At 70.4% G+C, this 56,721-nt stretch carries 53 protein-coding genes and 2 pseudogenes (1 of these 55 only partly in view); 24 read left to right on the top strand and 31 right to left on the bottom strand.

Annotated elements, in window-relative coordinates; all coding sequences use genetic code 11:
- The 4 genes from AB0B39_RS27605 to AB0B39_RS27590 form a co-directional block, all read left to right on the top strand.
- A protein-coding gene (locus AB0B39_RS27605; RefSeq protein ID WP_357491934.1) for a restriction endonuclease crosses the window boundary here: on the top strand, positions 1-1,871 show its 3' portion. It extends 1,009 nt beyond the left edge of the window; the window shows 1,871 of its 2,880 coding nt (coding positions 1,010-2,880); its start codon lies beyond the left edge, outside the window; its stop codon occupies positions 1,869-1,871.
- A 62-nt stretch (positions 1,872-1,933) separates the two neighbouring features.
- Positions 1,934-2,155 (top strand): hypothetical protein, encoded by a 222-nt coding sequence (locus AB0B39_RS27600; RefSeq protein ID WP_357491936.1) that lies wholly within the window; start codon positions 1,934-1,936, stop codon positions 2,153-2,155.
- Between the two features lie 619 nt (positions 2,156-2,774).
- Entirely contained in the window at positions 2,775-3,272 is a 498-nt protein-coding gene (locus tag AB0B39_RS27595; protein WP_357491938.1) for a hypothetical protein, read from the top strand.
- Positions 3,273-3,296: 24 nt separating this feature from the next.
- Positions 3,297-5,615 carry a DUF4365 domain-containing protein gene (locus tag AB0B39_RS27590; protein ID WP_357491940.1) on the top strand — a complete coding sequence of 773 codons (2,319 nt, stop codon included), beginning with the start codon at positions 3,297-3,299 and terminating at the stop codon, positions 5,613-5,615.
- A gap of 313 nt (positions 5,616-5,928) precedes the next feature.
- Here the strand turns inward: AB0B39_RS27590 and AB0B39_RS27585 are convergent, their stop codons facing one another.
- Both AB0B39_RS27585 and AB0B39_RS27580 read right to left on the bottom strand, forming a co-directional pair.
- Complete coding sequence (locus tag AB0B39_RS27585) at positions 5,929-6,432, bottom strand: hypothetical protein (RefSeq protein ID WP_357491942.1); 504 nt, start codon at positions 6,430-6,432, stop codon at positions 5,929-5,931.
- Positions 6,429-6,767, bottom strand: a complete 339-nt coding sequence (locus tag AB0B39_RS27580; protein ID WP_357491944.1) for a PadR family transcriptional regulator — start codon at positions 6,765-6,767, stop codon at positions 6,429-6,431. The genes AB0B39_RS27585 and AB0B39_RS27580 overlap by 4 nt, the downstream gene beginning before the upstream one ends.
- Positions 6,768-7,023: 256 nt before the next feature.
- On the opposite strand from AB0B39_RS27580, the gene AB0B39_RS27575 reads away from it, so the two are divergent.
- The 3 genes and pseudogenes from AB0B39_RS27575 to AB0B39_RS27565 form a co-directional block, all read left to right on the top strand.
- Positions 7,024-7,335: a hypothetical protein gene (locus AB0B39_RS27575; RefSeq protein WP_357491946.1), complete on the top strand. Its 312-nt coding sequence runs from the start codon at positions 7,024-7,026 to the stop codon at positions 7,333-7,335.
- Positions 7,336-7,388: 53 nt separating this feature from the next.
- Positions 7,389-8,281, top strand: a pseudogene (locus AB0B39_RS27570) (IS982 family transposase).
- Positions 8,282-8,311: 30 nt separating this feature from the next.
- A pseudogene (locus tag AB0B39_RS27565) lies at positions 8,312-8,728 on the top strand (transposase); the annotation flags it as partial.
- A 412-nt stretch (positions 8,729-9,140) separates the two neighbouring features.
- Here AB0B39_RS27565 and AB0B39_RS27560 read toward each other — a convergent pair.
- From AB0B39_RS27560 to AB0B39_RS27535, 6 genes are all read right to left on the bottom strand, one after another.
- Positions 9,141-9,710 carry an NUDIX domain-containing protein gene (locus AB0B39_RS27560; protein ID WP_357491948.1) on the bottom strand — a complete coding sequence of 190 codons (570 nt, stop codon included), beginning with the start codon at positions 9,708-9,710 and terminating at the stop codon, positions 9,141-9,143.
- A 29-nt stretch (positions 9,711-9,739) separates the two neighbouring features.
- Positions 9,740-11,161, bottom strand: a complete 1,422-nt coding sequence (locus tag AB0B39_RS27555) for a hypothetical protein (protein WP_357575776.1) — start codon at positions 11,159-11,161, stop codon at positions 9,740-9,742.
- 3 nt (positions 11,162-11,164) lie between these two features.
- A complete protein-coding gene (locus AB0B39_RS27550) occupies positions 11,165-12,073 on the bottom strand; it encodes a hypothetical protein (protein WP_357491951.1) in 909 nt (302 codons plus the stop codon).
- Positions 12,070-13,398, bottom strand: coding sequence for a hypothetical protein (locus tag AB0B39_RS27545; RefSeq protein ID WP_357575775.1), 1,329 nt, complete (start codon positions 13,396-13,398; stop codon positions 12,070-12,072). The genes AB0B39_RS27550 and AB0B39_RS27545 overlap by 4 nt, the downstream gene beginning before the upstream one ends.
- Complete coding sequence (locus AB0B39_RS27540) at positions 13,395-14,711, bottom strand: glycosyltransferase family 4 protein (protein WP_357491956.1); 1,317 nt, start codon at positions 14,709-14,711, stop codon at positions 13,395-13,397. The genes AB0B39_RS27545 and AB0B39_RS27540 overlap by 4 nt, the downstream gene beginning before the upstream one ends.
- Before the next feature lie 141 nt (positions 14,712-14,852).
- Positions 14,853-15,179 carry a hypothetical protein gene (locus tag AB0B39_RS27535; RefSeq protein ID WP_357575774.1) on the bottom strand — a complete coding sequence of 109 codons (327 nt, stop codon included), beginning with the start codon at positions 15,177-15,179 and terminating at the stop codon, positions 14,853-14,855.
- Between the two features lie 424 nt (positions 15,180-15,603).
- Here AB0B39_RS27535 and AB0B39_RS27530 point away from each other — a divergent pair, with 424 nt between their 5' ends.
- Positions 15,604-16,827 carry a hypothetical protein gene (locus tag AB0B39_RS27530; RefSeq protein ID WP_357575773.1) on the top strand — a complete coding sequence of 408 codons (1,224 nt, stop codon included), beginning with the start codon at positions 15,604-15,606 and terminating at the stop codon, positions 16,825-16,827.
- A gap of 33 nt (positions 16,828-16,860) precedes the next feature.
- Here AB0B39_RS27530 and AB0B39_RS27525 read toward each other — a convergent pair whose 3' ends face one another.
- The 8 genes from AB0B39_RS27525 to AB0B39_RS27490 are packed head-to-tail and all read right to left on the bottom strand — an operon-like array spanning position 16,861 to position 24,923.
- The gene (locus AB0B39_RS27525) at positions 16,861-17,373 is read right to left on the bottom strand and encodes a DUF4913 domain-containing protein (protein WP_357491962.1); all 513 of its coding nucleotides are present in this window, start codon (positions 17,371-17,373) and stop codon (positions 16,861-16,863) included.
- A complete protein-coding gene (locus tag AB0B39_RS27520) occupies positions 17,370-19,172 on the bottom strand; it encodes a TraM recognition domain-containing protein (RefSeq protein WP_357491964.1) in 1,803 nt (600 codons plus the stop codon). Before AB0B39_RS27520 ends, AB0B39_RS27525 begins: the two co-directional genes overlap by 4 nt.
- Entirely contained in the window at positions 19,169-20,632 is a 1,464-nt protein-coding gene (locus AB0B39_RS27515) for an ATP/GTP-binding protein (RefSeq protein ID WP_357575772.1), read from the bottom strand. The genes AB0B39_RS27520 and AB0B39_RS27515 overlap by 4 nt, the downstream gene beginning before the upstream one ends.
- 12 nt (positions 20,633-20,644) lie before the next feature.
- The gene (locus AB0B39_RS27510) at positions 20,645-22,117 is read right to left on the bottom strand and encodes an SCO6880 family protein (protein ID WP_357575771.1); all 1,473 of its coding nucleotides are present in this window, start codon (positions 22,115-22,117) and stop codon (positions 20,645-20,647) included.
- A complete protein-coding gene (locus tag AB0B39_RS27505; RefSeq protein ID WP_357575770.1) occupies positions 22,114-23,403 on the bottom strand; it encodes a hypothetical protein in 1,290 nt (429 codons plus the stop codon). Before AB0B39_RS27505 ends, AB0B39_RS27510 begins: the two co-directional genes overlap by 4 nt.
- Positions 23,403-24,149, bottom strand: a complete 747-nt coding sequence (locus tag AB0B39_RS27500) for a hypothetical protein (RefSeq protein WP_357491970.1) — start codon at positions 24,147-24,149, stop codon at positions 23,403-23,405. Before AB0B39_RS27500 ends, AB0B39_RS27505 begins: the two co-directional genes overlap by 1 nt.
- 31 nt (positions 24,150-24,180) lie before the next feature.
- Positions 24,181-24,483, bottom strand: a complete 303-nt coding sequence (locus tag AB0B39_RS27495; RefSeq protein ID WP_234591575.1) for a hypothetical protein — start codon at positions 24,481-24,483, stop codon at positions 24,181-24,183.
- An 11-nt stretch (positions 24,484-24,494) separates the two neighbouring features.
- Entirely contained in the window at positions 24,495-24,923 is a 429-nt protein-coding gene (locus AB0B39_RS27490; RefSeq protein WP_234591576.1) for a hypothetical protein, read from the bottom strand.
- A gap of 318 nt (positions 24,924-25,241) precedes the next feature.
- Between AB0B39_RS27490 and AB0B39_RS27485 the strand changes: the two genes are divergently transcribed.
- Positions 25,242-25,769 (top strand): hypothetical protein, encoded by a 528-nt coding sequence (locus AB0B39_RS27485; protein WP_357575769.1) that lies wholly within the window; start codon positions 25,242-25,244, stop codon positions 25,767-25,769.
- Positions 25,766-26,863: a M23 family metallopeptidase gene (locus AB0B39_RS27480; RefSeq protein ID WP_357491974.1), complete on the top strand. Its 1,098-nt coding sequence runs from the start codon at positions 25,766-25,768 to the stop codon at positions 26,861-26,863. Before AB0B39_RS27485 ends, AB0B39_RS27480 begins: the two co-directional genes overlap by 4 nt.
- A gap of 177 nt (positions 26,864-27,040) precedes the next feature.
- On the opposite strand, the gene AB0B39_RS27475 is transcribed toward AB0B39_RS27480, so the two are convergent.
- Positions 27,041-28,114 (bottom strand): hypothetical protein, encoded by a 1,074-nt coding sequence (locus AB0B39_RS27475; protein ID WP_357575768.1) that lies wholly within the window; start codon positions 28,112-28,114, stop codon positions 27,041-27,043.
- A gap of 168 nt (positions 28,115-28,282) precedes the next feature.
- Positions 28,283-28,612 (bottom strand): hypothetical protein, encoded by a 330-nt coding sequence (locus tag AB0B39_RS27470; protein ID WP_357491978.1) that lies wholly within the window; start codon positions 28,610-28,612, stop codon positions 28,283-28,285.
- Positions 28,613-28,939: 327 nt separating this feature from the next.
- On the opposite strand from AB0B39_RS27470, the gene AB0B39_RS27465 reads away from it, so the two are divergent.
- Positions 28,940-29,410 carry a MarR family transcriptional regulator gene (locus AB0B39_RS27465; protein WP_357575767.1) on the top strand — a complete coding sequence of 157 codons (471 nt, stop codon included), beginning with the start codon at positions 28,940-28,942 and terminating at the stop codon, positions 29,408-29,410.
- 39 nt (positions 29,411-29,449) lie between these two features.
- Positions 29,450-29,881 carry an SRPBCC family protein gene (locus AB0B39_RS27460; protein WP_357575766.1) on the top strand — a complete coding sequence of 144 codons (432 nt, stop codon included), beginning with the start codon at positions 29,450-29,452 and terminating at the stop codon, positions 29,879-29,881.
- A gap of 17 nt (positions 29,882-29,898) precedes the next feature.
- Here AB0B39_RS27460 and AB0B39_RS27455 read toward each other — a convergent pair whose 3' ends face one another.
- Positions 29,899-30,582 carry an alpha/beta hydrolase family protein gene (locus AB0B39_RS27455; RefSeq protein ID WP_357575765.1) on the bottom strand — a complete coding sequence of 228 codons (684 nt, stop codon included), beginning with the start codon at positions 30,580-30,582 and terminating at the stop codon, positions 29,899-29,901.
- Positions 30,583-30,757: 175 nt separating this feature from the next.
- Here AB0B39_RS27455 and AB0B39_RS27450 point away from each other — a divergent pair, with 175 nt between their 5' ends.
- On the top strand, positions 30,758-31,534 hold the full coding sequence (locus AB0B39_RS27450) for a helix-turn-helix transcriptional regulator (protein WP_357575764.1): 777 nt from the start codon (positions 30,758-30,760) through the stop codon (positions 31,532-31,534).
- Between the two features lie 100 nt (positions 31,535-31,634).
- Here the strand turns inward: AB0B39_RS27450 and AB0B39_RS27445 are convergent, their stop codons facing one another.
- Positions 31,635-33,128, bottom strand: a complete 1,494-nt coding sequence (locus tag AB0B39_RS27445; RefSeq protein ID WP_357491987.1) for a sulfatase — start codon at positions 33,126-33,128, stop codon at positions 31,635-31,637.
- A 67-nt stretch (positions 33,129-33,195) separates the two neighbouring features.
- Positions 33,196-33,957: a glucose 1-dehydrogenase gene (locus AB0B39_RS27440; RefSeq protein ID WP_357491989.1), complete on the bottom strand. Its 762-nt coding sequence runs from the start codon at positions 33,955-33,957 to the stop codon at positions 33,196-33,198.
- 85 nt (positions 33,958-34,042) lie between these two features.
- Here AB0B39_RS27440 and AB0B39_RS27435 point away from each other — a divergent pair, with 85 nt between their 5' ends.
- Positions 34,043-34,903 carry a helix-turn-helix transcriptional regulator gene (locus tag AB0B39_RS27435; RefSeq protein ID WP_357575763.1) on the top strand — a complete coding sequence of 287 codons (861 nt, stop codon included), beginning with the start codon at positions 34,043-34,045 and terminating at the stop codon, positions 34,901-34,903.
- 171 nt (positions 34,904-35,074) lie between these two features.
- Positions 35,075-35,653, top strand: coding sequence for a DUF3455 domain-containing protein (locus AB0B39_RS27430; protein ID WP_357575762.1), 579 nt, complete (start codon positions 35,075-35,077; stop codon positions 35,651-35,653).
- Positions 35,654-35,700: 47 nt separating this feature from the next.
- On the opposite strand, the gene AB0B39_RS27425 is transcribed toward AB0B39_RS27430, so the two are convergent.
- Positions 35,701-35,919, bottom strand: coding sequence for a hypothetical protein (locus AB0B39_RS27425; RefSeq protein WP_357491995.1), 219 nt, complete (start codon positions 35,917-35,919; stop codon positions 35,701-35,703).
- Between the two features lie 168 nt (positions 35,920-36,087).
- Here AB0B39_RS27425 and AB0B39_RS27420 point away from each other — a divergent pair, with 168 nt between their 5' ends.
- From AB0B39_RS27420 to AB0B39_RS27405, 4 genes are all read left to right on the top strand, one after another.
- Positions 36,088-37,314, top strand: a complete 1,227-nt coding sequence (locus AB0B39_RS27420) for a sensor domain-containing protein (protein ID WP_357575761.1) — start codon at positions 36,088-36,090, stop codon at positions 37,312-37,314.
- The gene (locus AB0B39_RS27415) at positions 37,302-37,958 is read left to right on the top strand and encodes a response regulator transcription factor (protein ID WP_357491998.1); all 657 of its coding nucleotides are present in this window, start codon (positions 37,302-37,304) and stop codon (positions 37,956-37,958) included. The genes AB0B39_RS27420 and AB0B39_RS27415 overlap by 13 nt, the downstream gene beginning before the upstream one ends.
- 111 nt (positions 37,959-38,069) lie before the next feature.
- Positions 38,070-38,828: an ABC transporter ATP-binding protein gene (locus tag AB0B39_RS27410; protein ID WP_357575760.1), complete on the top strand. Its 759-nt coding sequence runs from the start codon at positions 38,070-38,072 to the stop codon at positions 38,826-38,828.
- Positions 38,825-41,296: an ABC transporter permease gene (locus AB0B39_RS27405; protein WP_357575759.1), complete on the top strand. Its 2,472-nt coding sequence runs from the start codon at positions 38,825-38,827 to the stop codon at positions 41,294-41,296. The genes AB0B39_RS27410 and AB0B39_RS27405 overlap by 4 nt, the downstream gene beginning before the upstream one ends.
- Before the next feature lie 68 nt (positions 41,297-41,364).
- Here the strand turns inward: AB0B39_RS27405 and AB0B39_RS27400 are convergent, their stop codons facing one another.
- From AB0B39_RS27400 to AB0B39_RS27390, 3 genes are all read right to left on the bottom strand, one after another.
- A complete protein-coding gene (locus AB0B39_RS27400; protein WP_357575758.1) occupies positions 41,365-42,795 on the bottom strand; it encodes a non-reducing end alpha-L-arabinofuranosidase family hydrolase in 1,431 nt (476 codons plus the stop codon).
- A gap of 275 nt (positions 42,796-43,070) precedes the next feature.
- Positions 43,071-43,652 (bottom strand): dihydrofolate reductase family protein, encoded by a 582-nt coding sequence (locus tag AB0B39_RS27395; RefSeq protein WP_357575757.1) that lies wholly within the window; start codon positions 43,650-43,652, stop codon positions 43,071-43,073.
- Between the two features lie 157 nt (positions 43,653-43,809).
- Complete coding sequence (locus AB0B39_RS27390) at positions 43,810-44,472, bottom strand: hypothetical protein (RefSeq protein ID WP_357492002.1); 663 nt, start codon at positions 44,470-44,472, stop codon at positions 43,810-43,812.
- Positions 44,473-44,653: 181 nt separating this feature from the next.
- On the opposite strand from AB0B39_RS27390, the gene AB0B39_RS27385 reads away from it, so the two are divergent.
- The 4 genes from AB0B39_RS27385 (at position 44,654) to AB0B39_RS27370 (ending at position 50,270) form a co-directional block, all read left to right on the top strand.
- Entirely contained in the window at positions 44,654-45,871 is a 1,218-nt protein-coding gene (locus AB0B39_RS27385) for a HupE/UreJ family protein (RefSeq protein WP_357575756.1), read from the top strand.
- A 143-nt stretch (positions 45,872-46,014) separates the two neighbouring features.
- The gene (locus AB0B39_RS27380) at positions 46,015-47,988 is read left to right on the top strand and encodes a metallophosphoesterase family protein (RefSeq protein ID WP_357575755.1); all 1,974 of its coding nucleotides are present in this window, start codon (positions 46,015-46,017) and stop codon (positions 47,986-47,988) included.
- Between the two features lie 92 nt (positions 47,989-48,080).
- On the top strand, positions 48,081-49,148 hold the full coding sequence (locus tag AB0B39_RS27375) for a DUF916 domain-containing protein (RefSeq protein WP_357492005.1): 1,068 nt from the start codon (positions 48,081-48,083) through the stop codon (positions 49,146-49,148).
- 150 nt (positions 49,149-49,298) lie between these two features.
- Positions 49,299-50,270, top strand: coding sequence for an NADP-dependent oxidoreductase (locus AB0B39_RS27370; protein ID WP_357575754.1), 972 nt, complete (start codon positions 49,299-49,301; stop codon positions 50,268-50,270).
- Positions 50,271-50,274: 4 nt separating this feature from the next.
- Here AB0B39_RS27370 and AB0B39_RS27365 read toward each other — a convergent pair whose 3' ends face one another.
- The 6 genes from AB0B39_RS27365 to AB0B39_RS27340 all read right to left on the bottom strand — a co-directional run bounded on the left by AB0B39_RS27365 (position 50,275) and on the right by AB0B39_RS27340 (position 55,668).
- Positions 50,275-50,865, bottom strand: a complete 591-nt coding sequence (locus AB0B39_RS27365) for an HAD-IA family hydrolase (protein ID WP_234591184.1) — start codon at positions 50,863-50,865, stop codon at positions 50,275-50,277.
- A gap of 26 nt (positions 50,866-50,891) precedes the next feature.
- Complete coding sequence (locus AB0B39_RS27360) at positions 50,892-52,145, bottom strand: sigma-70 family RNA polymerase sigma factor (RefSeq protein WP_357492009.1); 1,254 nt, start codon at positions 52,143-52,145, stop codon at positions 50,892-50,894.
- 2 nt (positions 52,146-52,147) lie between these two features.
- Complete coding sequence (locus AB0B39_RS27355; protein WP_234591204.1) at positions 52,148-52,492, bottom strand: YciI family protein; 345 nt, start codon at positions 52,490-52,492, stop codon at positions 52,148-52,150.
- 103 nt (positions 52,493-52,595) lie between these two features.
- Complete coding sequence (locus AB0B39_RS27350; RefSeq protein WP_357575753.1) at positions 52,596-53,798, bottom strand: low temperature requirement protein A; 1,203 nt, start codon at positions 53,796-53,798, stop codon at positions 52,596-52,598.
- A gap of 70 nt (positions 53,799-53,868) precedes the next feature.
- A complete protein-coding gene (gene trpS, locus AB0B39_RS27345) occupies positions 53,869-54,927 on the bottom strand; it encodes a tryptophan--tRNA ligase (RefSeq protein ID WP_357575752.1) in 1,059 nt (352 codons plus the stop codon).
- Between the two features lie 276 nt (positions 54,928-55,203).
- Complete coding sequence (locus tag AB0B39_RS27340; RefSeq protein WP_357575751.1) at positions 55,204-55,668, bottom strand: PRC-barrel domain-containing protein; 465 nt, start codon at positions 55,666-55,668, stop codon at positions 55,204-55,206.
- Between the two features lie 173 nt (positions 55,669-55,841).
- Between AB0B39_RS27340 and AB0B39_RS27335 the strand changes: the two genes are divergently transcribed.
- A complete protein-coding gene (locus tag AB0B39_RS27335; RefSeq protein ID WP_357575750.1) occupies positions 55,842-56,096 on the top strand; it encodes a hypothetical protein in 255 nt (84 codons plus the stop codon).
- Positions 56,097-56,721 lie beyond the last annotated feature (625 nt).

Raw genomic sequence — 56,721 nt, 5'->3', positions numbered from 1 at the left:
GCACGAGACTGGTCGTGTCAGACGGAACCAACCTCATTCAACTGTCATCGCAGCTCACCGTGGAACGACGCCTGCCGACACCGGCAGGAAGCGTCCTCGCACTCACTACTCTCAACGAACAGCAGGTCGTCACGCTTCTGGACGACATGTCGCTGGTGCTGTTCGACCTTCAGGCGAACGAACACAGGCCGTTGGGCTCCTTCAGCATCTCCGGGCATCCCGGTGCGCTCATGCGCCGCACCGATGAATCGCTCTACGTGATGGGGCGCCACCGCGCCAAGGGCGGCCACGTCACAGTCGCGGAGGTCGAAATCGTCGGCCAACGCCCCACCGACGGCAGAATTCCTCGCAGACCAGAGCCGGAGGTAGGCGGCAGTCGTTCCCGGGTGACACCGGTTGAGGCCGTTCGGCCTGCAAGAGGCCGGGCTAGGGCAACGGTGGGAGCGATCGCGGTGCCACCAGCGGCTCGGAAGCCCGTCGAACCTCCAGTAGCGGCGGATGCTGCTCGGCGTGCCAACCAGAGCCTGTCGACCGACGAGCGCCTCGCCGATCAACGCCGCGGCTATGCAGAGGGCATGACTGCGGCCGTGGCACTCCCCCTTTACGCCCTAGAGGGCCTCGTCGTCGCGAACTTCGAAGTTGCGAACTGGTTGAAGCCATGGCGGGACCACTGGGACCGCATCGTCTCCGGGCAAGCTGTCCACGGGGAGACACTGCCGGACTGGCTACCATCGATCGCCCAACTCCTCGGCGCTCACGCCGCACCCCCTCGCGTAGCTCATGCACAGCTCACGCCCTCAGTGCCCTATGCCATCGGCTTCGCTGACGGGTTAAGGGCCGCCTGGCAAGACGCTGTCCGCAGCCGGCTCGTCCCTGGGGATCGAGAGACGCTCAGCCAATGGGTTCGCACCCCACCGTCGCAGCCCGGACTACCGCCAGCCCTGCACACCATCGCCGACCTGCAAACCGCCGCGAAGCGGGCCCGCAGGTCGCGGACTTGGAAGTGGATCGGGCGCGGCCTTCTGTGGCTGCTGACGTTTCTGTTCGGAGTAAGCGAAATCGCCGCCATCGCCATCACCGTGACCGGGCAATGGGTGCCCAACACCGCGGCGAATGCGGTGATCGGCAACGCCTGCTTCGGCATCCCCTTCGCAGGCCTCCTCTGGTTCGCCGTATGGGACCTGCGGCGGCTGGTCAACGGCGGCCAGCCTCCGCGTAGGAGCCCTGCGCCGCCCCAAACCAGTCACGAAGACCGACCACTGCCCGAAGCCCAAGCTGCGAGCACCTCAACCGAGCCACTGGCCGAGCCGCCTCGCGAGGATGTAGACCGGATACTCTCCCGCGCCGACCGAGGCAACCCACCCGGGGAGTATGCGGCCTTCGCCGCGAGCAGCGGTATGTATTGGACGATCGTCGGAATCAATACACTTCTGATCATCTTGCTGGCGATCATCATCCCCACGACGGACATCCCGCTCGTCGCCAAGGCCCTCATAGGCCTGTTCGCCGCGTTCCTGGTCCTTGCCACCGTCGGATTTGCCAATATGGCCAGGAACCCCACCAAATTGGAGATCGGTAGGAACGGAATCCAGGTCTACAGCCGCAGCGGGACCTATTGGTTCCCCTGGCAGGTCCTAAATCGCGTCGAGGTAATGCGCCTTGAGGGAGGCACCCGCCACCTCGTGGGATGGTGCACCAACCCGGAGCTGTTCCCGGACTCCGACAGCTTTGGCGGGGGGCCACGCTTCCTGCCGGAGCTGAAGGCCGTCGCCATCTGCCCGCTCAACATCCTGCATACCCGCCGCCACCTTGTTGCCCGCGCCCTGCAGACCTACGGGGGCAGCTGCTATCGCAGTCCCAGCAACTCCTAACCCCCTCGGCTCAAAGGACCGACTCAGCGCGCCGAAAGTTGCTGTTCGAGCGTGGTGTGGAGGTGAATCACGCTGAGGTCTCGCTGGGCATGGCCTTCCGCGTGGTCGGCGTTTGGTGGAAGGAACCTCCTTGTCGCGGCGGCGTCCCGACGCGCCGAGACGAGCACGTCGATGACTTGACCGTCAACGTGATCGTCATCCCGGGCACTGAGTTGGTTGAGCCCGAGTTCGTCTCACCGACCGCCGACGAATTGCCGGCGGGTCCACACAGCGTTGCCGGGTAGGCGCCGACGGCCCGACCGGCGGTCACCTGCCTGTCTCCTACGCCAAGTGGGCGAAGTCCTCATGAGCCCGTCTGCCATCGACCCACCCAGGTGGGAGCGGACTGCCGCCCCCGGCCCGCCGTATCAAGCGAACCTTGACGCACGTTGGGTCGCTTGCGGGTCGGGCGCTGATCTGGTCGGCTTGCGCGAGCCAGCGCCGACGGCGTGCCACAGCGACGACGATCCGCGCGTGCATCGGGTGACGGTGCGACTGTCCGAGGCGCAGATGGCGGAGGTCAAGGCGAATGGGGCGGCGAGCCGTCCGCGACCGATTTGTCGATCCCAATGCCACGCCCGCAGAGAGAGCACATTCTCGCCGCCTTGCACCGGCTCGCGCACCGAACGTCGTCGCGCACAGGCTGACTGCCTACACCCACTCCCGGCGAGCCTCCACTGTCTGGCCCGTTGCCATCAACCGCCACGATGGGAGGCCCGACCGAGGAGAACCCTGCTGATGAGAGCGCGACGTCCGGTGCGGAAACCGCGGGCACGGCGGCAGGCGAAGTCGATCAGTTGGACGGACAAAGCCCAGGCTCTATCGTCCTTGCTCGCGTTGACGGTGGCGATGCCCGCTTTGGTCGTGGCCACCGTGACCTACCGGGACCAGCAGGAAATCAACCGGGCGCAGTTGGAATCGACTCAGCTGGAGCGCCAGCGTTATGAGCAACGTTATGCCTCACGAGTGGTGGTATGGGCGAACGAGGACCTTTCGGGCGGCCCGGACACGTCTGTCACGGTGAAGGTGCAAAACCGATCTCGCGTTCCAATACGAGAGGTAAGTATCCGAATTCTCGATCTGGGTCGCGCACTCGTCGATCCCGACCGGGAGACGTCCTACCGGTTGAATGGGGACATTCCGCCGTGCTCACTGCTAACTTTCCAACTGGCGGATTCCACCAGGGGAGTGGTCAGCGCCGCTAAGTCCTCGGTCTCGTTATCGTTCTCCGACACCGTCGGCGATTGGCACCTCGGACACGACGGCCTCGTACAAGGCTCGGGCTGGAGGTTCAACCCGGGTCGGGCAGTCGAGATGGACGAGCAACGTCAGACGGCCGAAGACTGCGGGGAAGGCGGTTGAAACGGTGGAGAGGGGTTGGCCTGCGTGAGCACATCGTCTGCTCAGACAGAGCGCATTGGCGTTGCCACCGTTGATCTCGTATTCAGCAGTCGGGGCTGGGCGTTTCGGCCGCAGGAGCTAGCCGACCACGGGATCGACGCTCACGCGGAAGTCGATGGGCTCACGGCCCCAACAGGGCGGTTCATCGCCATCCAGATCAAATGCGGACCTTCGTACTTCGATCGAAAAACGAAGGACGGCTGGAGATTTTCGGCGACATACCGACTGCTCAATTACTGGCTCGACTACCAATTGCCGGTAGTCCTCATCCTCGTCGATCCGGACACTCAGCTCGGGTACTGGGTCCAGGTCACTGCCGCTGCCGTCCGCTACACGAATCGCGGCTGGTCGATTCAAGTTCCGTCATCGAACGTTCTCGACGCGCGGTCGGATGACATTCTGCGCGGCATCGCCCTTGCCGCCCCGCCGGCCAACCTGGACCCGGTCGAGGAAGCCCTACCGCTGTTGCCGCCATCGGTCGTGGAGATGCTGATCGCCCTTCGTCCTGTCGACCCCGACGGGGCTCGGCGCCTTGCCAAACTTCTGAGCGAGGGCCGCCAGCAACCGCGGTCGATGGTCGAGGCCCTGATTAACGGGAGCCGGGCATGGCCGATCAGCCCGCCACAACTGGCAACGATCGGGGCCTACGCCAACGAACACGGCCACAAGGACCTGGCGTTGGCGGCGTTCGCCCTGGCGGCTGGCCGCGACCCGGACAACCAACCGAGGTTCAGCGGCATCGCGGCGATCATGGCGATTGCCGCCGGTGACAAAGTTCGAGCGGCGGACTTTCTTCGGCCATTGCGGGCACGCGAGCAAGCCGAGACCGACCTGCTCACGGATGTCGCGGTCTGCGCCTTCAACGCCGACGAGTCGGGCAGAGACGACGTCCTCACGGCCCTCCTGCACGACCGGCCCGACGAACAACTCGACGCGGAACCGACCTGCCTGCTGTTCCTCGCCGACCGCGCTTTCAGCCGCGGCAACCTTGACCAGGCCCTGGCCCTTTACGAACGCGTCTGCGGCCGTCATCCCACCAGCCTCGGTGGCAGGCTGGGTAGGGCCCAGGTGCTCATCGAACGCATCCTCGACGGATCCTCGGTGCTACCGTCCCGCGACCAGCACGAGGCAGTCGCGCTCGCCACAGCGGTAAGAGACGACATACGACGCTGGGCCGGACCGAGCGAGACCGCGCACCGCCTTCTCGTGCAAGAGCGCCTGATCGCGGGCGCCTTCATGGAAGCCATCGCTCTGGCCACGCCTGTCCCGTTCGGCGGCCAAGCGAATGACCGAGAAGCTATGGACCCGATCGTCGCCGTTGTGGGCGCCCAGGCGAGCATCGCCCTGAACGACCGCGCCCGCGCAGCCCGCTTCGCCGACGCCATGCGCAACACCGCAGCCGAGCCGCTGATCCGCGCCCTCGCCGCCGACCCGGGCCAACCTCGAGCAACGACCGACGCAATGTGGCGTAGGGCGCTCGAGCACGCAGATACCACCCTCGCAGCCAGGATCAGCCTCAACCACCTCGCATCAGCAGGCGCACTCAACGCCGACGACCTCGATCGAGTGGCTACTTTGGCGAACCTCGACGCCGACGACCGCGCCATCTTCACCGCCCGCAACGCCGCCGCCACCGGTGACCTCGACGCGGCCGTCACGACACTCCAGTCCCAGCGCTCACCAGCGGCCGGCGAAGTGCTCATCGAGCTTCTTCGAGAAGCAGGCCGATACGACGAAGCGCTGGCCGCATGCGTCGACGTATGGGCGACATACGCAGCAGTGAAGGCATTGATCGAGAAGGTCAACATCCTGGCGCTCTCGGGAAACCTCGACGCCGCCGACGCCAGCACGGCTGAACTACTCGCCACCGGCGAACTCGCAGTGGAGCAACGACGGCAGCTGCACGGCCGGATCATCCAGCGAAGAATCGAGCAGGCCGACTGGACCGGCGCGGAAATGTGCTGCCGAACCGCGCTGAAGGATGAACCCCACAACCCCGACTACGGGTGGGGCCTGATCACCGCGCAGCTCAACCAGGACCGGTGGGACGACGCCTGGGTCTCATACCGTCAACTCCGTCCCGAGGTCACTGACCCGGCAACCGTCCCCGCGTGGGCCGATCTGCATCTGCGTTTCGGCATCACACCGGAGACACTGGCAATCGCTACGACACTGATCAGCCGTTTTGAACAGAGCGAGCCGGCTACCCTCGCCCATCTCACCAGGGTTGTCAACGCGCCCACGATGGCCGGCACTTCAGCAGCCGTACCCGCTCCACCGAGAGCGGGCGTCACCGACGGCTAGCGCGGCTATCCGGTAACACCCTCCGCGAGGTCGCCCCCCGCCCCCCGCGTCGGCGAACCCGACGTCACCGACGCCAGCATCCACGGCGCCCTACCCGATGCCGAACAACACCGCCGAGCAGTCCACCCCACAGCCCACTGAACAGGTCGAGCGTGGAACGGTCCGGCCAGGGCGGGTGGAATCCGGAGTCGGTGGAGTACGCGGTCAACCGGGGCATGGCCCGGGAGTCGGCCGAGGAGTCAACCATCCGCAGTTCGCCGCCAGCGACTACGACAACCTTGTCGGGGCCGAACGGGAGGCGTGAACGCTCGGGCTACTGCAACCCGTGTCGGCGGCGGTGTCGCCTGAGAGCCACCCAGCAGCCGACGACCGCAGTGCCAGCAAGGAGAAGGGCCAGGGCCCACACATTGAAGCCCACGAGATTGGCCAGATAGTTGAGGGCGATAAAGGCCACGCTGCTGGTCGGGACGGCGATGATCGCAAGCCTGGCCAGCGCGTTGCCGGGGGTCGCCGGGCTATTCACTGCGGCCAGTCTTCGCCGAACGGCAAACTTGATCGCGGCGGCCGTCCTGGGTGCCGCCTTCCCCGCAGCGCCGATGCTGAACTGGATGGCCGTGGCGAGCTTGAACAGCTTGCCGGGCCGTTCGTTGACGATCGCGGTCCACTCTTCGGCGTACCCGGCAGCGATCTCAGGATCGGTGGCCCAGCGATAGGCCGCCCATCGGACCAGGCGACGGGCCGCCCACGGTGAGAGGTCGGTCATCTCGTTGACGGCCAGTCCGAAGACTAAGCTGGCGATGATCTCGACGTGGTTCACGCCTCGCACCAGCCGAAGGCCAGCCGGGCGCGCACCGTCTGTTCGGGTTTCGGCTGCCGTGCCGCGATCAGATCGCGGGCGCTGGTCGCACCGTGCGGGGTGAGGCGGTAGTAGCGGCGGCGGGGCTTGCCCGGTTCGGTGTTGGCGTCGTCCTCCCACCGGGAAGTCACCCACTTCGACTCGGCGAGCCGTTCGAGGATTTTGTAGATCGTGGGGCCTGACTTCCCGGTCGTCCTCATGATCGCCCAGCCGTGCAGCTCATTGTCGTCTGCGTCGAGGAGGGCGTTGAGGACAGCCAGGAGCGGGCCGGTGATGCGCACAGGTCCATCCGACATGGCCCTAACGTTACTAGGTGAAATAAGTGCGCGGCGGTTGCCGTCCAAGGGCTGAGACAAGGTCGGTCGGCGCTTGGACTTTCCCGCAGGTGCTCGGCGCGGCTCGATCTCTGCCGCTGGTCGACCTAGTGTCCGTCCCGGTGATCATCGGAGCACCGGCTAGTCGGGCCATGCCCATTGCGATCCCGGGCCACCGAGCCCTCAAGCGAGACCGTGCGCCCGACCAGCACCACACGCCCCTTCGCCGAACTGGACGATGATGAAGCACTACGCGGGCCTGGACTGGGGCGAGAGCCACCACGACATGGCCGTGGTCGACGACAATGGTCAGCTCATCGGCCACCTCCGTCATCGACTGCACGAGCTGTTCCATGCCCGCGCGCTCCGCCAGCCCGCCGAAGTCCAAGCCGCAATGCGGCACCACGCCACCGACCTGCTCACTCAACTCGACGCCACGATCGCCTCCGCGCAAGCCCTCTGGACCCACATCGACACGCTGACAGAGCAACACCCGCACATTGCGATCTACCGCAGCTTCCCCGGCATGGGCCCGCTGCTAGACGAGTAAGTCCTAACGACCTCGGGGTGTGGGCATAGACGAAGGGTGTTGAAGATCCGTTTGTGACGACAGACCTCAACACCCTTCTGACCGCACTGTACGTGAAGATCGATGACTGGCTCGGGCGTCCTCGCCGGACGGGTAGGCCACCGAAGCTCTCCGACGCGGAGTTGCTGACCCTGGCCGTCGCGCAGGCGCTGCTCGGGTGCGTTCCGAGGCCCGTTGGCTTCGGTTCGTCCCCGGGCATCTGCCCGGGGCGTTCCCGTATCTGCCTGGACAGTCCGGTTACAACAAGCGGTTGAGGGCGGCGTTGCCGCTGCTCAAGCGTGCCATTCGGGCGGTCGCCGAGGACACCGACCTGTGGTCTGACACGACCTGGGTGGTTGATTCCACACCGGTGGAATGCGGCCGGTCCAGGCCGACGGTGAAACGCTCTGACCTGGCGGGGTGGGCCGGGTACGGCTACTGCGCCTCGCACTCGAGGTTCTTCTGGGGACTGCGGCTGCATCTGATCTGCACCCCGTCAGGTCTGCCCATCGCGTGGGCGCTCGCCACCCCGAAGGTCGACGAACGTCAGGTCCTGACGGCTGTGCTTGACCACGACCCCGACCTCATCGCCGAGCGTCCAGGCCTGCTGATCGTCGCGGACAAGGGATACGTGTCCGCGGAACTGGACCGGTGGCTGGCAGAGCGTGGGGTGCGATTGCTCAGACCGTCATACCGCAACCGCGTCCCACGCCCCGATGAGCACGTGCTCAAACCGATCCGGCAGCTCATCGAGTCCGTCAACGACACGTTGAAGGGCCAACTCGACCTCGAACTGCACGGCGGACGCAGCATCGAAGGCGTCGCGGCACGCGTCGCGCAACGCCTGCTCGCGATGACCGCCGCGATCTGGCACAACCGGATCACCGGCCAACCCGTGACCAGGTCCCTGATCGCCTACGACCACTGACCCGACTTCGGACTTACTCGTCTAGCCGCCCGACTGCTCGCCGAACTGGGCGACGACCCACACGGATTCCCCACCTCACGCAACCTGCGAGCGTTCTGCGCGGCAACGCCGATCACCTGGGCCAGCGGCACCTTCTACAAGGTCAGCCACCGCCGCAAGGCCAACCCAATCCTGGCCGAAACAGGCCACCTCTGGGCCTTCGCCGCGCTAACCAAATCTCCGGGTGCCAGCGCGTTCTATGACCGCCGCCGGCTGCGTCGATCAACAACAGCAGTCGAACCGCGTCTTGCCAGAGGCTGGCGTGCCGGAACATCACCTGAGTCACGTGTGAAGCCAACCGGACCACCACAGTGCGTGCCTAGACCCGTCGCGAGGCGTAAGGCGACTTCTGGCCGAGGCGGTCGATCTACGATCCGATCGATCGGGCACCTACCACTGGCTGGCTAACGACGACCAACGCCGCGGTAGATCCGTGGCTGCTCGGTGGCTGCTCGGGCGACGGGGGACGGGCGTGGATTTACCGGGACGGAGCCGGATTTCATCAGCTATCGCGAGCCCTCGCGCTAATCGATGGCCAGCGATGGTAGTCGCACGCAGCGCCCGGACCAGCAAGGACGGGGCTGGACGGGGTTGGGCTAGGGAGGTTGCGGACCGACTCGATTTGGCGTAGAGTGCTCTTTGGGTGATACTAATATCTACTTCGGACTACGGATCAGAAGGTTAGGGGTTCGAGTCCCTTCGGGCGCACAGAGTTTGAGCAGTTAAACAGCCCCCTGATCATCGACAATCGTCGACCAGGGGGCTGTTTTGTGTGCGCCCGCCTGCCGCTCGCGGGCTTCGTGTACCGCACGGGACGGCGCTATCGGGCGGCGACATCACCGCCATGCTCAGTGCGCCTACGCGTCTCCACGGCGAGCATGAGCAGGTCGGGAAGCCAGGGCTGATCGGTGAGCAGCAACATGGCGGCCTCGGGGACCGGCACCGCGCGGACCTCGACGATCTGTTCCGCGTCCTCCGGCATCGTCGGCGCCTGGACGATCGCGGCGTCCGCGACGCACCACAGCCACGCCTTCTCCGGGTGCGGCTGATGCGGCCGGTACGGCAGCGGACGGTCGGTGACGCAGTGGTGCGCGCCCACCACGGTCAGCGGGCTGGTGAGGACCGCGCCCGCCTCCTCCAGCAGCTCCCGCCCGACGCAGTCCGCGACGCTCTCACCGGGTTCGCGCGTGCCCCCGGGCAGGAACCACACGTCGCGGTCGTCGCGGCACAGGATGACCTGGTCGCCGCTGAACCCGACGACGTGCACGTTGGTGACCAGCGCGTCCGCCGGCGCTTCGGTGGTGAACTGGGCGTCGAGGCCACCCCATTCCCACCGCTGTGGGGCGAACAGCCGGGGGTACGCGGCGGCGAGGCCGGAATCGGTAGGCACTGGCGGGACTCCATTCCTGCCGGGGCGGGTCAGCGGCTCGGAGCGTCGGGCCGCCGGGGCCGCCCGGTGTTCGGCGTACCGCCGGAGATCCGCCCCGGAGCGTTGCTGCCGGACGGCCGTGCCCGCTGGGCAGGCACCTGAGGCACCGTGCCGCCCGCCGCGGGTGCGATGCCCTGCAGCCACGGCTGGCCCTTCTCGGCGCGGCGGTGCGGGGCGTCGATCTCCCCGCGCGGCGGGCCGACGTCAGGACCCCGCTGGGTCACGTTCCGGAACTGTTCGATGAAGTTCTTTTTGTCGTCCATCGAGGTGACCTCGTCGAACTTCGTCCAGAACTGGGTCCGGGTGTCCTCGGGAAGACGTGCCTCGTGCATGAGGTCGTCCAGGCGGCGGACGAGGCGGTGGTCGTCGCGGTGGACGAAGCTGTCCAGTATCCGGTTCAGTCCCGGTTCCACATCGTCACTGCGGTTGATCCAGGAACGCACCTGCATGGTGAACTGCTCACGCACCGCCGCGCTGTCGAGCGGGGTGCCGTTCCTGACGTCAACCGCGCTGTCGTGGACGGCGAGCAACGCCGCGACCTTGCTGGCTTCCCGTACGGCGGGAATGCGGTAGGGCTCGGCGATCAGCACGGGATTGCATCCCCACGTCCGGTCCGGGGTGTCGATCAGACGTGTCTGGTCGGGCGCATCGTCCTTGATTCGTTTCGGACTACTCAGCGGGCCCTGCAACGCGTTCTCGATGACACGGATCGCCGGAATGCTGGCGAAGGTGAGAGCGGAATCGTCCGGGAGCGCTTTCAGGCCTCCGCCGATGCCACCCTCGAGGTGCAGGGCATATCCCTTCTTGCTCCCGGGATGCGGATCACCTTCGATGCCCTTGTAGAACATGTACCGGCCGGTGAACTCGGTCTTGGGATAGACCGCGGCGCACAGTTCCTGAATCGTCCCCTTCAGACAACTGTCGACGAAGGTGACGCTGCTGCCTTCCCTGCCCACCGGAATGCCGTTGCCCCGCAGGTACCTGGTGAGTCGCTGGTAGGCGCCGTCGATGTCCCGGTCGTCGACCGACTTGGAGATCTCCCGGTACGGCTGGAGCTGTGGGTACTCGGCCCCGCTGTTCTTCTCCTTGTCCTGGACCGCGGCCTCGGCGAGTGCCCGGGAGAGCACCACGTTGTGGCAGTGCGCGTCGAAGAAGTCGGGGTCCATCGCACGAACTGCCACGCCGAGGCTGAAGCCGTCCCGTCCCACGAAGACGACCCGCGTGTTCGGGTCGGCGTCGACGGAGGCCCGCAGGTCATCGAGCATCTCCGCGGCGATGGAGGTGACATAGGGCCCGTGGTGCTCACGGAAGACGGCGTACGCCTCCGCGACCGCCGAACGGTCGCTCGCCGACTCCAGCCCGTACGCCTCGTAGATCGCGTCGAGGCCGGAGAAGTCCTCGGTGGCCGACACCTGTCACTCCCCTCGGTCGGGCCGCGACGCCGTTGACGACGGCTCGACGACCCGGGTGAGCCAGCGGACCAGCGGGTCGTACTCCTCGACGGTCCCCCACCACAGGCGCACCCCGTCGTGGCCGCGCTGGAAGACGCCCTCGCCGTCGACCTCGGTGCCCGCCTGATCCACGTCGACGAAGGGCAACATCACGGCGGCGCTCAGGGCGACGGAGTCGCTGAGCACGGCTGCCGCATCCGACCTGTCGACAGTGTCGTCCAGCGCCTCGGCCAGCGCCATGGCCTGGCGGCGGCTGCCGTCGATGGACGGCCCGGCGTCTCCCGGCCCGGTGAGCACCAGGTCGAGCGCGGCGAGCCGCCTCTCCCGCACCGCGTTCAGCACCGTACGAGCGGCCGTGGCGCTCGCCGGCACTCCGCTGCCCGCAGCCTGCGTGACACGCAACCGGCCGGCGAGATCCGGATCGTGCTGGATCAGCTGCGCAAGGCGGAGAGGCTCTCCGAAGCTGACCCAGCGGATCGGCTGCCCGCTGTCGCCGCAGGCGGACCGGACGACTGACGACACGTCGGGGGGCCGGTTCACGACAGTGACCTCGGCGCGGCCAGCAGCGTCCAGGAGGCGACGTGCCGCCGACCGGGCCGGCTCGTCGGCCACCAGCACCAGGGCGAGCTGCGGAACGGCACGCGCGGCGGCCGCCACCGCGAGGACGGTGCCCGGCCCCCAGGCGGAGGCGGCGTCGATGACGAGCGGGGTTTCGCTCAGGTTCTCCGGCCAGTCACCGCCTTGCCCGAGCTGCCTGCTGCTCTCCGCCAGAGCGGTGCCGGGGAACAGCTCGCCGACCGTGCTCAGAGCTTCGTAGTCCTGCCGGGCCTCGTCGATGGCCCCGCCCTCGTGCCTCGGACTTTCCGATGTCATCGCCTGCCCCTTGATGGCTGTGGTGACGTTTGTGGACGCACCGCCGGTGTCGACTGGTGCGGCTGCTGCTGCCGGCGCGCGACGGGCCTGGGCAGGTAGGCGACGGCGGCGGGCCGGCGCTCCTGCATCTCCGCCACGGACCTGGCCACTCCCGCGACCCGCTCGAACAGAGCGTCCGGACCGTCGCGTAGCAGCTGATCGTACGGGACCCGTTCGGCGCGACCGCCGTGACCGAAGGCGACGGTCAGGTCACTGGAGGTGTCGTCGCGGTCCGCGCGGACGGAGACCTGCACGAGCGGGCCGGGCGATCCGATCAGGACCGAGCGGTGGGTGCGTTGGATGTCCGGGCTGATGCCGAGGTCGGCCACTGCGGAATCGACAAGCAGCTGGATCCGCCGGCCGGCGTCGCGGTCGGCCGGGTCCTCGAGAACGAGACGGTACGAGTCCTGGGCGTGCGCCACGCCACCACGCTCGGGGTGGGTGGCCCGCAGGGCCGCCCGGTCGGCCCAGACCATCGCTGCCGCGCCGTCGCCGCGAAGGAACCGGCGGAAGGACTGGCGAACGAACTCGTCGGTGGGGCGTACCCCGCGGGGCTCACCGCTGTGCTCGGCCGTGACCGCTGTCGCGCAGCGGTCCCACAGCGAGACGGTGAGGTCCCTCCGGTCGAGGCCGGCCGCCTCGCCGGGCAGGGCGTTGCAGGTGCGCGCGAACCATTCCGCCCGTTCCCGCGACACCGGATGGGCAGCCAGGTGCGGCGTACGCTCCAGAAGGTCCGCGCCGGTGAGGACTCCGGGACCGCAGGCGCTTCGGGCCCATGAGCGCACCTGATCGAGGTGGTCGGGGAGCAACCCGACCGTCGGGTCGATCGGCACGAGCAGCGTGGGTACGCCCGTGTCGAGGACACGCGCCTCGGCCCACCGCCGGTCGGGGTCCGTGAAGAAGTCGTCCAGCCAGGCGAACGGCATGCCGTCCGCCTCGGCCAGCACGCTCGCGGCCTTCCAGTTCACGCCGAACGGCACCGGGCCGGCCAGAGCCCGGTCGATGACCAGGACGGGCAGCGGGTCAGCCAGGCCGACCACGGGCGCGACGTAGGCGTTCGCGGCATCGTTCCAGGTCGTCGCCCAGCGCAGATCGACAAGTCCCTCACGGTCGAGGGCGTTCAGCATGACGCCGTGCTCGCGGTTGAGCTGCACCTGGTGGCCGTCCAGGTCGTGGGGTGTGAAGCCACGGTCGGCATGGTCCCCGGTGGGATTGAGGACCCCGTCGATGTCGAGCAACAGCCACGGCTTCACCGTGTCGCGGCCAGCGGCTCCTGTCTCGCTCACCGGCCGCGTCCCGGCCGGAAGGCCTCCTGCCATCCCTGCGGCCGGCGGGGCGCCACGGCCGGCGGACGAGCCTGCTGGTGAGCGACCTGCAACGCGGCAGTCGCGGCGGCGGTGGTGCTGCGCGTGGGTGGCGCCAGGGTCCGGATGTTCTCGACAACCCCCTCGGCGGCGTGCCGCCAGGTGTGGTTCTGCCCGAGGTGCTCACGCAGGTCGGTGGCCCGACGCCGGGCCTCCGGCAGATCCTTCAGGACGGCCTCGGCGTGGTCGGCCCACACGGTGGGCAGTGTCGCCTCCGAGCTTCCCCGCGTGTTCACCACCGACGGTGCGCCCAGAGCCGCAGGCACCTCCTTCGGGTCGCCGAGGAACATCCCGACTCCGGTGTGGTTCCCGACCAGGACAGGCACACCGTGCCCGGCGGCCTCCAGTGGGGCCAGGCCGAAGTCCTCGTGCCGTGCCGCGTGGATCACCATGTCCGCCCCACGGAGTTCGGCGGCCATGACGCTCGGGTCGGAGGTGTAACCCCGGACCCGGACCGGGAAGCCGGCGATGTCGGACAGCACGCGTTCCTGCTCGGCGACGTCGGACTTGTGCGCCCCCAGCATCGTCAGCCGTACGTCCATGCCGCGCTTGTGCAGTTCGCCCACCGCGGCCGCGGCGATGTCGGCCCCCTTGAGGCGGTCGTCGGTACGCGTGAAGACCAGCAGGTTCAGCCGGGTCTGCTCGGGGTCGTACCGGGGTGGCGTCTCCAGGATCACCCCGGGCGTCATCTGCACCACCGGGGGCGGCTTCTCACACATCCGGGCCAGGCGGCGGCCCTCGTCGGTCAGCAGCGGGCCCACCCCGACCACCAGGTCGGCCCGGGACACCAGGGCGCGTTCGGTCTCGGTGTGCTGGTTCGACTCCAACGGTTCGCCGCGGCCGCGGTCCATCTCGTCCGCCGTCACGTGGACGAAGTGCACCACCTTCGCGTGCGGGTAGAAGTTGTCGCGCAGGTAGGAGGCGGCCCCACCGGAGAACCGGCCGTGGCCCATGATGACGTCGACGTCCGCCGGCAGCCGGTCCGCCCGGAGCAACTGAGCCCGCGTGTCGGACACCCCGGGGACCGGGTCGAGCACCTGGATGTCGACCAGGGGATGCGACGGCGAGGGGACACTCACCCGGGTGGTCACCCGGTGCCCGAGCTCCGCGAGCGCTATGGAGATCTCCCGGTTGACGGCGATCGGGCCGCCGCCGATCCACTTGTCGCACAGCGTGAGCACGTTCAACGGCCGGGTCTGCGCCTCCGCCCGGGCCGGCGGCAATGGCACTGTCATCTCTGCTGCCCTCTTCTGGTGTCTGCGGATACCTGGTCGGCGGTCAGGGCACCGAAACCGTCCGGCGCGCGACCGCGCCGGGTCCATGTCGCCGAGGCGTACGCCAATCTGCGCGGGACCTGCGCGCGGTGGTGGCGACGGTCAGCCACGCATTCCCGTCGCTGCGTAGAGCCGGGCGACGAGTTCGTCGGCCACGTCGGCCAGTTGCACGGCGTCCGTGCTCACCGCGTCGGTGGTGACGTCGTGGCGGAGCCGGGCCGACAACTCCCGGAGCAGGGACGCGGCCACGAGCGCCTCGGTGCTGGCGATCTCGACGGATCGCGGTGGCTTGGCGTCGCCCTCGCCCGCCAGCGTCCTGCGGGACAGGGCGGCCTGTTCAGCGAAGGTGAGGTTTTCCCGTACCGATTCGTCCCGCTCGTTCCAGCGGTATCGGTGCGTGCTGAGCATGCATCCCCAGGAATCCGACACCTTCGTCACCTTGTTGCCTCCATGTCCAACATCCTTACGCCAGTGGGGAAGGTCATGGCCTCGTAGCTCATGGGACGCTCGTCGACGCGACTGGCAGGACGAGGCTGGCGGCGTGCGGCAGCACCGGTGGCGCCCCAGCAGTCCACGCACAGCAGACTCATGCAGCGCCCTCCCCCGAACGCACGACTGCACCGGCACGCCCTGCGGTGGCAGCTGCCGAATCCGCTCACGGTGCGTGCAGAGCTGAGCATAGATCGACCTGTCCACTCACGACAGGCCGGAAAGCCGACGCAACGGCGTAACCGCCGATCCGGCCCTCGTCGACCGGCCGACACGGCAGCGGACCTCGGCGAACACCCTTCTGATCGATGCCCGTTGCTATGCTTCGGCGCCGGGGACGATCGCGGGAGACGGGGATCCAGTGGTGAGAGTGCGGCTCCAGACGGCGGCGGTGATTGTTGCGCTCGCGGCGACGACCGCCGCGTGCAGCAAGGACGACCCGCCGTCACCGCCGGCCGCATCGGCCCCCGCCGCCACCCCCTCGATGCCGACGTTCGACCCGCCGACCCGGTTCTCGCCCACCGGTACCGCGCTGGGCGAGGCCCGCCCCGGCGACGTGCTCCTGCACGGCACCACAGCGTTCATGGCCGGCGACGCCCAGACCACAGTGGTGGAGGTGAGCAGCGGACGCCGCCTGTCGGTGCTCACGCCCCAGCAGTCACCGATCACCCGCAACCCGGCCGCCGCCGGGCACCGGCCGGTGCTGCTCGACCTCTCCGGACGGCCCGCGGTGGTCGTGCCGTACGCGGTGGAGATCCCCGCCTCCGGCACCGTCGCGGCCCGGCAGGCCGTCGAGCTGCTCGTGATCGATGCGACCGACGGTCGGCTGACGAAGACCATCACGGTGGACGCCAAACCGGCCGAGGGCGACTTCAGCCTGGTCGCCCGCGACTACGTCCGCGCGATCGGCGGTCGCGGCTCCGCCGTGGTGCTCGGCATCGGTAAGCAGGTGACAGTGGCCGTCGACGTCAGCACCGGCAGCACCCTCTGGCGCGACAACGACTTCGACGCCTCGGCACTGCTGGGGGACACCGTCGTCGGCCTCACCGCCCCGGACACCGGCTACCGCCGGTCCATCACCGGACTCGCGATGCTCGACGGCGCCAAGCGCTGGTCGGCGCTCTCGGTCGCCGACGCCGAACTCGCCGCCGGCGGCCCGTCCTTCATCGTCGCGGTGGGTAAGCAGACCGACGGCAAGCGTTTCTACACGCTCATCAAGAAGGACGGCACCCTGGTCAACCGCACGAAGGGCGAGTACGGGGCGGGGCTGCGCTGTTCCTACGACGAGGCAGCGGTCACGGTGTGCGCGATCGGCAACTCGCAGCCGCTGTTCGCCCTGGACTCCACCACCGGAGACGACCTGTGGCAGCTGCCCGCGACGGGTCGCCGCGCCCCGCGGATGACAGCCGCGTGGCACGGCGCGGTCTACGGCACGGTGAACGACGCCGCAGTGGTCCTCGACGCGCGCACCGGCACGGACAGGGAAGTGTCGCCCGGGGTGGCTCCGGTGGCCGTCACGGCTCACGGGGGCCTCGCCGCAGACCCGTCGGACAGCACCGCGCTGGCGTTCCACCCGGCCCTCGGCTAGCCGGTACGGGGCCCGGTGGGGCCGTCCCGGCGCTCAGCCCTCGGGCAGCTGATCGAGGACCGAACGCGGAGCGGCGACGGCCGGCAGGGTCTTGGGCTCGGTGTGCCGGCCGGGTTCGCACTTGGCGAACGGCCCGTACTCGGTCGTCATGGTCATCAGGTGCGGATCGAGGTGGTGCAGCCACCAGGTGCTCATGGTGTCGTCGATGCGGGCCTTCTCCCACTCGCGCCACATCGCGTAGAAGCGCGAGATCGCCTCCGGGTGCGCCCACCACCTGTCGCACCAGTAGATGCCGCTCTTGGGCCCGCTCAGGACGCGACGCTCGACGACCTCGGCCAGATACAGCCGCATGAAGTCGTCGAGGTTGCGGAACGCCGGCTCCGGCACCTCGTCGGCGGCCTGCGGCGGCTGTGCGGCAGCGCCCGCGGCTGCCTGCGGTTCGGGCTGCGTGTCGCCGCGCGGCAGGGCACCGGACAACTGCTCCAGGAGTGCGGACAGCTCGGCCACGGCCCTCTCCGAATCGCTCTGGCCGGTGGGCGTGGTCATCGCGGCTCCTGCACGGGGTTGTCGAACGACTGCACTTGCGGGTTGTCGGCCTTGAGACTCCAGTCGTTCCGGCTGTCCGGGTCCCAACGGGCGATGGATGCCTTGATGGCCTCGGCGTACGGACCGGTCTGCCAGGGGGCGGTGCGGGCCAGCACCGGCGGCGCACCGGAGCTGTACACCACCATCCGGCCCCGGGGCAGCGCGTGCAGCTCCGCGACGTCGAGCACCCGCTGGCGGCGGGTCTGCCGCGACACGGACTGCTGACCGAAGCCGGAGCCGTTTGTCGACGTGGAACGGGTCATGACGTCGTGCTCACCGATGAGGCGGGACAGCTCCTCGAGGAACTCCGGGTCCGCGACGCCACCGCCGTAGGTGCGCACGTTCGCCGCCGACCACAGCTTGCGCATCCCTTCGCGACCCCACACGTCGATGCCCTGAGCGTACGACTGCAGCACGGTGATGATCGGCAGCCCGTGCGAGCCGTAGTAGGAGTACAGCGCGGGCAGCTGGCGGATGCGGCAGATGTTTGCCGCCTCGTCCAGCACCGACATCAGCGGCGGGTCGAGGCGCCGGCCCGGCGAGGCGCGGGCGCGCAGCTCCCCCGCCCGCAACACGGCGTCGGTCAGCGCGGCGATCAGTGGCGCCGGTGAGCCGGGACCGCCCTGGCTGAGCAGGTAGACGGTGTCGCACGTGGCCACGAAGGTCTCGGGGCGGAACTCCCGGATCGTCGACGAGGCCGGCGGGCTGACCCAGGCGGTGACACTCGGCTCGGTCAAGCACATGAGCATCTTCTGCGCGCCGGCGTAGACGCCGCCGCGGGTCTGGTCCGGCATGTTGACCACACCGATGATCGAGTCGGCGGGCAACTGGAAGCCCGCACCGGTGAGGATGTCCGCCGGCGACTCGTCGCGCGGGTTAACCGCCCATCGGTACACCTCGAGGATGGACCGGCCGCCGACCGCGGCCGCCAGCAGCAGATTGGCCACCAGCTCCTCGGCGCTGGGGTCGAAGAACGCGTCGCGCTGCATGCCGGGCTCACGCTCGGCCGAGGCGAAGTGCTCGGCCAGCCGGCGCGCGTCGGTGATGGTGGCGATCCCGCCGAGCGGGTTCCACCACAGCTGCTGCGGCTGACCCCAGACCTGCTGCGGGTCGAACACCCAGATCTCGCCGCGCGTCGCGCGCAGTTCCCGGGTCGCGTCGATGATGTCGCCCTTGACGCTGGTGACCAGTGTCGGCCCGGGGTTGGAGACGGTGGCCGGGATCGCACGGGCTGTCGTCTTACCGGTGCGGGGCCCCCAGATGTCGACGGCCATATCCTCCCAGGACTGCCGCAGCTCCATACCGCCGGCCACGGTGCGTCCGATGAGGACGCCGGCGTCGTCGGGGGCGATGGAGCCGGCGTCGGCCAGGCTGGCCCGCAGCCGCTTCGCGGACGCGGTGACCCCGTCCGGGCTCAGGTGCAACAGATCGCCGCGGCGGGCCATGTGCCGCGCGGCCTCGTCGACCCGGCTGCCCCGGAGCCGGCGTCCCTTGGTCAGCAGCAGCACACCGGTCGCCAGCGCCGCCACCACCAGCACCTCTCCGACGGCCACCAGGGTGCACGCGACGGTCCACGTGATCCGCCCCGAGATCAGCGCCGCGGCGGCGCTGAACAGACCCTCGCCGTGATAGCCGGGTGGCTCGGTCAGCCGCAACGGAAGCCACACCGCCCCGGCCGCCGCCAGCGCGAGCACGGCCAGGCCACCGGCGATCAGGCCCGAGGAGTCGCTGCTTCCGCCAGGTCCCACTGCTCGGCTCATGTGCGCTTCCAACGGAAGTCGGTGTTGCCCAGTTGTTTCTCGATCTCGGTGGGCTCCAGGTGCACCGGGATGCCGGGCCTGGTCCCGACCTTGATCAGGAAGTTCCCGCGGCCGATCAGGACCTCTTCGTCCTCCGGCCCGGTCGTCCACGACGGCGGCGCCGACCACGACAGCACCTCGCTGCGTTCCGCCTGCGACAGGGGCCGAACGCGGGCGACGGCGTCGAGCTCCTGCTCCGAGCAGGCGCCGATCATGAGCACCGCGCACCGGTCGGCGAAGCCGCGGGCCTTGGCGCGGTCCTCCTCGTTCGGCAGAGCCTGCAGGTCGCCCAGCGAGTGGGTGATGAACGCGGTGCCGGTGCCCTTCGAACGGTTCAGGCGGGTCAGCGCGTCGATGCGGTCGACCATGCCGTGCCCGACCCGCAACGCACGCCACATCTCGTCCAGGACCAGGAAGAATCGCCGTGGCGGGGCCAGTCCCAGGTCGGCCATCCGGTGCGCGGCCTCGACCTGACCGAAGCCGGCCGCCCAGGTGGTGACCAGGGTGGCGGCGGTCAGGGCCTGGTTGGTCTCGCTGATGCCGGAGATGTCCACGCACAGCGCGGTGGTGTCGAGCTCGATCGAGGCGGTGGTGTGGCCCTCGACCGTCGAGCCGAGCGGCCCGTGGATAAGCGCCCGCAGCGTACGCCGCAGATTCTCCGTCTCGAGGCGGTACCGGTCCAGGTCGTGGTCGTCGTGCCACAGGGTCACCCACCGCACCTGCATGGGTGCCTCTTCGATGACCCGCAGCACGTCCGACAGCAGCGGCTGGGCGGTGCTCTCCCGCTCGGTCAGGAAACGCAGCGCCGCCGCCAGCACGGTTATCTCGTCCGATGCGAGCGGAGCGCCCCGGGTCAGGGTCGCCAGCACCAGGGCGGCGTTGAGCCGGCGGTCGACGATCTCCGCACGTAGCTGCTCGATCTCCTTGGGGTCCTGCACGTGTGCCAGCACCTGCTGCCACGGGCCGATGTCGAGCGGGTTGATCCGGTGCAGGCCGGGACCCACGCGCAGCACCCGCCCACCGAGCGCGGCGACCAGTTCGGCGTAGTCGGGTTTGAGGTCGCCCAGGATCAGCGGGGTCACGCCCTGGCCGACCAGGCTCAGCAGCATCCGCCGGACGCTTGTGGACTTGCCCATGGCCGGTTCCGCCTGGATCCACACCGACGGGTTGTTGATCAGCTTGGCACGCTCGTACCAGGAGATCGGGTCGAAGCACACCGTCGCGTTGGTGTAACGGTGCCGGCCGAGCGGGGCGCCGATCGTCGGGGTGGACGAGCCGGTGCCGAACGGCCACAAGCCGCACACCTGCACCGTGGTGCCGCGGTACTCGGTGGGCGACTCGACCCAGGACACCCGGCCGCCGCCGGGGCCGGCGTAGCCGAACCGGGTGGGACGTCGGATCGGGATGACGGATCGGGGCATCAGGTCCGCCTCCTAGAACGGCACGGTGGCGTGCACAGGCAACACCACCCCGGTCGGCAGGGTCGCGGCGAAGGTCGCCGCCTGGGCCCCGTACATCGGGCGGAGCATGAGCCGCGCCTCGGCGGCCCGCGAGTCGATGATCCGGGTCGCCTCGTCGAGCTGCTCGACCGAGGAGACGGTGGCGGTGACCAGCACCGTGAAGCGCACGACGCCGGCACCGGAAGCCTCCTCCTGCGCGGCCTGCTCGGCCGCGTTGAGGTCGGCCAGGTCCCGGGCGGTGGCCTGGGACTTCTTCGTGGCGTTGAACCGGGCGTCGCGCTTGTCGGATTCGACGAGCTTGGCCGACTCGGCCGGCGAGTACGGCCGGTAGATCAGTGACACCCGCTTGCGCAGCAGTTGCGGGTCGGGGTCGGTCAGTCGGGCGAACGTGTTGGCGAAGGTGACACCGCGGGGAGCCTCGACCATGCCCCAGGTCCTCGAGACCCCGGAGTCGTGGCGGTAGTAGTCCCAGCTCTCCCGCGCCGAGACCGGGCCGGCGTTCTCCCAGGTGAGGTCCAGGTCGGGAGTGCGCGACAGTTCAATGCTCGTGCCGGGGTCGTACGCGGCGCGTACGGCCCGGACCAGCGACCGCGTCATCATCGGGCGTACGCCGCCGCCGCCGGCGGCCGAGAGCCCGGAATGCAGGTTCGGCAGCCGTGCGGCGACCTCCCGGCACATGTCCTCGTGCGAGAGCTGCCGCCGGTTCGGAGGCAGCGTGTAGGTGAGCGAGACCCGGGTCTCCACGGTCGCCGACCCGGCCGGGTAGCTGCGTACCACTTCCTGGAGGACCTGGCGGGCCAGCTCCGGCGCCTGCGGCGACATGGTGTCGTTGACCTCCGTGGCCAGCCGCGTGCCCGGGTCCGGGGTGCTCTCCACGGTGACCGCGGCCTGCACCAGGCCCGGTTCACGGCTGAGGTTGGACAGCCAGGCGGCCAGGTGCGCCACGCGCGCGTCGATGGCGCTCTGGTCGACCAGGTCCATGCCCTCGGGGTAACAGCGCAGCGTGACGGTGTAATGCCGCGACTGGGGGATGACCACCACGCCGATGCGCCCGGAGCGGCCCGTCTCGACCTCGTAGATCTGCGAACGGGCCAGAATGCCCGGCAGTTGGTGTGTCTGCGTCACCTTCGAGGCCACGCCGGACAGGTACAGGTGCTGTCGTCGTGAACGCCCCCGCCACCACGCGAACCGTGCCGCCATGACCTGAAGTCCGGTGCGCCCGTTGACGCGGATGGCCAGCGGGACCAGGACGGCAGCACCGCACAGCGCGGTCAGCAGGGCGGCCACGAGCGACACGGCGAGCATCAACACGGTCAGCAGGGCCAGGCCGAACATGATCAGCGTGCCGATGGTGCCCAGGCCGAACAGCCCGGCCGACACGCCGCGGCGCCAGTTGCCGTAGGCGCGCTGCTGCGACGGGTTCGGCGGCGCTGCGGTCGTCGTCACTGCTCAGCTCCTGTCGGTCCGCTCGCGCCCGCAGCAGCACCACCGATCTTCCTGATCGCGTCCGGGCCGGCCTTCGCGGCGGCCTGCCCGACCACGACGCCGGCGGCGATCGGGCCGGCAGCCGCAGCCAGTCCGCCAGCCGCTGCGGCACCCCCGCCGGCTGCGGCACCTCCGCCGGCTGCCGCACCCCCGCCGGCCGCGGCACCGCCGCCACCTCCGGCCATCGCCGGCCCGCCGGCGGGTAGCCCACCGCCGGTCGGTGCGGGTGCGGCAGTGGGACCGGGCCCGGAGCCGGAGGGGCGTACGGGAGCACTCTGTCCACCGCCACCGCCACCGCCACCGCCACCGCCGCCACCGCGGGTGGAGTTGAGCAGCATGGCGCCGTTGGCGATGGCTCCGGAGGCCGCCAGGCCCCCTCCTCCGCCGCCGCCCATGGCGATCTGGCTGGTCGCCGGGGCCAGCAACTTGAGCAGGGCCGGCATCGCCACGATGCCCATGCACATCAGCACGATGCCGGTCAGCACGGTGGTGAGGTCCTTGCCGTCACCGATCATCCAGAACGCGGCCGCGTACACGGTCGCCGCGGCCGGCTTGTAGAGCAGCGCCGCCATCAGCCAGCTCATGTAGCGCGCCAGCATCGCGCGTCCGGTGCCGGTCATCGCCGCCGCCGCGGCCAGAGGCATCAGTCCGCACAGCAGCACCTTGATCGCGGCGATGCCGATGCTCAGCAGGATCTGCGCGAACGAGATGAGCAGAAGCATGAACGCGATGGCGATCAGCGCGATGGACGTGAGGCCGTTGAAGGCGGCCACGCCGGCAGCGGGAGCGAACATCACCAGGCGTTCGCCGAGATCGCCGCCGGTCGAGGCGTCCACGATCCACTTGGAGTAACCGTCGCCGAACTCGCTGAGGAGCGCGACCGTCGGTACGCCCGCAGCGCTGATGAGCGTCAGCTGCACCAGGCCGCGTCCGGCGTCGGTGGCGGCCTTCGCGTTGCGCTCCAACAGGATTCGTCCGGCCGCGATGAGCAGTGAGAACACCGCGACGGCACCGGTGATCCAGTAGGTGTACTCGCGCAGTCGATCGACGGCTCCCCCGGTGAGGACCGGGGACGGCACCGCGATCCAGCCGGCTATCAGGGTCTTCAAGGCCCAGGCCGCGGTTTCGCCCATGGCCTTGGCGAGGCCCTCGAGCATGGAGTCCGCGAACGAGGTGGTGACGCCGCCGACCAGGTCCCCGGCCGCGTCCGCGAGGCTGCAGTCGGCTTGCGTGATCGGATTGCACATCAGCGGGCCCCCCATTCCACGACGCCGTTCAGGTCGGTAACGGTGCGGCTCAACGAGGTCCAGGCGCCGCCGGGCGGCGCCACCATCTTCCAGTCACCGCCGCGCCACTGAAGCGTGGTCGTGACGATGAACCACCGTGCGGTGGTGCCGTTGACCGACCGGTAGGCCAGTCCGATCACCGCGGTGTCCGGCGTGTAGGTCAGGTACAGGTAGCCCGCCAGCGGCGCGAGATCGCCCGGTTGCGCCGGTTGCTCCGGCTCCGCCGCGAGCGCTGCCTGAAGTGTGTCCCGGTCGGTGCTGGGCAGGAACTGCTGGGTCAGGGTCGGTTCCCACGAGGCCCGGCCGGCGGCGGCCCCCACCCGGCTGACCAGCTGCGCGGCGGCGATCAGCGCGCCCTCGGGCGTGCGTGCGAAGCCCTTGGCCTGTTTGTCGCTGCGCTCCCGGGGCCCGGCCCGGTCGCTGAACGGCAACGCGGTGCCACGGACGACCTGCCAGGTGACGCCCGTTGGCGCGGTCACCGGGACCGCCGTGGGCAGCTTGTCCGTGGCTTCCGGCTGCGGCGTCGCGCTCTCCGCGGACACCGTGGGTGCCACCGAGCTGGGCTCGGCGTCGTCGCCGGACCGAACGGCGACGACGACTCCGAGTGCGACGATCACCAGCAGCAGCGCCGCGGCCAGCACGAAGCCCGGCCGCGTCCACGGCGACGGTTCCTCTGCGTAGTCAGCCTGGTAGTTCTTCGAACGCATGGCGCTTCTTTCCCCCCGGTGATCGCCGTGCTCAGGTCAGCGCGTCGACCAACTGAGGCCCCACGCCGAGTAGCACACAACCGGCCAGCCACCAGCCCAGCGCAGAGGTGTTGGTGTCGTCGCCGCGGCGGTGGGCGATCGCCATCTTGGCGCCGATGAACATGGCGCCGCCAACGGCGACGGCCGTGACGAGCCACTTCACCCAACCAAGGATCGTCAGGATCTTGTCCGAGCCGGGGGGTGCGACGTTGCCCGGGTTCGGTGCGGCGATGACACCGGTCGCAGCGTCCTGCACGCTGGTGACCGCGTCGTGCAGTTGCAGCAACAACGACATGAATCCTTCTCCTAGATCGAGACAGCTTCCACGATGGAATCGCGTAGCGCGGCGATGTCGGGTGGGGGGACGCCCAGATCGACGGGCTTGTCGGCGGCCAGCAGAACCTCCTGCCAGCCGACGCGCCAGACATTCGGTGCCCAGCCAGCCAGCAGTTGCAGACGCTCGTTGACGATCTTGGGCGGTCGGCGCGGCGACGCGGCGACCGCGACGACTCCCCGCACCTGGGCGTGCACCGGGATGGCTCGCCGACGCCACTGCTCCACCGCACCGGCCGCCGCCAACGTTCCGGCGGCGCTGGCTCGACAGACCAGCACGACGTTGATCATCGGAGAGTTCGGCGGCAACTGCGGCCACACGGGCCCGTAGTCGTAGCCGATCTGGGTCAACGTCGCGAGCGTGGTGGCACCGCTGCCGCCGTGGCAGCCGACCCACCACACCGGAGGCCACCCGTTGGCAACAGCCTGCGGTGGCACTGGTACGGCCGAGAGACCTGGCAGTGTGTCGTACCGCGTACGAATCTGCGCATTGACCGAGGGCACGTCAAGAATCGCCCTGCGCTCGACCGTGCATGTGATTTCCCCCGTACCTGACGTACCTTCGCGGCAGACAGTAGCACCCGGCTGCACGGCTATCGATATGGTGAATCCACATCGTGACGTGCAGAGCTGACTCCTGACCAGACGGTTCACAGTGGATACGAAGCAAGCGGGCAGCACGGGGGTAATGCGGCTATGAATAAGGAAGAAGGCGGATCCGTGCATTATGGACTCGCCGTACGGGTGGCGGTTTTCACTGTCGCCATACCGACGCTGCTCGTGACGCTGTCCGGCTGTTTCCGATCCGGGCCGGCCGGCGGCGAGGTGCCGCGAAATGGTGGACCCGCACCGGCCGTCGCCGGAACGGTCGCCAGCGCCACACCGCCGGAGGCCCTCGGCCGTGACGACGAGGACGACGAGGGCCCCACCGCGCCGGTCGCCAAGGCGGCGCCCGCCGCTGCCGCCTTCGCCGCCGCGTGGGCCCGGCCAGGGCTCGACGCGGCAGGCTGGCTCGAAGGCGTCAGGCAGTTGTGTGTCCCGCGGTTCGCCGAGCAGTTGCGCACCGTCGATCCGGCCAACCTGCCCGCGTCGCGCATCACCGGCCCGCCCAGGGCGACCTACCCCGTCCGCGACGGCGGCGGGCAGTTCGCGATCCCCACGGATCGCGGGACGCTGCTGGTGAGTGTCGCCGATATCAAGGGCCGCTGGCTGGTCACCGGCAACGACTTCAAACGGGCCGGGCAGTGACCGACCAGAAGACGAAAGGTCTCATCGGCGCGGTCGTCGCGGTAATCCTGCTGCTGGCTGGCTGCGTCATCGGGTTGCCGCTGTTCCTGATGGGCGGCGCGGCCAGCGCCTCGCCGTGCGGGCCGATCCCCGTTTCGGTGCCCTCCGGAGGCGGCAAGGGCACCACCACCTGGAATGAGAGCCAGGTCGCCAACGCCGCGATCATCGTCGCGGTCGGCCAGGAGATGAAGGTGCCGGCCCGTGGCCTGGTGATCGCCCTGGCCACCGCCATGCAGGAGTCCACGCTGCGCAACCTCAACTACGGGGACCGCGACTCCGTGGGCCTCTTCCAGCAGCGTCCCAGCCAGGGCTGGGGAACCGTGGCACAACTGACCGACCCCCGGTACGCCGCCGGCAAGTTCTACACGTCGCTGCTGAAGGTCGAGGGCTGGCAGGGCATGCGGCTGACCGACGCCGCCCAGGCCGTGCAGCGCTCCGGCACTCCCGAGGCCTACCAGCAGTGGGAGAACGACGCCAACGTCCTGGCCGCCACCATCCTGAAGGTCGGCAGCATCGACGACCTGGGTGGGGGAGCACCGGGTGCGCCGTGCGGGCCGGGCGCCTTCGAACCCGTCCCGGTCGGTCCGGGCGGCTGGGTGCAGCCGGTACGGGCTGGCGTGGTCGCACCGTGGGGCCAGGACCGGGGCGACCACAGGCATGCCGGCGTCGACCTCGGCGCCGCGAAGGAGACGCCCATCCGGGCAGCCGCCGCCGGCGTCGTGTCGACAAGCAAGTGCAACGCCCCGGCCTGGCACGGCTGCGACACCGACGGATACCCCGGCCTCGGCGGATGTGGCTGGTACGTCGACGTCCGCCACGCCGGCAACATCGCCACCCGCTACTGCCACATGATCCATCAGCCCTTCGTCCGGGTCGGGCAGCGGGTCGCAGCTGGTGAGGTCCTCGGCCTCAGCGGCAGCTCCGGGAACTCCTCCGGGCCGCACCTGCACTACGAGGTGCACCGGGGCGTCGCTCCTAGCCAGAGCCTGAGCTTCGGCAACTCCGTGGACCCCGTCGCGTTCATGGCAGGCGTCGGAGCGCCGCTGGGCGGCTGACCGCCGGCGCGGCCCACTTCACCCGCCCACCACCTGCGCCCCGCGAGACAGGGGGTGGGGGCGGTGTCCACGGGGACGCCCGGCGGGTCGTGCCGGCAGCCGCAACCTGCCGCGGCGGCCGGTCGAGCAGACGCGGTGCGGCCCAGAGGACTCGTGGTCGTGCCGCGCCGGAGCTGCTCAGCGGGCGGCTGAGTGCGGCGCCCGGGTGGGCACGCGTTGCGGCTGCACCCGCCCCCGGCCCGCCGCGCCCCGCGCGGCGGCCGAACGGTCCGCGCCGCGGCCCACCGCACCGCGTGTCGGTCGGGGGTACGCCTTGGCCGCGGCCTGCGCGCCCCTGCCCTCCGCGGTCTCCGGAGCGGCGGCTCCGGCCGGGGCGGCCTGACCCGGCGCAGCTGCCTGGCCGGCGACGGCCGCAGACTGCCCGGCCGCGTCGGCCATCTGTTCGTGGTGGGTCGCCTCGGCGGTGAAGTCCTGCTCCCGCGCGTCGGCGTGATCGGCGCGCGCCTCGGCGTAGGCGGGCATGTCGGTACCGGCCGCGAGCCCCTGTTCGGCGTCCAGCCGGACGTCGCGCCATTCACCGGCGAGATGGCGGTCGTCGGCGGCCGCGGCCCGATGCCAGGTCGCGTCGGCGTCGGCACCGGCTCGGCGGCCCTCGGCCTCCCGCTGCTGCGACGAACGGTCCGCAGGCCCACGGCCGTCGGTCGTGCTGCGCTGCGCCGCCGACGTCGTCGTGCGAGGCCCGGCGGCCTGCCCCTGCCGTTCCGCGGCGCCGCGCACGGCCCGGGACAGTGCGTCGCCCGTGTGGGTACGCCCGCCCTGGGCCGGCACCCGTACACCGGTCTCGGCGAGTCGTTCGCCGGCGGCCCGACGCGCCATGTCGGCAGCCGGGTCGACAGCCTGCCAGGCGGTGGAGGCACGCCACACCTCGGCGATGTCGGCGTTCGTGGCCTTCTGCCACCACTGCGGGTCCGCCGCGCGGTTCCAGGTCGCCGCGTCCTGGCGGTACTGCGCGTGCAGTTGGTCGTGCACTTCCCGGGTGCGGTGCGGGTCGAGCCCGGCAGCCTGTTCGGCCAGCTCACTGCGGACGTCGAACTGCCGGTCGCCGACGGCCTGGGCGAACTCGAGCTGCCGCTCGGTCACCGCACGCTGCTGCAGCAGTTGCTGTTGCTGCTGCTCGGCCAGGAACCGTCGGTACTCCATGATCGCCGTCAGGAGCTGCACAACGCCGCCCGCGACCTCCGCAACCGCCACGTGTCCGCCTCCGCCGCAACCGGGTGATGTGACATCGCGTGCCGGCGACGTCGGGACAGCCGGGCGGCACGTCTGGCACCGTATCGCGCGGTATCGACGCGGCGCAGCCCCGCGCGTGGGCGACAGGTGCCGGTCACGGGCCGTCCGCGGCGCGGCTTGCCCGATGGACTACTTGCGGTTCCAGACCGCGTCCTGGCCGGTGCTCGGGTCCTTGACGGTGAGGGTGCTGCCGTCGGTGCTCAGGACGCCGTCGGCCGATATCTTGGTGATGCCGCAGTCCAGCTCGAGCCGGTACTCCCGGTTGCCCTCGTCCTTCGTGGTGCCGGTGCAGGGGACGTCGATGTTGGCCGACACGGAGCCGTCGTCGCGCACCGTCATCGTGCGGGCCTGGTTGTCCGCCATGATCCACGTGCCGGTCAGCGACGGATCGTCGCCACACCCGGCCGCCAGCAGGGCGAGCCCGAGTGCCAGCCCGGCAGATCCCCAGCGCTTGATCACGTTTCCTCCCCCAGGTGTACCGCGTCCCACCCTACCGGCGGCGCAGCTCTGGTCCTGCCCGCCCATGGACATCCGTCATCACCGGAGCACAGTCGAGATCGGACGCACCGCCGGATCGGACGCACGGACGGCTGGACGCTGAGGCTTGACAGGAAGAGTGCTCTGAACGTCTAATTCGTGTCACGACATCGATGTCGCGACATCTAAGGAGTTCGCGGTGGCACCGATCAAGCAGGTCACGGTTGTCAGCACCGGCACCGTCCAGATCGACCCCGCGGCGGCCGGGCTCCTGGCCACGGCTCTGCGTGGACACGGCACGATGCGGGTGTGAGAACAGCCGAGCAGCTCCGCTACCTCATTCTCGCGGCACAACGAGAGGGCAACCGCCAGCTCACCGTGCTGCTGTCCGAGATCGGTGTCACGCCCGCGCAATCGGAGGCACTGCGCATCATCGGCGACCACGGACCGCTCGCCCTCCGGGAACTCGGCGACATGCTCGTCTGCGACACCGGCACCAGCCCGAGTCGCATCGTCGACCGACTGGTCGCGGCGGGCCTCGTGCAGAGAACCACAAGCGAACACGACCGGCGGCAGGTCCGGCTCGCGCTCACCGCGCCGGGCCGGGACAAGGCCCGCCGCGTCGCGGAGATCGAAAATCAGCTGTACGACCTGCTCGACCAGGCCAGTGCCGGAACGGACGTCGACGCGTTCATCGGTTTCCTGCACGGCTTCACCCGACAATCACCCGCCGGACTCGCCCTCGCGAACCGCCTCGCTGCCGAGAAGCAGAAGGACTGACCGCGTCGTCGGGGTGCGGCACGCACACAGGGGGCAACCATGACCTTCCACCTCGACCTGGACATCGCGGCCCCGGCAGGGCGCGTGTTCGATTTCGTCGCCGACTTCACCACCATGCCGCGGTGGTATTCGGCAGTGCGACGCGTGGAGCGCGTCGGAGGCGCCGGCGGCCTGGGAACCCGGTACGAGGTGTATCGAGACCTGCCCGGCGGGCCCGCCCGCAACGACGTGTCGATCACCGCGTACGCCCAGGGCGAGGAGGTCACCTTCACCTCGCTGGCCGGGCCCACCCCGTTCACCTACCGCTACCTCGTCCGGCCGTCCGACGGCACCACGAGACTCATCCTGGAGGGCACGATCAGCGCGGCCGGTCTCACCGGCCCGGTCGCACTCCTCGGACCGCTTGCCGAGAGGCTCTTCAAGACCGGGATGCGGGACAACCTCGGCACGCTGAAACAACTCCTGGAGTAGCGGGCCGCCCGTCACCGTCAGCGCGATGAGCCTCCTTCGTCGAGCAGCAGCGCGGCGACCGCCTCGGGGGCCTCGTGCATGGCGTCGTGGCCGGTGGGGAGGTCGTGGACCTGCCACTCCGGGTCGGCGTCGACCCGGGCGCGGAGCTGGGCGAACGGCGTCCGGTCCGCCCACCCCGAGCAGTAGACGAACTCGCGTCGTGGGACCCGGGCTGCGGCGCCGGTGAGCCGGATCGTCTGCAGGAACGAGGCGAGGGGGTGGGGACGACGGCGGGGATCGCCGCCCTCCGGCGGCCGAACGGAATAGCCGGTGCCCGCAGCTCCCGCGGCGAACACCTTCCGGAAGTGCTCGTTCGTCGCCGACCAGCACGACTCGCCATCTAGCGGCACGTAGGCGTCGAGATGCACCCGTCGCGAGATCCGGCCGTCCGCGCGGTCCGCTGCGGCGGCGACCACCATTCCGGCGTAGCTGTGGCCGACAAGCGTCGCGTCGGCGACGTGGGCGCGGTCGAGGAGCCGCACCACGTCGTCGGCGTGCGTGTCGAGATTGGCGGTCGCGACTGTCGCATCGTCGTCGTCCGGCCGCAGACCGGTCAGGGTCAGCGCGTGCACGGTATGACCGGCCCGCTCCAGCAGCGGGACCACCGCTTCGAACGACCAGGAACCCTTCCAGGCGCCGGGCACAAGGACGTACGTCGTCATGCGCTTTTCCTCTCTTCAGCCTGGGCGTCGGGGCAGGCCACCCGATGCCGGGCGGTCGCGTCAGCACGGCCGCGGCTCACCGCCCGCAGGTAGTGTCGCCAGGTCAGGGAGTGGCTTACTACCGACAGGAAGCCAGTCGATGCCCGTTCCCCGCCAATCTCGTCCGGCCGCCGGAGTGACGTCGCACCTCTGGCCCTCGGGCGGCCGCCACCTCTGGCCGGCCGGGGGAACGAGCGCCGCGCAGACGCACGCCCGAGGGCATCTGGTGTACGCGGCCAGCGGCATCCTGGCCGTGCACACCGAACGCGGCGCGTCGATAGTTCCCGCGAACCGGGTCGCCTGGACCCCTGCGGAATTCACGCACGACCACCGGGCGCACGGCGCCACCGACATGCGGATCGTGTTCCTCGCACCCTCCCTCACCCGGTTTCTGCCGGAACGCCCCGCCGTGTTCCTGGCCTCGGACCTCGCCCGCGAGGTCCTGCTCGCCCTGACCGGCCCCGGCAACTACGACGACACGACGCCTGGCTACAGCCGCGCGGCGCGCTCCCGCCTGCTTCGAGTGCTCGTCGACGAACTCCGCGAGGCACCCGAACAGCCGCTGCACCTGCCGGAGCCGCGCGACGACCGCCTGCGGGCCATCGCCCGGCTGCTGTACGAGACGCCTGCCGACAACGCCACGCTTGCCGAACTCGGAAGGACGATCGGAGCGAGCACTCGTACCCTGAGTCGACTGTTCCACGACGAACTTGGCATGACCTTCTACGAGTGGCGGACGCAGCTGCGCGTCTACCACGCACTCGTGCTGCTGGCCGACGGTCGGGACACCACCCAGACGGCCTACGCGTGCGGTTGGGCCAATCCCAGCAGCTTCATCGCGGCGTTCAGCGCGATCATCGGAACGACGCCAGGTCGCTACCGGGCCGGCCGCACACCGTCACCCCGCCGGTGATCGCGTCCAGACGGTGATGTCGAGGTCGACGCGGAGCAAGCGTTCCAGGGATTGCCGACCGGGGCCGCCCGTCGGACGAGCAGCCCCGCCGAGCCTGTCGTCAGGCCGGCACGTGACCGGCCGTCCAGCACGCCGAGTGGCTGTGGCAGGCGACGTACGACGCGAGGGCATCGTGCAGCGCGGCCCGTCGCGTGGCCGAGAGGCCGGCAGCGATGTTGTCGAGCTGGTGCGGGTCGACGGTCCGGTCGTAGTACTCCCGTTCGCCGTTGGAGTACTCGACGTAGGTGTAGGTCGCGGTCCGCAGGGCCTCGTAGGTGACCGGGCTGCCGTTGCGGCGGTCCTGGGCGTCGGGGTCGTCGGCGGCCTGGTTGGGGCCGTGGTGTTCGATCAGCGCCCCGGTGCGCCAGTTCGGCGCTGCCTCGCCCTGCGCGAGCGGTAGCAGGTTGCGCCCGTCGACGTGCGTGCCGACGTCGGCGGCGGCGATGCGCTGGAAGGTCGGTGCCAGGTCGATGTTCTGCACGATCTCGGGGCGCTCCGATCCGGGGACGACGCCCGGCCCGGCGACGACGAGCGGCACCCGCACGTCGGTGTCGAAGGCGGTCTGCTTGCCGCCGGTCAACCGGTACTCGCCCATGTGGAAGCCGTTGTCGGAGCTGAACACGACATAGGTGTTGTCGGCGATTCCGCTGGTCGTGAGCTGGGCGCGTAGGTTGCCGATCAGCCGATCGACCGCCTGCACGGACTGGGCACGTTTGCGGAAGTTCGTGTCCAGGGTGCTCTTCTCCTGCGCGGTGAGTGGTCCGTTGCCGGCCAGCCAGGAGGGCGGGTTGGTGGGCAGCCGGTCGTACGCCGCGGTGCGCGGGGCGGTCAGCCCGGGGAAGTCGTCGAGGTCCTGGTTGGCCGGGGTGAACGGGCTGTGCGGGGCGAAGGTCGACACCTCCAGCAGGAAGGGCGTGTTGGCGGCCGCCGAGCGCTGGATGAAGTCCTTGCCCTTGCGGGACAGCACGTTGGTCAGGTAGTCGGCCGGTTGGCTGCCGTAGTGGACGACCGTGTGGTTCTCGTTGAGGTCGTAGTTGTACTCGGGGTACCCGTTGCCGGCCCCGTACCACTCCGACCAGCCCGGCGGGACGTACGGCAGCGCACCTCCCTGCGTGTCCGCCGGCAGGTAGCCGTTGAGGTACTTGCCCAGGAAGCCGGTCCGGTAGCCCTTGCCCTGCAACACCGTCGCGAAGGTGCGGTTCTCGTTGCCCCGGCCCTTGAAGACCGCGAAACCGCCGTCGGCCCCGCCGTTGGTGAACACACCCGTGTCGTGCGGGAACTGGCCGGTGAGGATCGACGAGCGGGACGGGCAGCACAGCGAGTCGGTGACCGTGTAGTTGGTGAAGGTGACCCCGTCGCTCTGCAGTTGTCGGACCTGCGGCAGGTACGGCACGAGGTTCCACGCGAGGTCGTCGACGAGGACGAAGATGATGTTGGGGGCGCTGGCGGTGGTCGCCGGGGCGGGCTCCGCGGCGCGTGCCGGTGCCCACGCGGCGAGCAGAGCCAGCCCGGCCACGACTGTGGTGGCGAGGAGGCGTCGCTGGGTGATAGCCATGTCGCCAAGACTGGTCGGAATTTGTCAGCATCTATTGAACAGGTGGTGATGATCCGATCAATGGCTCCTAGGCTCGTGCCCCGCCGTCGACGCGGAGCACGACGCCTGTCACGAACGACGAACGGTCGCTGAGAAGCCACGCGGCCGCCTCGGCGATCTCCTCGGGCTCGGCCTGGCGGGCCAGCGGTGTGGCCGCGATCAGGCGCTCCACCAGGCCGGGCGAGTTCTCCTGCCAACTGTCGATCATCTCGGTACGGGTGTTGCCCGGAGCGATCGCGTTGACCCGGATGCCCTCCGGGGCGAAGGTGATGGCCGCCGACTCGGTCAGGCTGTTCACCGCACGCTTCATCGCCCCGTACGCGGGCAGCGCCGGATTGCCAGTGAGGCTGCCGACGCTGGAGTTGTTGACGATCGCACCCTGGCCGGCGGTGGCCCGGATCGCCGCGACCTGGGCGATCATGGCCAGCCACACGCCCCGCAGGTTGACCTGGTAGAGCCGGTCGAAGTCGGCCAGGCTCACCCGGTCGACGGGCCCCGGTGGAGTGATGGTCGCGCCGTTGTTGAAGGCCACGTCGAGCCGTCCGTGCAGGGCGACGGCCCGGTCGACCGCAGCCCGAACGCTGTCCGGGTCGGCCAGGTCGCACAGCACGTGATCAGCCGTGCCGCCCGCCGCCCGGATCTCGTCGGTGACGGCTCGGAGCTGGGATTCCGTCCGGGCCGCCAGCAGCACGCGCGCCCCCTCGCGGGCGAAGAGCCGGGCCGCCGCGGCGCCGATGCCCCGTCCCGCCCCGCTGACGAACGCGACCTTGTCCTTGAGCAGTGGTGTCATGCGGCCAGCCTGCGTCCGGCGTCCGGATCGTAGCCAGGCATCGTCGATACCTGGCTGAGCCCGTTCGGCGGCGCACACTTGAGGGGTGAACCGACAGGAGTTGGCCCTCTTCCTGCGCAGCCGGCGCGAGCGGATCACCCCCGCCGAGGTGGGCCTGCCGGCCGGCACCAGGCGTCGCACGCCCGGGCTGCGCCGCGAGGAGGTGTCCCGGCTGGCGTTCATCTCCATCGAGTACTACACCCGTCTCGAACAGGCCCGCGCCCCGCACCCCTCGCCCGAGGTGCTGGCCGGCCTGGCCCGCGCGCTGCGCCTCTCCGACGCCGAGCGCGACCACCTGCACCACCTGGCCGGCAGGCCACCGGCCCCGCCCGCCGGGCCGCCGCGCGAGGTACGGCAGAGCATCCTCGACCTGATCGAGCGACTACCCCAGGCGGCCGCCCACGTGACGTCGGCCAGCTACGAGGTGATCGCCTGGAACGATCTCGCGGCGGCGTTGATGGAGGACTTCTCGGCGCTGCCCCGGCGTGACCGCAACCTGGTCCGCCGCGCCTTCCTCGGCCCGCACCCGGACGGTCGGGTGCTGTACGGGGTGTCCGACGTCGACGAGTTCGGTCGCGCTTCGGCTCGGCGGCTCCGGGCCACCGCCGCCCGCTATCCGGACGACCCCGAGGTGGCGGCGCTGGTCCGCGACCTGCTCGCGGGCAGCCAGCGGTTCCGGGACCTGTGGGAGTCGCACGACGTCGGCGACGAGCACACCCTGATCAAGACCTTCCAGCACCCGCTGGTCGGGCCGGTGACCGTGAACTGCGACGTCCTCGACATCGCCGACCGCGACCAGCGGCTCGTCATCTATACCGCGGTGCCGGGCTCACCCTCCGCGGAGGCGCTGCGTCTGCTCTCGGTGCTCGGCACCCAGCGCATGACTGTCAGCGCCACCGGGCACTGACCGTCCCGACGCCCGCTACCCGGTCCAGTGCTGCTGTTCGGGTGGTCGCGCCGGGTTGGTGGACCCGGGTGAATGAGCGTTCAAATTCGCCCGGAAATTGATCGCCGAGCGTGTTCTATCCGTGCGGATCCATGGGGCGTGGACACGCCCGCCCCCGGACGGAGGAATCGCATGATCAGCAAGTCCCGCTCCCGGGTCCGGGCGCTTGCGCTCGTCGGAACGGCCGGTGTGGTCGCGGCGCTCGGTCTGGTGGCCGGCCCGGCGTCGGCCGCCGAGGTGGCCGAGGGCGCGACCCTGGGCGCCGACGCCCGCCGGATCGACGTCCCCCGCATCGCCTCGGCGATCAGGCCTCCGGCCGGATCCCGCCCCGTCGGCGCGTACGTCGTCGCGCGGGGAACGCAGACCTATACGTGCACGGGTGGTGTGTTCACCGGCGCGTCCGTACCGGAGGCTCAGCTGATCGGCACGGGTGGCCGGGTCCACCACTTCAGGGGGCCGAGCTGGCAGTCCGAGCGCGACGGCTCGTCGGTCACGGCGAAGAAGACCGCGGAGAGCCCGCGCGCGGGGACGATCCCCGAGCTGTTGTTGACGGTGGACACCCGTTCCGGCAGCGGCAGTCTCGGCACCGTCGCGTACGTCAGCCGTCTGCTGACCTCGGGCGGCGTCGCGCCTAGCGGCGCCTGCACCGACGGCGCGACCGCGTCCGTGCCGTACGGCGCCCTCTATGTCTTCTGGGCGGCGAAGCGGTGACCGCGCCGTCCCGTCGGGGGCTCCCGCACGGGACCCGCGGTGCCTGGTCACCGGTTGCGGCGGTGGTGAACGATCAGCGCCGCACCGCAGAGCAGCGCGACCAGGCCGAACACCGAGCCGATCCACGGGTTGTCCAGGGCGTTCGAGAGCACGGCGTTGATCGCCGCGCTGACGAAGAGCGCCAGCCACAGCAGCGGACGTAGCAGGCCACCGGGCCGTTCCGGCGCGGTGGCGGGGGCCTGGGTGATGCGGTACGGGTCGGTCATGACTGTCTCCCTCGGTGAGCTTCGACGACACCATCGACGCTAGGTGGGCGACCCCGCGGAGACGATCCCGCCAGCGCGACGACAGGCGTACAGCAGGCTGTACTTTCCGCCGCGGACGCTGCCGGCCGTGCTCGCGGTGGCCTATGTTGGCCCGGGAGGTGGGCGGCGATGGCGTACGTGCGGGGCCGGGTGCGTGCCTCGGTCGACGCCCTCGAACACCTCGTCGGCGGGCTGGGCACCGCGCTGCTGGCGCTGGGCGCGCTGTTCTGGGTGGTGCTCGTGGCACTGACCTGCCTGGTCGGGGTGGGTCTGCGGCTGGCGCCTGGCGCGTTGCGGACGGTGCGCGCGGTGGCCGATCGGGAGCGCGCCCGGCTGTCCCGTCGGGGCACGACGATCCCGGTTCCCGGGCCGGTGCCGGAGGAGTTGCGGGAGGCGCTGCGCGACCCGTTCGTCCGCCGGGAGCTCGGCTGGGTCACGCTCCACTCGATCACCGGCCTGGTTTCCGGCCTGGTCGGCCTCACCCTGCCGATCAACGCGTTGCAGGACATCACGTTTCCGCTGTGGTATCGACTGGTTCCGCCCGAGACCGGCGCTCCGGGGATCGGCTGGTGGCGCATCGACGGACTGGCCGAGGCGCTCGTGGTCGGGTTGCTGGGGGTGGGCTGGCTGGTCGCCGCGGTCGCGTTCGGCCCGGCGCTGGCCCGCTTCCAGTCCTGGCCCGGCCGGTGGCTGCTGCCCCCGCCGCCGGGGGTCGACCTGTCGCTGCGGGTCGCCGCGCTGACCGCCACCCGGGCCGCGGCGCTGGACGCCCACGCCCTGGAGCTGCGCCGCATCGAGCGGTCGCTGCACGACGGCACCCAGAATCGGCTGGTCGCGGTCAACGTGCTGCTGGGCGCCGCGCGCCGGGCGGTACGGCGTGACCCGGACCGGGCCGACGAGATCCTCGGGCAGGCGCAGGACGCGGCGGAACAGGCGCTCGGCGAACTGCGTACGGTGGTGCGCGGCATCCTGCCGCCCGTGCTGGACGATCGGGGTCTCGCCGGAGCGCTGGCGGGCCTGGCCGGCAGTTGCGCGGTTCCGTGCCGGCTCGCCGTGGACGTGGCCGTCCGCTGCGCGGCGTCGGTCGAGGCCACCGCGTACTTCGTGGTGGCCGAGGCGCTGACGAACGTGGTCCGGCACAGCGGGGCGAGCCAGGTGGACGTCGCGGTGCGCCGCGAGCAGGGTCGGCTGCTGGTCACCATCGAGGACGACGGACGCGGCGACGCCGACGAGGCACGCGGCTCCGGGCTCACCGGCATCCGCCGGCGGGTCGAGGCGTACGACGGGCGAATGACGCTGACCAGCCCATCGGGAGGGCCGACGAGGATGCACGTGGAGCTGCCATGCGGATCGTGATCGCCGAGGACGACCCGCTGTTGCGGGAGGGGTTGGCGCTGCTGTTGCGGGCTGAGGAACTGGACGTGGTCGCCACGGCGGGCACTCCGGGAGAGTTCCTGGTCGCTGTCGACGAGCACGCGCCCGACGTGGCGATCGTGGACGTACGGATGCCGCCGACCCACACCGACGAGGGCATCGTGGCCGCGGTGGAGGCCCGGCGGCGCCAGCCCGGCCTCGCGGTGCTGGTCCTGTCGGCGTACGTGGAGCAGGCGTTCGCCACCGAACTGTTCTCGGTCGGCGCCGTCGGGCTCGGCTATCTGTTGAAGGAACGGGTGGGCCGGGTCGAGGAGTTCCTCGCCGCGCTGCGCCGCGTCGCGGCCGGCGGCAGCGTGATCGACCCGGAGGTGGTGGCGCAGTTGCTCGCCCGCAACCGCCGGCCGGACACGGCGTTGGCCGAGTTGTCGCCCCGCGAACGTGAGGTGCTGGGGCTGATGGCCGAAGGGCTCGGCAACACGGCGATCGCCGAGCGGCTGTTCGTCACCGACGGCGCGGTGCACAAGCACATCCGCAGCATCTTCGCGAAACTCCAGCTCCCACCCGACGACCGTGCCGACCGCCGGGTCACCGCGGTGCTGCGCTACCTGGACGGCGACCAGCGGTAGCGCCTGCTGTACCCGGACTGGGTAGCCCGTTGGATGGCCCACGTTCTCCCAGCTCAATAGCGTTTCTGGTGCGCGCGAATCCTGTCGCCGACTCGAAGAGAGGCCACCAGAATGCCCGAGTATCCGGGACCTACCAACGACGCCGTACGCGTCGAACACCTCACCCGGGTGTACGCGGCCGGCGGTAACCCGGTGACCGCGCTGGCCGGAATCGACGTCGGCTTCGGTCGCGGCACCTTCACGGCCGTGATGGGGCCCTCCGGCTCCGGCAAGAGCACGCTGTTGCAGACCGCTGCCGGACTCGACCGGCCCAGCTCCGGTCGTGTCCTGATCGGTGACACCGACCTGTCCGGGTTGTCGGAGACCCGTCTCACCGAGCTGCGGCGTACCCGCATCGGGTTCGTCTTCCAGGCGTTCAACCTGATCGGTGCCCTCACCGTCGAGGAGAACATCGTCCTGCCGCTGCGGCTGGCCGCAGTCCGTCCGGACCGCGCCTGGCTGGCCCGCGTGGTCGAGCGGGTCGGGCTCACCGACCGGCTGCGTCACCGGCCGGCCGCGCTCTCCGGCGGCCAGCAGCAGCGGGTGGCGATCGCCCGGGCGCTGGCCACCCGCCCCGAGGTGATCTTCTGTGACGAGCCCACCGGGGCCCTCGACACGCGGGCCGCGGCCGAGGTGCTGACGCTGTTGCGCGCGGTCGTCGACGACCACGGGCTGACCGTGGTGATGGTGACCCACGACCCGGTGGCCGCGTCGTACGCGGACCGGGTTCTCGTGCTGGCCGACGGTCGGATCGTCGCCGACCTGCCGCAGCTGGGGGCCGCCGGCATCGCCGAGCATCTGGCGTCGCTGGATCGGCGGGTCGCCCGATGACGGCGCTCGCCGCCCGGCTGCTGCGGCACCGCGCCGGCCCGGCAGCCGCCACGCTGCTCGCCCTGATCGCGGGGGTGCTGATCCTGGTCGCCATGGGCACGCTCGTCGAGTCGGGCCTGCGCTTCCGTCCGGAGCCCCGGCTGTGGGCGGCGGCCGATCTGGTCGTCGCCGACCGCACGGTCAGCCACACGTTCAAGGAGTTCGACGGGGAAACCACCACGAGCACCGTCGCGTTGCCCGAGGGCGGCACCGTGGACGCCGCCCTGGTGGACCGGATCCGGCGGCTGCCCGGCGTCACGACGGTGGCCGGCGACGAACGGGTGGAGATCGGTGCGCCGGCCGCCACGGGGCACGGCTGGGCCACGTACGCCTTTTCCGGTCGTCCGATCATCGCGGGCGCCGCGCCTCGGGCCGACGACGAGGTGCTGGCCGACTCCCGGCTCGGCGCGGCCCCGGGCGAGCGCGTCGACCTGGTCGTCAACGGGGTCAGCCGGTCGTACCGGGTGAGCGCGGTCGCCGACACCGGTACGACCGCTGTGTACTTCACCGACGCGCAGGCCGCGCGGTTGTCCGCACACCCGGGTCGGCTGGACGCGATCGGCGTACGACTCGCGCCCGGCGCCGATCGGGACGCGGTCCGCCAGCTCGCCTCGGCGGCCGGTGCCACGACGTACGTCGGGCCGGAGCGCGGCGCGGTCGAGCAGTCCGCGAACCTGGCCGCCCACGAGCTGCTGATCGAGGCGGGATCGGCGTTCGGCGGGTACGTCGTCCTGCTGATCGTCTTCGTGGTGGCCGGCACGATCGGTCTGTCCGTGCGGCACCGTCGCCGTGACCTGGCGTTGCTGCGTGCGGTCGCGGCCACGCCGGGCCAGATCCGCCGCCTGCTGATCGGCGAGGCCGCGCTGCTCGCCCTGGTCGCCTCAGTGGTGGGAGTGCCGGCAGGTGTGCTGGCGGCAAGGTGGGTGCAGGGCGAGCTGGTGGACCGCGGGTTCATCCCGGCCGGCTTCCCGATGACGGGCGGCCTGTTCGCCGTGCCGGCCGCCGTGGGTACGGCGGTGCTGGTGGCCGTGCTCGCCGCGCTGATCGCCGGCCGGCGGGTGGCCGGGATCAGACCGGTTGAGGCGCTCGGCGAGATCGCGGTGGAGCCTCGGCGCGGCGGCCGGGTGCGGCTGGTCGCCGGTGTGCTGACCCTCGCCGCGGCCGTCACCTCCGGCGGGTTCACGCTCGGCGGCACCGGGCCGACCGCCGCGCTGGCCGGCGCGGTAGGCATGCTCTACCTGTTCGTCATCGCGGTGGCGCTGCTCGCGCCGAGGATCAACGCGTACGCGGCCCGGCTGCTCACCCCGGTGCTGTCGCGGGTCTGGCGGGTCAGTGGCTACCTGGCCGCGGCCAACCTGCGGGCGAACGCACAGGGGATGGCGACCGTGCTGACCGCTCTCGTGCTCGCGGTCGGGTTCGGCGGTTCGGTCTGGTTCCTGCAGACGAATCAGGAACGGCAGACCATTGCGCAGAGCGCTGCGGGCACGCTCGCCGAGCGGGTGCTGGTCGCGCCGGGTGGGCTGTCGCCCGACGCGGCGCGGGAGGTCCGCGAGTTGACCGGCGTGCGGGCGGCCACCGGGGTACGCCGTACGCAGGTGGTGGTGCGGTCGTTCGACGGGATCGCGCCGGTCGCCGCGCAGGCGGTCGACCCGGCGGGGATCACCTCCACCATGGACCTCGCGGTGCGCGAGGGTGACCTGGCCGACCTGGGCGCGGGCACTGTCGCGCTGTCCGCGACGCAGGCGTCGGTGTCCGGTTGGCACGTCGGCGACCAGGCGGACCTGTGGCTGGGCGATGGCACGCCGAGCAGGTTGACCGTCGTCGCGATCTACGGCCGTGGCCTCGGCTTCGGTGACGTCACGCTGGCCGCGCAGACGGTCGCCGGGCACACCGCCGGGGTCACCGACGACGAGATCCTGGTCCGCGCCGGCCCGGACGCCGATGCCGCGCTGGCCGCCTGGTCGGCCCGGCACCCGGGCAGTGCGGTGCTCGACGCCGCGACCCGTACGCGTCTGATCGGCACCGATCTGGCGCTGAGCGCCTGGCTGAACCGGCTGCTGATCGGAGTGATGGTGGGGTACGCGGCGCTGGCGGCGGCCACCACGATGGTGCTGGCCGCGCTGGCCCGGCGTCGCGAGTTGGCGCTGCTGCGGCTGGTCGGGGTCACCCGCCGGCAGATCCGGAGGATGGTCCACGCCGAACAGGCCGGGCTGCTCGGTACGGCGGTGCTGATCGGCGCGACGATAGCGGCGCTGACCCTGGGTGCGCTCGTCAACGCGCTGACCGGCAGCCCGATCCCGTACGTGCCGCCGCTCGGCGGGGCGGCGGTGCTCGGCGGCGCGACGGTGCTGGCCCTGGCGACCACTGTGTGGCCGGTCCGGCGACTGCTCCGGGTCCCGCCGATCGACGACATCGGCACGCGGGAGTAGGGCCGCGTGACTCCGGGGCGGGTTCGGCGTCATGCCGAACCCGCCCCGGAGTCGTCAGGCGGTGGAGGTCAGCGGCGCAGGGTGAGCAGGCCCGGTCGGTACGGCAGGAGGCCGTAGTCGCCGCCGGAGGACGGGGATCGGCCCTGGTAGAGCAGTTGCAGGTTGCAGGGGTCGACGGTGAAGGTCTGGTCGGCGCTGGTGCGGATCAGCTCGCCGTGGCTGATGTCGTTGGTCCAGGTGGCGCCGCTGTTGGCTTTGCCGGCGAAGGGGTTGCTCTCGGTGGCGGCCTGGGGGGTCCAGGTGCCGCCGAGGCTGGTGGCGGTGAAGGAGCGGAAGTAGCGGCCCTGCGAGCCGATGGCCTCGACGAGCATGAGGTAGCGGTTCTGGTTTTGGAGCTTGTAGACCTGCACGGCTTCGAACAGGTTGTTCGTGGAGTCGCTCATGATGGTGGTGTAGGTGCTGCCGAAGTTGCCGGGGAAGTTACCGATCGGCATGCTGGCGCGGTAGATCTTGCCGTTGTCGCCGGCGAAGAACAGGTACATGGTGGTGCTGTCGGCGATGAGGGTCTGGTCGATGGGGCCGGTGCCGGAGCCGGAGATGCTGCCGGTGAACAGGGTCTGCGCCGCGGACCAGCCGTTGGGGTTGGTCGGGTCGGTGGAGGTGCGGTAGGAGAACGCGGTACCGCCCCACTGGTAGGCCAGGACCCAGATGTTGCGGGGCGCGAAGTAGAACAGGGTCGGTGCGACGGTGGCGTTGTTCATGGTGTTCTGACTGGCCGAGGCCATGTCGGACCAGTTGGTGAACAGGCCGAAGTTCATCGAGCCCCAGCGGGTGCCGGTGTCATGGGTGGTCGCGTAGACCAACTGCCGGCCGTTGTACGGGGCGACGGTGAAGTCCTTGAGTGACACCCAGCCCGACTTGGGCTGCGCCAACGCGCCGGTCGACGACCACCGGTACGACGACGGCAGATCACACGTGGTCGGCGGCGGGGTCGTGGGTGGCGGTGTCGTCGGCGGTGGGGTGGTGGGCGGTGGGGTCGTCGGCGGCGCGGGCGTGTCGGTCACCGGTGGCGTCGGCGTGGTCCCGCCGGTGCAGGTCACGCCGTTCAGGGCGAAGCTCGTCGGAGCCGGGTTGCTGCTCGTCCACGACCCGTTGAAGCCGAACGACACCGTGCCGTTGGTCGCGACCGATCCGTTGTAGCTCACGTTGCGCGCGGTCACCGCCGCACCGCTCTGCGTCAGCTCCGTGTTCCACGACTGCGTCACCGTCTGGCCGGCCCCGTACGACCACGTCAACGTCCAACCGCTCAACGGATCACCGAGGTTCGTGATCGTCACGTTGGCGCCGAACCCGCCCTGCCACTGCGACGACACGGCATAGTTCACCGAGCAGCCCGCTGCGGCGGCGCCGGCCGGCATCGCCACGACGACCGTGGCCGACGCCAGCAATGCGACACCTGCCGAGACGAGGCCGACATTGGTCGGTCTAAATATGGTCATCTAGCACCCTCCTGACGGGATGGCGGCCTCCACATTCGTGGGAGTCATTGTTAGGTGAGCGTTAACAGCCGCGTCGCGTATGTTACGGGAGCGCTCCCAAACCATCAACCTCGATGCCTTGAAGGCGTCTGACGGTCAGCGCGAGCCCTCCGAGCAGGCCGAGATGGCCGTCCCGGTGCGCTGCACCCAGGGGACGGCGAGGCGCCACAACGATCGCGATGTTATCGATAACAGAGCCGGTCACCGGCTGAGGACGCGTTCTGCCGGGGGCCCCGTCACTCCAATTCGTACTCCAGCATGAGGACACCGGTGCTGGTCGGCGTGCAGTCGACCAGCCGCAGACGTCGCGGCCGGTCGGCCTGGCGGAAGAGCCGCTTGCCGGTGCCGAGCAGCAGCGGGTGCAGGAACAGGCGGTACCCGTCGATCAGGTCGTGCGCGATGAGTTCCTGCACGAGCACCCCGCTGCCCAGCACGACGATGACGCCGTCGCCCCGCGACTTCAGGTCCGTGACCGCCGACACGAGATCTCCGTCGAGGCGTCGGGCGTTCGACCAGGTGAGATCGGTCAGCGTGCGGGTGGCGACGTACTTGGGAGTCGCGTTGAGGTGGGCGGCCATCGGGTTGTCGTCGGGCTGGCTCGGCCAGTAACCGGTCATCTTCTCGTACGTCCGGCGACCGAAGAGGTACGCCGTTGTCGACCGGAGCCCCTGCACGGCGGCGGTCGCCTGGGTCTCGTCGAAGAACGGTGCCGCCCAGCCGCCGTGCTCGAACCCGCCGTCACGATCCTCGTCGGGTGATCCCAGCCCTTGCATGACCCCGTCGAGCGTCACGAACTCGACGACAACCAGTTTCCGCATGACCGCACCCTTCGACCCGGCGGGCGACCCGGCGTCCCGCTGCCGTTCCCAACGAGCGGGCCCGGCCGGATCGAGCGGGTCCACCTCGCGATCCGGGCGAGCGTACTCGCGAACGGTCCGGGCGAGGGCCCGTCATCCGACGGCGACCGGCCGTGCGTCAGAGCCAGACCACGATCCCGGTCAGGTCGTTGAGCACGGCGGCCACGCCCGCCCTGATGGCTGCCGCGCAGCGCTCGGCCGTGAACGAGCCCGCGTCGTACGACGAGGACATGCCGAGCCCTTCGCCCCGGTACGACGCTCCGTCCCAGTCGACGGCCGTGACGTTGTGGGTCGGCTCGGCCAGTTCGGCGCCCACCACCAGGAACTTCTCGTCCAGGTGGTTCGGGGTGACAAGCGCGAGGGCGTCGATGAGCTCGTTGCCGGCGCTGACGATGAGGTCGGGGCCCATCGCCATGGCCCTGGTGATGCTGGGGACGGCGTCGTGCGTGTTGCTGACGACGACAGTCCTCAGATCGACGTGCTCGTCGTCGGCCCAGTCCCGCACCGCCGTCACCAGGGCCTTGGTCGGCGCGTCCGTGCCGGCGGTCAGCAGCACCACCCGGTAGTCCTTCGACGGGTGCACGTCGGCCCACGATCCGGGCCGTGGCGTGATGGTCGCCTCCGGCGCTGGCGTCGTGGCGGGGTCGACGAATCCCGGACTGAGCGAGCCGACGGCGCTGGGCGCGGGGTGCGGCTGGGACCAGTCGTCGCCGGAGTCGCAGGCGGAAAGGAGCGCGGCGGTCGCGGCCAGCAGGGCGACGGCCCGAAGCGGGGGGCGCAAGGTGGTCGTCCTTTCGGGTGGGGGCGGGAAGTGCGCGTACGCCTCGTATTCCTATCCCAGATCCGGCCGCCGATAATCCGTGGCCGGTCGCCGCAGTCGTTTGTTCTCCATCGGTTCGTCGGTGGGCGGGTTGGTGTTCACCCACGAGGTGCAGCGTGCACTGGCCAACCGAGGGAGTCGCATGCTGGGGCACATTCGCCGTACCGTTGTCGTCGCCGTTGTCGCATTTGCTGCGGCGGTGTTCCCGTTCCTGGGTGGCGGAACGGCCTTCGCGCACGGCTTCTCATCGACGGTGTACGCGAAAATTACCGCCGGAGACGAGGGTCACATTCGCTCCGAGGTGGAGCTCGAATATGACCTTCTGGTCGTGTCGGCAGCCGATTCCGGTGACGATGATCCGCTGTTCCGGGTGGGGAACGCCGCCTTCGAGGCGGGGGACTCCGCGGCGCAGGCCGCAGCGTTGAAGGCCCACGCCCCAACGGTCCTGCGCTATGTCGCCGACCGTTTCTCGGTGAGCGCGCGAGGTGCTGCCTGTCAGCCGACAGTGGTACGCGACGCCACGATCGGTGCTCGTGAGGGGGTGCCGTACGCGGACCTGCTGCTGGACTGGACCTGTCCCGAGCGGGTCGATGAGCACGAGGTGCGCAGCGGTCTCTTCCCGGACGACGAGGCGTACGTCAAGGACACCAAGACGATCGTCACCTACGAGATCGACGGCCGTTCGGGCAGCGCCGCGCTGGACGCCGCCAACCCGTCCTTCTCGACGGCGCAGACCGCCTACCAGCGGTTCGGCGAGTTCTTCCTGCTGGGGGCCGAGCACCTGCTGTCCGGCATCGACCACATCCTCTTCCTGGTGGCGCTCATCGCCGGGTCGCGACGTCTGCGGGAGATCGTGCTCGCGGCCACCAGTTTCACCCTGGCGCACTCGGTGACGTTCCTGCTCGCCGCCCTCGGCCTGGTCGACGTGCCGGCGCGGGTCGTGGAGCCGGTCATCGCGCTGTCGATCGCGGTCGTGGCCGGCTGGCACCTGTGGGGGATCTGGCGGCGCGGTGACCACGCAGGCGATCTGGAGACGGCCGGGCGCGGTCACTTCAGCCTGGACCGTCGGGGCTGGATCCGCCTCGGGGTCGTCTTCTGCTTCGGCCTCGTGCACGGGCTGGGCTTCGCGGGCGCGTTGGGCATCGACGAGGCGTGGTCGTGGACGCTGCTGTGGTCGCTGCTGGTGTTCAACGTCGGTATCGAGGTCGTTCAGTTGACGATTATCGCCGCCGTCTTCCCGCTGCTGTTCGTGCTGCGCCGGCGTGCGCCGAAAGCCGGTCTGTGGGTGACCGGTGCTGTTTCGGCGACAGTGTCCATCATGGGGCTGATCTGGTTTGTTCAGCGTGTGACCGGATCGTGAGTACGGCTAACCAGTCCGCGAAGTGCAGCCATTCGCAAGATCACGTTCATGGCGGGTTCATCGGCCAACGAAAGTTTGGATCTGCTTCCCCGGTGTCGGGTGAAGAACAATCCATTTCTCTATTCGAAAAGGGAACAATGTCGATGACATTGAGCACCTCGACACGGGCCCCCGGGCTCGTGCGGCGGCGCGTTGTCGCCGGGGTCGTAGCCGGATTCCTGGGAATGGGCGCGGCCCTCGGTAGCGGTCTGCTGACCGCCGCCAGCGCCGCCGACCCCACCACGGTGTCCGGCATCGTCCTCGGCGTCGGCGCCAACGAGACCCAGCGCATCGTGTCCTGGTACTCCTCCGCCGACACCGCCCAGAAGATCCAGCTCGCCCCGACCGCCGAGCTCGTCAACGGCGAGTTCCCGGCCAGCGCCGTCAGCTTCGACGCCGTCGGCGCGGCGAACACCTCCACGACCGGCTTCAACCGCCACGCCACCATCAGCAACCTGCGCGAGAACACCGCGTACTCGTACCGGGTCGGCGCCGAGGGCAGCTGGTCCCCGGCGTACGCCTTCCGGACGCAGGACTTCGAGGGCGACTACGACTTCCTGTTCTTCGGTGACCCGCAGATCGGCTCCTCCGGCGACCGGCTCAAGGACCAGGCCGGCTGGGAGGAGACCCTGAAGGTCGCCACCGCCGCCAACCCGAACGCCGAGCTGCTGGTCTCCGCCGGTGACCACGTGGAGAGCGCCAACGACGAGGGTCAGTGGACCTCGTTCCTGGCCCCCGACCAGCTGCGTCAGGTCCCCCTCGTCGCCACCATCGGCAACCACGACGTCGGCGGCAAGTCCTACGAGCAGCACCACTTCACCCCGAACACCGACCGCTCGGCCCAGTACTACAGCGGGGACCAGGCGACCCGGTCCGGTGGCGACTACTGGTTCATCCACAAGGACGTGCTGTTCATCGACCTGAACAGCAACAGCTACGTCAACCCGGCGGACGGCTCGGCCGGCGGCGACGCCGCGCACGTCGCGTACGTCACCGACGTCATCAAGAAGCACGGCTCCGAGGCCAAGTGGAAGGTGCTGGTCTACCACCACTCGATCTACTCCCCGGCCAGCCACGCGACCGACAGCGACAACAAGCAGCGGCGGGAAGACTTCACCACTGCCTTCTCCAACCTCGGCGTCGACATGGTGCTGCAGGGCCACGACCACAGCTACTCGCGCAGCTACTCGATCAAGAACGGCCAGAAGGAGAACCCGGCTGAGAAGCCCGGTGCTCCCGAGGTCTACCCCGGCCCGGGCGGCGTCATCTACGTGACCGCCAACTCGGCGTCCGGCTCGAAGTACTACGACATCAAGAAGCCGGACGACAGTGGCACCGGCATCCGGGGCAACGGCCCGGACCCGCTGGACCCGGCCAAGTACTGGTACAACTCGTCGCAGAACCAGGAGCATGTCCGCAGCTACGTCAAGGTGCAGGTGCGCGGCGACAAGCTGGTCCTGGCGAACGTCCGCAGCGGCACCTGCGCGGCCCCGAACGCGGCAGTGGAGAAGGGCCTCTCCTGCGTCAACACCCCGGACGGGCAGCCGGTCGGCTCGGTCACCGACAAGGTGACGGTGCACCCGTACCACGGTGACGGTCAGGCCATCCAGGTCAACGTTCCCAACCCGGCCCCGGGCGAGTTCGGCTGGACGATCGACGGCTACAACGGTCTGGTCGACCTGGGCACCGCGCAGGAGCGCGACGGCACCTACTTCGAGGCGACCGGCAAGATCAACCCGATCCTCGTGTCGGACAGCCGCCGCTCGCTCGCCCCGTGGTCGATCTCGGCCAGCGTCGGCGACTTCTCCGACGCCGACAAGACGTTCTCCGGCTCGTACCTGGGCTGGACCCCGTACGTCCTGGACGCCGGCGCGGGCGCCGAGGCCGGCGCTTCAGTCCTGTCGTCCCTCGACGACCAGGGCAAGGGCCTCTCGGTCTCCAACGGGCTGGGCGCTGCGGTTCAGGGTCACCCCCGGGGCGGCGCCAAGCTCGGTGCCGACCTGGACCTGAAGATCCCGGACAGCATCGCGAAGGGCAGCTACCGCACCACCCTCACGATCACTGCGCTGAGCAGCTGAAAAGAACCTGTTCCACCGGGCGGGGTAGGCACCTTCGGGTGCCTGCCCCGCCACCGGTTCGCCCACTCCCAAGATCACCTCAAGGATCCGACATGCAACCGTCCGTACCGCGCTGGAAGACACTCGTTCGCACCACCGCGCTGTCCCTGCTAGCCGTCGTCGCGGCGGCCGGCGTCGGCGCCGGCCCCGCCGTGGCGGCCGACGGCAACGTCGCCTGGACGGTCCGGACGGCCTCCAACAGCTACGGCGAAGCCCGGTCCAGCTACAGCTACAACGTCAACCCCGGTGGGACCGTCGAGGACGCCATGGTGGTGGCCAACCGCGGCCCGGCGCCGCTGACCCTGGCCGTGTACGCCGCCGACGGCTTCACCACCGCCGCCGGACAGCTCGACCTGCTCACCGGGGACAAGAAGTCCGTGGCGGTCGGCGCCTGGGTCAAGGCCAGCGCCGGCAGCGTCGTGATCCAGCCCGGAAAGACCGCACAGGTCCCCTTCACGATCACCGTTCCCGCCAACGCCACGCCCGGTGACCACGTGGGCGGCATCCTCACCGCGCTGACGCAGGCCGACCAGGCCGAGGGCATCAACGTGGACCGCCGCCTCGGCATCCGCATCACGCTGCGGGTCGGTGGCGAGCTGAAGCCGAACCTCGCGATCGAGAACCTCCACGTGACGTACGACGGGACGTCCAACCCGTTCGCCAAGGGTGCCGCCACCGTCGCTTACACGATCCACAACACCGGCAACGCCGCCCTGTCCGGCCAGCAGGCCGTCTCGGTCTCGGGCCCGTTCGGCGTACTGCGGGCGCGGGCCGGTGACATCGCCGCGCCGCCGCAGCTGCTGCCGGGCGAGAGCTGGGACGTGCGCGTGCCCGTCCGCGGTGTCGCTCCCGCCGTCCGGCTCGCGGCGACCGCCACCGTCACGCCGCTGCTCACCGACGCGTCGGGCTCCACCACCTCGCTCAAGCCGGTCGAGGCCACCGCGCACGGTTGGGCCCTGCCGTGGATGGTCGTTTTGGCGCTCGTCGTGCTGATCGCCGTGGTCGTCGGGGCGTCCCTGTACCGCCGCCGCAACCGGGCGCGGCGCAAGGCTCGCGAGGACGCCCGGGTGCGCGACGCGGTCGCGCAGGCCCTCGGCGGTCGGGAGCCGCAGACGTCCTGAACGCGTCGCCGGTGTCGCCTGACTCCGGCCACGCCCCGGGCCACACCGACGGCCGTCGCCCTTGTGGGTGAACGGCACCCGGCACCGGGCCGGGCCCGCCCCCGAGACGGCATGCTGCGACGGTGACGCCGGCCCGGAGAGGAAGCCCACATGGTTGACGCGGACGTGCCAGAGCGGATGCAGGCTGCGGCGCTGGACGAGTTCGGCGGACCGGAGGTGATCACCCTGCGGAAACTGCCGGTGCCCGAGGCCGCCGCCGACGAGGTGCTGATCAAGGTCCTGAGCGCCGGCGTGGGCGTGTGGGACGCGTACGAGCGGCAGGGCGTGCTGGTGCCCGAGGGCACCGAGTTTCCGATCGTGCCCGGCTCGGACGGCGCCGGAACCGTCATCGCGGCCGGCAGCCGGGTGACCGATCTCGCGGTGGGTGACCTGGTCTACGTCTCCGCCACCACCCGGCCGAAGGGCGGCTTCTACGCCGAGTACGCGGCCGTCAAGGCCGAGTACGCCGCGAAGCTGCCCGACGGTGTGCCGGCCGAGCACGCCGGTGCGATGCCGACCGACGCGTTGACCGCGCTGGCCGGGCTGGACGCGCTCAGCCTGCCGGCGGGCGCCTGGCTGTTGATCTTCGGTGCGAGCGGTGGGCAGGGCCACCTGGCCGTGCAGTTGGCCAAGCGACAGGGCCTCAACGTGATCGCGGTGGCCTCCGGCAGCGACGGGGTCGCGCTGGTGACCCGCCTCGGCGCCGACGTGTCTCTCGACGGCCACGCCGACCCCGCCGAGGTGCTCGCGACGATCCGGGACGCGGCTCCGGGGGGAGTGGGCGGCATCCTGGCGATGGCCGGCGGGAAGACACTGGACCGGCTCGCCGAGACGCTGTCCGACGGAGGGGTCGTCGCGTACGCCCACGGGGTGCGGCCGGAACCGCGCGAACGGTCCGGCGTGTCGGTCCGGGCGTACGACGGTGTGGCCAACCGCGGACAGTTGCAGCGCCTCAACGACCTCATCGAGGCCGGGCCGTTCGTGGTGCACGTCGCCGAGACGTTCCCACTGGGCAAGGTGCGGGAGGCGCACAAGCGCCTGGAGACCTCCTACCTGGGCAAGCTGCTGCTGACGATCGCCTGAGGCGTCAGCCGACGCGCTGTTGCGGCACGCGTACCGAAGCCATGCCGGCCGCCGTCGCGGCCTGGATGCCCAGGTCGGTGTCCTCGAAGACCAGGCAGGAGCCCGGGGGTACGCCGAGCTGCCGCGCCGCGAGCAGGAACGCCTCCGGGTCGGGCTTGGCCCGCGTGTAGTCCTCGGCGCACACCAGCACGTCGAAGCGGTCCAGCAGACCGAGCGCGTCGAGGGAGGCGGTGACCGTGGCGCGGGTGCTGCCGGAGACGACGGCGAACGGCACGCGGCGGTGCGCGTCGTGGATGTGCGCCACCACCTCGGGCACGGCGGTGACCTGCGGCAGCAACTCCTGGAAGATGCGCTCGCGGTTCTCGACGACTGTCGCCACCGGCATCGCCAGCCCGTGCCGCTCGTTCAGCGCGACGACGATGTCGGCGGTGGGCCGGCCGCCCCAGGCGTAGAAGAGATCCTCCGGGAACTCACAGCCCCACTCGTCGAGCGCCCGCTGCCACGCCACGTAGTGCAGCGGCATCGAGTCGACGATGGTGCCGTCGCAGTCGAACAGGTACGCGGCGAACTCACCGGGCGGCAGAGGCAGGGTCATCGGGGCAGGTTACAGCGGGAGCCCGCTCAGTCCTCGCTAACGGATGCCAACCGGCGCAGCAGGTGCGCCCGTTCCGGCTCGGTGCCGACCAGCGCCAACGCGTCCCGGTACGCCGCCGCGGCCTCATCGCGGCGACCCAGCCGGCGCAGCAGGTCCGCCCTGGTCGCGGGGTACAGGTGATAGCCCCGCAGACGTGGATCGCCGGCCAACCCGTCCAGCAGCGCGAGCCCGGCGTCCGGCCCGTCTCGCATGGCCACGGCGGCGGCCCGGTTCAGCGCCACGACGGGGGAGGGGACCATGCCGAGCAGCACGTCGTAGAGCGCCACCACCTGGGGCCAGTCGGTGCCGGCCACGTCGGCGGCCTCGTCGTGCAGGGCGGCGATGGCGGCCTGCACGCCGTACGGTCCGGGCGCCGGGCCGGTCAACGCGACCACCACCAGCGCGCGGCCCTCGTCGATCATCGCGTGGTCCCACCGTGCGCGGTCCTGGTCGTCGAGGAGGACCACCGCGCCGTCCGGCCCGCTCCGGGCCGCGCGCCGGGCGTGGATCAGCAGCAGCAACCCGAGCAGGCCGGCGACCTCCCGCTCGCCGGGCAGCAGCCGGCGCAGGATCCGGGCCAGCCGGATGGCCTCCTCGGCGAGGTCGGTCCGCTGGAGATCAGGTCCGGAACTGGCGGCGTACCCCTCGGTGAAGACCGAGTAGACGGCCTGGAGCACCGTGGGTAGGCGCGCGGGCAACTCGTCGACGCCGGGCACCCGGAACGGGATGCGGGCGTCGCGGATCTTCCGTTTGGCCCGGACGAGTCGCTGGGCCATTGTCGCGTGCGGCACCAGGAAGGCCCGCGCGACCTCCGCCGTGGTGAGCCCGGCGAGGAAGCGCAGGGTGAGCGCGCCGCGGTCCTGCGCGGGCAGGGCGGGGTGGGCGCAGGTGAAGAAGAGCGCCAACCGGTCGTCGGGCAGATCCGGGTCCGCGTCGGCGGGCGGCGCGGGGTCGGCCCGCTCGGCCTCCGCCTGGAGTACGGCCAGCCGGGTGGCCAGCACGCGGTCGCGGCGCAGCCGGTCGACGGCCCGACGGCGGGCCGTGGTGAGCAGCCAGGCACCGGGCCGGCTCGGGACGCCGTCGACCGGCCAGTGCACCAGCGCCGCCTCGATCGCCTCGGAGGCGACCTCCTCGGCCAGGTCGAGGTCGCCGAAGCGGTGTACGAGCGAGGCGAGCAGCCGGCCGTGCTCCTCCCGGAACACCGCCTCCACCGAACCGGCTGCCGCCTCCGCGCCCGCCACCGTCAGACCTCGACCTCGATCTCGGCGACCGGCCGCACCTGCACCGAGCCGGCTCCGGTGGCCCCGGGGCTGCGGGCCGCCCAGTCCAGCGCGACGTCGAGGTTCGGCACGTCGATGATGTCGTAGCCGCCGAGCACCTCGCGGGTCTCGGCGAACGGCCCGTCGGTGATCGCGCGTTCGCCGTCCGGGCCGACGCGTACGGTCGTGCAGGTGGTCAGGTCCTGCAACGGATGCCCGGAGACCCAGATACCGGCGTCCTTCATCTCCCGGTCGTAGCGCACCCAGTCCTCGAAGGTGCACCCGTTGCCGGCCTCCCCGTCGGTCGGGGTGCTCATGAACAGCAGCATGTACTTCACGTCTCGACTCCTCTCGGTGCGGCGGGGTCGCCGTACAGCATGACGACGAACGAGTGCCCGGGATGTCGACACGGGTCTGGAACTTTTCCGCGGCTCAGGGGCGCACGTGTCGCGCCGGTTCGACAGGTTCGCCACGTCGGTCGATCCGCCGCTCGTACCAGGTTACGGCGATCAGAAGCAGGGTGAGCAGGGTCAACTCGGCCAGCGCGGGCAGCGGCCGCGCGATCGGCAGCAGGAGCAGCGGCAGCAGCGCGGCGACACCCTGCCCCGGGTGTACGGCATGAAGGGTGAGCCGGCGGAAGACCAGCCGTCCGAGCAGGTAGAGGGTGGCGCCCCCGTATAGGGCGGTGGCCGAGGGCCAGCTCAACCGGGCGGTGTGCGACGGCTCCTCGGCGAGCTGGCCGAGCACCTGCTCGATGCCGAGCGCGACGTAGATGGCACCGATGATCATGGGTGCGTGCGCGAGGCCGTACGCGTCGCCGGCCACGTGGGAGCGCCGTTCGTCGGGAACGCGCAGGACGGACTGCCGGGCGGCGGGCGCCAATCGGTCGAAGTACAGCCACCAGAGGCAGATGGTGACGACGAGGCCGAGCAGCGCCGCGATCAGGCTGGCCCCGGTCGGCGCCGTCATCCTCGGTCCGGTGCCGGCGGCGATCAACGCCTCGCCCAGGGCGATGATGAGCACCAGTCCGAACCGTTCGGTGAAGTGGTCCAGGCTGCGCAGCGGCCACGGGCCGTAGATGGAGGCGACGCGGGAACCGCCGATGTCCACCAGGAGCGCGACAGTCCAGAGCACGGTCTGGGCGACGCCACCGAGCAGCGCGCCGACGATGAGCGGGAGCCAGGCAGCCGTCACCGGCACGACGAAGAACCGCAGGGTCGAGCGCAGCGGCGGATCGTCGACGCTCGCCCAGAACAGCACCACGAGCTGCACCGCCCGGGTGACCAGGTAGGCGAGCGCGAGGGTGAGCGGCGGGTCGGCGGATCCCGGTCCCTGCCGCCAGGCGTCGGGCAGCACCAGAGCGGCCACGAATATCGCGGCCATCGCCAGCAGGGTGGCCGCGCGGGCCGGGCCGACGTCCGCCCGGACCAGGTTCCCCAACCAGAGGTACGGACCCCAGGAGTAGATCAACAACAGCAGGAGTAGCAGCCCCTGGCCCAGGGTGAGCGCGCTCGGCGGCTGCGCCATGAACGCGATGACCCGGGTGAGCGCGAAGACGAAGACCAGGTCGAAGAAGATCTCGAACATCGTCGTCCGGTGCGCGTCACCGGCGGGGATCGGACGAATCCTCTTCATCCAGGCATTCTGCGCCCTCCGCGCAGCACGTCGGGTCTCCCCGTCGCAACGAGGAGACCCGAGCGCCGCGTCAGGCTGGGGCGTCCGTCCGGCGCCGGGTCCGCTCGGCCCGCCGCCGCATCTGCTGGTACGCCCCGGTCAGCCCCATCGCCCGGCGTACCTCCGTCAGGGTCTGGCGTACCTCCTGCCGGGTCCGCTCGGTGCCCTCGACGATCAGCCGGTCGACAAGCCCCCGGTCGGCCTCGATCGCGGCCCGGCGCTCCCGGATCGGCGCCAGGAACGTCTCCAGCGCGACGACCAGCCGCTCCTTGACCTCCACGTCACCCACCTGCCCGGCCCGGTAACGGTCGGCCAGGTCGGCCACCTCGGCAGGGTCCGGGTTGAACACCTCGTGGTACGCGAAGACCGGGTTGCCCTCCACGGTCCCCGGCACGTCGGCCCGCACCCGGTTCGGGTCGGTGTACATCCCGCGCACCTTGCGGCGCACCGTGGCCGCGTCGTCGGACAGGGCGATCGTGTTGCCCCGGCTCTTGCTCATCTTGGCCGTGCCGTCGGTGCCCACCAGGCTGGGCGTGTCCGCGGGGATCAGCTCGGGCACCGGGAACACCGGCCCGTACAGGTGGTTGAAGCGGCGGGCGATCTCCCGGGTCACCTCGACGTGCGCGGCGTTGTCCCGGCCGACCGGGACCACCTCCCCCTTCACGCACAGGATGTCCGCGGCCTGGAGCACCGGATAACCGAGCAGCCCGTACGGCATCTCCTCCTTGCCCGCGTCGCGGGCCATGTCCTTCAACGAGGGCACCCGTTCCAGCCGGGGCACGGTCACCAGGTTCTGCAGCAGGGTGTTGAGGTCGCCGACCTCCGGAATGGCCGACTGGAGGTAGAACGTGGCCCGCGCCGGGTCGACGCCGGCGGCGAGGATGTCGGTCACCATCTCGCGGGCATTGGCGGAGACCTGGTCGATGTCCTCCCGCCGGTTGCGGGTGGTCAACATGTGCAGGTCAGCGATGATGAAGAAGCTCTCGTAGCGCTGGTGCAGGCGCACCCGGTTGGCGATGCTGCCGACGTAGTGGCCGAGGTGCAGGCGACCGGTGGGCCGGTCGCCGGTGAGCATGCGTGCGATGGACATGGCGAGGTGCCTCTCGTGCGGGTGGGCGGATCACGCGTGGGCGCGCGCCGAGCGGGCCGGGCAGGCCCCCCCGGTCAGCGGAAACAGGGCTCAGCGAGCCGTCCGCCATCGCGCGCCGGCGCGATACCGCAAACCACCGGCACGAAGTACGTCCAGGAAGTGCTCACGGCCGTCGCCGGAGCTGGTCGGGACAGTGGGCACGACACCGCGCGGCAGGCCGTCGACCACATCGACCGCCTCCGCCACGCAACTGCCCGTCCGGACCACGGCCTCACCTTACCCGGGGTGTCGCTCCCGGGGCGGCAGGTGACGGTCCGTGTAGTACCTGCCGACGCGGTCCCGGTACTCCGGGTTGGCCGACTCCGGGTCGTACGGCGGCACGTCCTTGATCTCCTGCCGCGTCCGGTCGACGTGTACGACACGGTCCAGGTGATCGACCCGCTCCACCGTGCCGGCGGGCAGCAGCACCTTCTGGCCGAGGATCCACGGGCCGGTGTCCACCACCAGGTATCCGGCGTCCGCGTCGTCGCTCGCCTCGTCGATCGTGCCGATGCGCCCGTCGTTGGCCTGGACGTGGTAGCCGACGAGGTCCACCGGAGTGCCGGGGCCGGGGGCGTCCGGGCCGTCGTGCGTACCGGCCGGACCGTCCGGCCCAGCAGCCGAGGGGGTGGTCTGCGTGTATCCGCCGGCCAGGGCGGACGGATCGCGCCAGGCCCAGGGATTGAAGATCGACTGTCGCACGGGGCACCTCCGGGGGACTGTCCTTCGCTGTCCTCCTTCGCAGTGCCCGGCACGGCCTGGCCGGAAACGGATCGCCTGAGGCGCCGATCCCGGCCGGCGGCGCGGTCCGGAGGTCGCGCCCGTCGCGTCCGTGGCCAGCTCGCGGATCGACTGCGCTGGCATACTCGGCTGCCATGGTGCTGTCGCGAGGGTGGGCTCTCTTCCTGGTCGGGGTCGGGATCTGGACCTGGGTGATCTGGCCGAGGTTCGCCGTCGCCATCTGGCAGGACCCGCGATCCTGGGCCTCCGGCACGGTGGCCGACGGTGCCGCCACCGGCTTCCTGTGGGTGCACGCCCTGTTGATCGCGGCTTCCCTGGCCATCGGGACCACCGTCGGCGTGCTCGGCATCCGTGCCTGGTTCGCCGCCCGCCGACGCCGGGCGTCCTGACCCCCCGGCCGCTGCTCGGCCCGGCACTCGGTGGGTTGATCCGACCCGGAGGGGATCAGTGTGACGCGCGACGCTACCCGCCGATTTGACGATCAAACCCACGGACGCGTAACTTTCTCTCTGCCAGCGCGGAACGGGGCAAACAGGGCGAAAGACCTGGAGCACCGGATCGGGCAGGTAACCGGGTCAGGCAGGGGTTCGCCTCTGCGGGACACGGTTCGGGCGGGGCTCACCGGATCAGCCGCGAGGCGGATTTGGTGCAGCGGAACCGACCGGGTAAGGTTCACGACCGGCAGGGAACCGGGCGAGACTGCGGGACACCGCAGCGGCCGGCCTGCCAAATCCGACGACCTGACGCAGCGGTTCGCTGCTGCGTGAGTGCGCCGGGACCAACCCGTACGAAGCATGACAGACCGGGACACACGGTTTGACACGGCGAAGACGGTGAGGTAACGTAGTAAAAGTGCCCGGCGCGAGAGCGACGGGGACGCGGAACGAAAAGCCCCGGGATGGTGGCCCACTGGTTGGGTCTTCGGATCGGTGTGTGGTTGTTCTTTGAGAACTCAACAGGGTGCTTGTAAAGCCAGTGCCAATTATGATTTATACCCCGGACTGGTCGAATCTT

The organism is Micromonospora sp. NPDC049114 (assembly GCF_040648635.1).
Lineage (GTDB): Bacteria > Actinomycetota > Actinomycetes > Mycobacteriales > Micromonosporaceae > Micromonospora.
This window is presented reverse-complemented; position numbering and strand designations above follow the sequence as displayed.

What these genes read in the sequence shown, in the direction of transcription:
- AB0B39_RS27580 (WP_357491944.1), bottom strand. Translation starts at nt 6,767, where the DNA reads ATGTCGGATGGACCTGTGCGCATCACCGGCCCGCTCCTGGCTGTCCTC.
- AB0B39_RS27575 (WP_357491946.1), top strand. Translation starts at nt 7,024, where the DNA reads ATGATGAAGCACTACGCGGGCCTGGACTGGGGCGAGAGCCACCACGAC.
- AB0B39_RS27550 (WP_357491951.1), bottom strand. Translation starts at nt 12,073, where the DNA reads ATGACATCGGAAAGTCCGAGGCACGAGGGCGGGGCCATCGACGAGGCC.
- AB0B39_RS27540 (WP_357491956.1), bottom strand. Translation starts at nt 14,711, where the DNA reads ATGACAGTGCCATTGCCGCCGGCCCGGGCGGAGGCGCAGACCCGGCCG.
- AB0B39_RS27525 (WP_357491962.1), bottom strand. Translation starts at nt 17,373, where the DNA reads ATGACCACGCCCACCGGCCAGAGCGATTCGGAGAGGGCCGTGGCCGAG.
- AB0B39_RS27520 (WP_357491964.1), bottom strand. Translation starts at nt 19,172, where the DNA reads ATGAGCCGAGCAGTGGGACCTGGCGGAAGCAGCGACTCCTCGGGCCTG.
- AB0B39_RS27515 (WP_357575772.1), bottom strand. Translation starts at nt 20,632, where the DNA reads ATGCCCCGATCCGTCATCCCGATCCGACGTCCCACCCGGTTCGGCTAC.
- AB0B39_RS27505 (WP_357575770.1), bottom strand. Translation starts at nt 23,403, where the DNA reads ATGTGCAATCCGATCACGCAAGCCGACTGCAGCCTCGCGGACGCGGCC.
- AB0B39_RS27500 (WP_357491970.1), bottom strand. Translation starts at nt 24,149, where the DNA reads ATGCGTTCGAAGAACTACCAGGCTGACTACGCAGAGGAACCGTCGCCG.
- AB0B39_RS27495 (WP_234591575.1), bottom strand. Translation starts at nt 24,483, where the DNA reads ATGTCGTTGTTGCTGCAACTGCACGACGCGGTCACCAGCGTGCAGGAC.
- AB0B39_RS27460 (WP_357575766.1), top strand. Translation starts at nt 29,450, where the DNA reads ATGACCTTCCACCTCGACCTGGACATCGCGGCCCCGGCAGGGCGCGTG.
- AB0B39_RS27455 (WP_357575765.1), bottom strand. Translation starts at nt 30,582, where the DNA reads ATGACGACGTACGTCCTTGTGCCCGGCGCCTGGAAGGGTTCCTGGTCG.
- AB0B39_RS27445 (WP_357491987.1), bottom strand. Translation starts at nt 33,128, where the DNA reads ATGGCTATCACCCAGCGACGCCTCCTCGCCACCACAGTCGTGGCCGGG.
- AB0B39_RS27440 (WP_357491989.1), bottom strand. Translation starts at nt 33,957, where the DNA reads ATGACACCACTGCTCAAGGACAAGGTCGCGTTCGTCAGCGGGGCGGGA.
- AB0B39_RS27430 (WP_357575762.1), top strand. Translation starts at nt 35,075, where the DNA reads ATGATCAGCAAGTCCCGCTCCCGGGTCCGGGCGCTTGCGCTCGTCGGA.
- AB0B39_RS27425 (WP_357491995.1), bottom strand. Translation starts at nt 35,919, where the DNA reads ATGACCGACCCGTACCGCATCACCCAGGCCCCCGCCACCGCGCCGGAA.
- AB0B39_RS27420 (WP_357575761.1), top strand. Translation starts at nt 36,088, where the DNA reads ATGGCGTACGTGCGGGGCCGGGTGCGTGCCTCGGTCGACGCCCTCGAA.
- AB0B39_RS27415 (WP_357491998.1), top strand. Translation starts at nt 37,302, where the DNA reads ATGCGGATCGTGATCGCCGAGGACGACCCGCTGTTGCGGGAGGGGTTG.
- AB0B39_RS27410 (WP_357575760.1), top strand. Translation starts at nt 38,070, where the DNA reads ATGCCCGAGTATCCGGGACCTACCAACGACGCCGTACGCGTCGAACAC.
- AB0B39_RS27405 (WP_357575759.1), top strand. Translation starts at nt 38,825, where the DNA reads ATGACGGCGCTCGCCGCCCGGCTGCTGCGGCACCGCGCCGGCCCGGCA.
- AB0B39_RS27400 (WP_357575758.1), bottom strand. Translation starts at nt 42,795, where the DNA reads ATGACCATATTTAGACCGACCAATGTCGGCCTCGTCTCGGCAGGTGTC.
- AB0B39_RS27395 (WP_357575757.1), bottom strand. Translation starts at nt 43,652, where the DNA reads ATGCGGAAACTGGTTGTCGTCGAGTTCGTGACGCTCGACGGGGTCATG.
- AB0B39_RS27385 (WP_357575756.1), top strand. Translation starts at nt 44,654, where the DNA reads ATGCTGGGGCACATTCGCCGTACCGTTGTCGTCGCCGTTGTCGCATTT.
- AB0B39_RS27380 (WP_357575755.1), top strand. Translation starts at nt 46,015, where the DNA reads ATGACATTGAGCACCTCGACACGGGCCCCCGGGCTCGTGCGGCGGCGC.
- AB0B39_RS27375 (WP_357492005.1), top strand. Translation starts at nt 48,081, where the DNA reads ATGCAACCGTCCGTACCGCGCTGGAAGACACTCGTTCGCACCACCGCG.
- AB0B39_RS27370 (WP_357575754.1), top strand. Translation starts at nt 49,299, where the DNA reads ATGGTTGACGCGGACGTGCCAGAGCGGATGCAGGCTGCGGCGCTGGAC.
- AB0B39_RS27365 (WP_234591184.1), bottom strand. Translation starts at nt 50,865, where the DNA reads ATGACCCTGCCTCTGCCGCCCGGTGAGTTCGCCGCGTACCTGTTCGAC.
- AB0B39_RS27355 (WP_234591204.1), bottom strand. Translation starts at nt 52,492, where the DNA reads ATGCTGCTGTTCATGAGCACCCCGACCGACGGGGAGGCCGGCAACGGG.
- AB0B39_RS27350 (WP_357575753.1), bottom strand. Translation starts at nt 53,798, where the DNA reads ATGAAGAGGATTCGTCCGATCCCCGCCGGTGACGCGCACCGGACGACG.
- trpS (WP_357575752.1), bottom strand. Translation starts at nt 54,927, where the DNA reads ATGTCCATCGCACGCATGCTCACCGGCGACCGGCCCACCGGTCGCCTG.
- AB0B39_RS27335 (WP_357575750.1), top strand. Translation starts at nt 55,842, where the DNA reads ATGGTGCTGTCGCGAGGGTGGGCTCTCTTCCTGGTCGGGGTCGGGATC.